Source organism: Bacteroides sp. AM23-12, from assembly GCF_003434395.1.
GTDB lineage: Bacteria > Bacteroidota > Bacteroidia > Bacteroidales > Bacteroidaceae > Bacteroides > Bacteroides thetaiotaomicron.
Genome location: NZ_QTLF01000014.1, coordinates 1 through 57,671, shown reverse-complemented (window position 1 = coordinate 57,671; position 57,671 = coordinate 1). Strand labels below are relative to the sequence as shown.

The following is a 57,671-nucleotide window of genomic DNA, read 5'->3' as shown; positions in this document are numbered from 1 at the left end:
TTACGGGTTCTTCTTCTCGTTTGTCAATGTCATGTTCCGTGCCCTGTACATCGGCATCACACGTACCAAGGTCTTGACCATCAATGCTGTTGTCATGGCATTAACCAACGTCATATTGGACTATGCACTGATTTTCGGTAAATTCGGTCTGCCGGAAATGGGAATCAAGGGAGCTGCTATCGCTTCTGTACTGGCGGAAGCCTCTTCCATTCTCTTCTTCCTGATCTATACATATATCAGTGTTGATTTGAAAAAGTATGGTCTGAATCGTCTGCGCTCGTTCGATCCGGCATTGCTGATGCGTATTCTCAGCATTTCTTGCTTCACGATGCTTCAATATTTCTTATCGATGGCGACCTGGTTCGTGTTCTTTGTTGCCGTAGAATGGTTGGGACAACGGGAACTGGCCATTGCCAATATTGTCCGTAGTATCTACGTCGTACTGCTGATTCCGGTGAATGCACTGGCAACAACGACCAACAGCCTTGTCAGCAATGCCATCGGCGCAGGAGGTATCCAATACGTCATGCCGCTTATCAATAAAATAGCCCGATTCTCGTTCTTCATCATGCTGGGACTGGTGGGATTGTCGGTTTTGTTTCCTCAGTTCCTCCTCTCCGTATATACCAGCGAAGCAGCGTTAATCACCGAGTCCGTGCCTTCGGTATACGTTATCTGCTGCGCCATGCTCATTGCATCAGTAGCCAATGTCGTATTCAACGGCATCTCCGGAACAGGAAATACGCAGGCAGCCCTGTTGCTCGAAACCATCACGATTGCCATTTACGGTTCCTACATCGTTTTCGTCGGAATGTGGCTAAAAGCACCGATTGAAATCTGCTTTACGATTGAGATTCTGTACTATACCTTGCTGTTGATAACAAGCTATATTTACCTCAAAAAAGCAAAATGGCAGAATAAAAAGATATAAATACAAGAGATTTTTGTACATTTGCAGGCTCAAATAATTAATTCGTAATTAAACAACTATGTTCGATAATTTAAGTGAAAGACTAGAACGGTCATTCAAGATTCTGAAAGGTGAAGGCAAAATCACCGAAATTAACGTGGCGGAGACGCTGAAAGATGTACGTAAGGCATTGCTTGATGCCGACGTTAACTACAAGGTTGCAAAAACTTTCACTGACACGGTGAAGGAAAAAGCCATCGGTCAGAATGTACTTACGGCTGTGAAGCCAAGCCAGTTGATGGTGAAGATTGTGCACGACGAACTAACCCAGTTGATGGGTGGCGAGACGGTAGAAATCAACCTCGAATCCCGTCCGGCAGTAATCCTGATGTCAGGTCTGCAAGGTTCGGGTAAGACTACTTTCTCCGGTAAGTTGGCACGCATGCTGAAAACAAAGAAGAATCGCAAACCATTACTGGTAGCTTGTGACGTTTACCGTCCGGCAGCTATCGAACAGTTGCGTGTACTGGCAGAACAAATTGAAGTGCCGATGTACTCAGAACTGGACAGCAAAAATCCGGTAGAGATTGCACAACACGCCATTCAGGAAGCCAAAGCCAAAGGATATGACCTCGTAATCGTCGATACAGCCGGACGTCTGGCCGTAGACGAACAGATGATGAACGAGATCACCGCTATCAAAGAAGCGATCAATCCGGACGAAATTCTGTTCGTGGTAGACTCCATGACAGGACAGGATGCCGTCAATACAGCCAAAGAATTTAACGAACGTCTGGACTTCAACGGTGTGGTACTGACCAAATTGGATGGTGACACCCGTGGTGGTGCGGCTCTTTCTATCCGTTCGGTAGTCAACAAACCGATTAAGTTTGTGGGTACAGGTGAAAAGCTGGATGCTATCGACCAGTTCCACCCGGCACGTATGGCAGACCGTATCCTCGGTATGGGTGACATCGTTTCGCTGGTAGAACGTGCTCAGGAACAGTATGACGAAGAAGAGGCCAAACGTCTGCAAAAGAAGATTGCCAAGAATCAGTTCGACTTCAACGACTTCCTCAGCCAGATTGCCCAGATCAAGAAGATGGGTAATCTGAAAGAACTTGCATCCATGATCCCGGGCGTAGGCAAAGCTATCAAAGATATCGATATCGACGACAATGCTTTCAAAAGTATCGAAGCGATCATCTATTCCATGACTCCGGCAGAACGTTCTAATCCGGAAATATTGAACGGCTCACGCCGTACACGTATCGCTAAAGGTAGCGGAACAACGATTCAGGAAGTAAACCGTTTGCTGAAACAGTTCGACCAGACTCGCAAAATGATGAAGATGGTAACCAGCAGCAAAATGGGAAAGATGATGCCGAAAATGAAAAAATAAAAAGAATTTTATTCTGTTTCAGATAGAAGGAGGAGGCTTAGGCTTCCTCTTTTATTTTTGGTATTACAGATTTCACTTTCCTATACCAATCAGCCTTTTACCTGGCAACTTCAACTTTTCAAGTTTTCACTTTCCACAGACTCTTGTAGTGATTACTCCCGCCATGATAAACCCAATATAAAACACTGCGTTTTACAAGGTATAAAGCTATGCTTTAGGGAGTGAAAAGCGCAGCTTTATACCTTGTAAAGCGCAGCTTTAGCTTCCATATCCCCGCTCCTTTCGCCAACAACTACACTGAAAGATTATCCTAAAACCATATTAATATCACTATTTACTTGTAATGATTACAATTTTACAAAGGTTTTATATGAATATTCATTTTTATTTCTTTACTTTGCAAAAGATAACAAAACAGAAGCACGAATATGTACTATGTATATGTAGCAGGTTACATTTTATTAGCAGCAGCCATGCAGCTGTTCACAGGAAACTTTCCTGTTTCTTTTCTCGCCTTTCCGCTGAATATCATCTTTGCGGCGATCTGGCTTTTCCTGTTATGGATACTATATAAAGAATATAATAATCTAAGAATCACCCGTTTTCTCGGTTCATCCAAAGCCAGCGTTTTATCTATCAGCCTGTTTATCGGTGGTTGCCTGATCATAGGACTTTTCCCCCAACTATCTGAACCGGAAGCAGAAATGCGCAATGGAATATCAGCCTCATTGGGATGTTACAATTTCATGACTTCATGGATATTCATTTCTATACTCTTATTATTATTAAGCAATCTGGCGATGATCACCATCCACGCCTGTCGGCATCGCAAACAAGCACGCTGGCGCTTTATTCTGAACCATACAGGTTTATGGCTGGCTCTGTTTGCTGGATTTCTGGGTAGCAGTGACACGCAGACATTACGCATACCTTTATATAAAGGTGAACCGACACACGAGGCATTCGACATGAATGGCACATCTTACTATTTAGATTATGATATGGAACTCAATTCGTTCGCTGTAGAATATTACCCGAACGGACGTCCTTCCCGCTTTTCCGCCAATGTACGTTTGGGGAATGAGAACGTTCTGCTGGAAGTAAACCATCCCTATTCCTACCGACTGGGGGAAGACGTCTACCTCACCGGATACGACGTAACAAAAGGCAACGAAAGCAATTACTGCATTCTACAGGTCGTAAAACAGCCCTGGAAATATGTGATGGTAGCGGGTATTCTGATGATGCTTGCAGGAGCAGTTCTTTTATTTATAAACGGAGCTAAAGCGTATGATAAACTGGGATAACTTCTATGTATTTGCAGCAGTATCCATCTGCTTATGGTTGGCAGGAGCTGTATTTGCCCTTCGTTCATCATCGAAGAGTAAGGTGGCAATCGTTTTTACTTCCGGCGGCATTATTATATTGGGAATATTTATTGCCGGATTATGGATATTCCTCCAGCGCCCTCCATTACGCACTATGGGAGAAACCCGATTGTGGTATTCATTCTTTATGGGAATAGCAGGATTGCTAACCTATATCAGATGGAAGTATCGCTGGATTCTCTCTTTCTCGACGTTACTTTCTACAGTTTTTGTGATCATTAATTTGATGAAGCCCGAGATACACGATCAGTCATTGATGCCGGCGCTGCAAAGTGTATGGTTCATCCCGCATGTAACCGTATATATGTTCTCTTATTCCGTTCTGGGATGTGCTTTCATCATCGCCCTGACCGGACTGTTCCGTCATAAAGAAGAATACCTGCATACAGCAGACAATCTGGTCTACGCAGGCGTCGCTTTTCTTTCCATCGGTATGCTGCTAGGTTCTCTCTGGGCAAAGGAGGCTTGGGGAAACTACTGGAGCTGGGACCCCAAAGAAACTTGGGCAGCCATCACCTGGATGGGATATTTGCTCTACATCCACCTCCGCCTGTTCAGAAGAACCGGACGGAAAACACTCTATGCCCTGCTCATAGTCTCCTTCCTTGCTTTACAAATGTGCTGGTATGGAGTCAATTACCTGCCGGCGGCCCAACAAAGCGTACATTTATATAATCGTAATAACTAACCTCAAAAAACAAATGTGAAATGAAGAGAAGTACAAAACTAATCGTAGCATTATTGGTAGTCGTGGCGGCATTGGTAGTCATTTACCGACTGATGCATCGGGTGCCTTCTGCCGATTTGGAAGCAAACGTGCAGATGCAACAGATTATTACGGATGCAGGATGCCTGAGATGCCATACCTCGACGCCGGAACTACCGTTCTATGCAAATATGCCTGTAGCCGGAAAAATTGTAATGGAAGACGTGAGCAAAGCCTATCGCGCTTTCGACATGACTCAGATGGAGAAAGACATGAAGGAAGGACGCCCTCTCAATCCGGTTGATCTGGCTAAAGTAGAAAAAGTAATCCTCGACGGAAAGATGCCGCAGGCAAAGTATTACCTTGTACATTGGGGAGCTTCTTTCAATGATGCAAAGAAAGAGGTAGCACTGAGCTGGGTAAAACATCACCGCATGGGACTGTATACCGATGTGGCAGTAGCACCTGATTTCATTAACGAACCGATTCGTCCTATTGCCGACTCGATCTCAGTCGATGTACGCAAAGTGGTCTTAGGAAATCTGTTGTATCACGACACCCGCTTATCGGCAGACAACACCGTTTCATGTGCCAGCTGTCATGGTCTGGATACCGGTGGCGTTGACAACAAGCAGTATTCTGAAGGAGTAGGCGGTCAGTTGGGCGGCGTCAATGCCCCGACCGTATACAATGCTGCCTATAACTTTGTTCAATTCTGGGACGGACGTGCCGGAACTCTGGCAGAACAAGCTGCCGGCCCTCCATTGAATCCGGTAGAAATGGCTTGCGAGTCATTCGATCAGATCATCAGCAAACTGGCAGAAGACAAGAATTTCGTAGTGGCATTCAACGAAGTATATCCCGACGGATTGAACGAAAAGAATATCACAAATGCTATTCAGGAGTTCGAAAAGACATTGCTGACTCCTAATTCACGTTTCGACCGTTATCTGAAAGGACAGAAAGATGCCATCACCGCAGATGAAATCGCCGGATACGACCTTTTCAAGAAATATGACTGTGCGACTTGTCATGTGGGAGAAATCCTCGGAGGACAATCTTATGAACTGATCGGTGTACAGCATGATTATTTCGCAGACCGTCAGGCAGAAATGACTGAAGAAGACAACGGACGATTCAAGCAGACAAAAGCAGAGCGTGACCGTCACCGCTTCAAAGTGCCGGGATTGAGAAATATTGAACTGACCGCTCCTTATTTCCACGACGGCAGCATGGCTACTATGGATGATGCGGTTCGCGCCATGGCCAAATATCAGTTAGGCATCGACCTGCCACAACCGGAAGTAGATAAGATTGTCGCCTTCCTCCGTACATTGACCGGAGAGTATAAAGGCAAATTGCTGACAAATAAGAACATGATCTGACAAGACCAAACAGAGGCTCCATTTCACCCGAACAGAGCCTCTGATTGATGTAAACAGAGCCTCCGTTTCACCCAAACAGAGGCTCTGTTTTTCTTGCCTGAAAATCAGAGCTTTCCCTTGTACTTTTTACCTTCTTTCCTACTCGCATTCCAATATGTTCCGCTGTCCCCTCTCCACAAAAAGTCCATTCCTTTTGGAGAGTTCAGTTATTTATTTTACTTTTGTCCATCACCAATAAATACTCTGAAAATATGACTCTGATAGACGGAAAAGCCATTTCCGAACAAGTGAAACAAGAGATTGCAGCCGAAGTAGCCGAAATTGTTGCTCGTGGCGGCAAACGCCCGCATCTGGCAGCAATCCTTGTAGGACATGATGGTGGCAGCGAAACGTATGTAGCCGCCAAAGTAAAAGCCTGCGAAGTATGTGGATTCAAATCCTCCCTCATCCGTTACGAAAGTGACGTGACCGAAGAAGAACTACTCGCCAAAGTACGCGAACTAAACAATGACGACGACGTAGATGGATTTATCGTACAGCTCCCGTTACCCAAACATATCTCCGAACAGAAAGTTATCGAAACGATCGACTATCGTAAAGATGTAGACGGATTCCACCCTATCAACGTGGGACGCATGTCTATCGGACTTCCCTGCTATGTATCCGCCACCCCGAACGGTATTCTTGAACTGCTGAAACGCTATGAGATAGAGACGTCGGGAAAGAAATGTGTTGTACTCGGCCGCAGCAATATTGTCGGCAAACCGATGGCTTCACTGATGATGCAGAAAGCGTACCCGGGAGATGCAACCGTCACTGTATGCCATAGCCGCAGCAAAGACCTGGTAAAAGAATGTCAGGAAGCAGATATTATTATCGCTGCTTTGGGACAACCCAACTTCGTGAAAGAAGAAATGGTAAAAGAAGGTGCAGTAGTAATCGACGTAGGTACTACCCGTGTTCCGGACGCCAGCAAAAAATCCGGCTTCAAGCTGACAGGCGATGTGAAGTTTGATGAGGTAGCGCCTAAGTGCTCATTCATCACTCCCGTACCGGGCGGCGTGGGTCCGATGACGATTGTATCATTAATGAAAAATACACTTTTAGCCGGTAAAAAAGCTATTTACAAGTAGAATATTGAAGGACAGTGAAATGTGTTTCACTGTCCTTTTCCTTCCCTTAATCTGACAGTTATGAAAACAATTACGACTCTCCCTCTCTTATTATGTCCGTTTCCTGCCTAAGTAACAATCATTCTCGAAAAGACATTATAATCCTCTTGAACGTATGAAAGAACTATTAGTATCCCTTCTTCTGGTTACACAATTCTCTTGTATCAGCAAAGCGCAAGAAAATGATACTACCACACAGATACTGACAACTGACAGCCTGCAAACAGACACCCTTTCGCTTCTTTTTGCAGGGGATCTTATGCAGCATCAAGGACAAATTAACGCTGCACGTACTGCGACAGGAGGCTACGATTATTCCAGCTATTTTGAATATGTCAAAGACGAAATTCAAAGTGCTGACTTTGCCATAGCTAATCTGGAAGTTACTCTCGGAGGAAAACCGTACAAAGGCTATCCCGCTTTCAGCGCTCCCGATGAATATCTGACCGCTATCCATAATGCCGGATTCAATGTACTGATAACCGCCAATAACCATAGTCTCGACCGTGGCAGAAAAGGCTTAGAACGCACTATACAATTAATAGACTCCTTAAAAATTCCACACGCCGGAACGTACCTCAACGCTGAAGAGCGTGAAAATAAATACCCTCTTTTATTAGAAAAAAAAGGCTTCCGCATTGCCATACTCAACTATACATACGGAACAAACGGAATCCCTGTCACTCCGCCCAACATCGTTAATTATACTGATACGACCATTATATCCAAAGATATCGAAGCAAGTAAAACAATGAACCCCGATGCAATTATTGCTTGTATGCATTGGGGAATCGAATACCAGTCACTCCCTGACAAAGAACAGAAGTTTCTGACCGATTGGCTGCTTCGAAAAGGAGTAAATCACATAATCGGTTGTCATCCTCATGTTGTGCAGCCTATCGAAGTTCGCGAAGACAGTCTGACAAACGGGAAGCATCTGGTAGTATATTCACTGGGGAATTATATTTCCAATATGTCCGCCCGTCGCACGGATGGCGGCCTGATGGTAAAAATGGAATTAGTAAAAGATAGTACCACCCGACTCAACCATTGCGAATATAGCCTGGTATGGACAGCCCGTCCCGCTCAATCAGGAAAAAAGAATCATCAATTACTACCAATTAATTTCCCCACTGACTCCATTTCCGTAAATGCACGTAACTCTCTGAGAATCTTTGCAAATGATGCGCGATCCCTCTTCAGCAAGCATAATCGGGGAATAAAAGAATATCTTTTTTATAAAAAAAAGTAGCAGAATCTTTTGGAGATTTAAAGATAATATCTATCTTTGCACCGCGTTAGAGAAACGCAGACATGGTGGATGTAGTTCAGTTGGTTAGAGCGTCAGATTGTGGTTCTGAATGTCGCCGGTTCGAGTCCGGTCTTCCACCCCAAAGAAATTTTAAAAGACAAGTCCTGTAAAGCGAAAGATTTACAGGACTTATTTTTTATTAATACAATCGCTTTATGGAAAACAACAAAAAACTAACTCGTTCCAGAAAGGAACGAATGATAGCCGGAGTATGCGGAGGTTTAGCCGAATACTTCGGATGGGACCCTACTTTAGTAAGAATAGTCTATGCACTAGCCACCATCTTCACTGCTTTTGCAGGAATTATTATTTATCTTATTCTATGGATCATTATGCCGGAAGAAAGGTATAGCGACGGATACGGTGACAGAATGAATCAACGTTTGCATTAGTATTGCTTTCATAGCCATCCGGAGCATTTACTTTAAAGATCCGGATGGAAATCTTATAGAAATCAGTACATTAATATAATTCGAGTCCGAACTCATCTTTCAGTTGCATCAGCGCCTGATTCTTCTGTGCCATCATCTGGAACTTCTCGACACGACCAACCGCCCGAACAGTTTCTGCAGGTTCACTTACCCGCACTGTCATCGCCACTTTGCTGTTCTTCAATCTTCCACGAAGATAAGTCTGTAATTCCGGAATCAAAGCTGTAAAATCTTTAGCAGCAATCTCATTATCGACCACTACTTCAAAAGTAGTCGAATTATTCAACAATACCGGACGTATCACTTGCATACGCTTTGCAATGGCCACCTGTTCTTTGGGTAACTGTCCCGCATATTCCTGCCAGTAATAATTCAAATCTCTGTCATTGAAAATAAAGTCTTCTTCCGGCTGTGTTTGCACCTGAGCAACATTGGTTTTGGCTGTATTCTGAGCAGCCTGATCACGTTGCGGATTTTTGATAGATACTCCCAAACTAGACATCTTCATTACAGGAATCTTCCGTTCCTCTTTGGAAATCGAAGAGATTCCAACACTCTGTGACGGCGCGGAAGCAGTATTTGCCGGAGCAGCAGCCCCCGAAGCAACAGATACCTGCGGTTGACGCACAGCAGTATTAGCGGCAGACGGCGCAATAGCCGGAGACGGAGCAGTATGAACAGTAGTCTGTTGAGCAGACGGTGCAGAAGCGACCTGCGGCTGCTGAGCTGCGGCAGGTTGGGTGAATACGGGTTTTATGGTCTGCTTAGGGCCACGCCCACCACTTACGTCATCCCCCTCGGTGGTAAGCTGGGCAACCTGTATCAAGGTCAGTTCCACCAGTAAGCGCTTGTTCTTGCTGGCACGGTAATTCAAATCACAATCATTGCAAAGCTTCATCGCACGGTAAAGGAACTGCAACGGGCATTTCTGCGCCTGTTCCTGATAACGCTGACGTATGCTCGCCCCTACTTCCAGTAATGGCAAGGTAGCTGCATCCTTACTGACCAGCAAATCCCGGCAATGAGAAGATAATCCGGTGATGAAGTGACTACCGTCAAATCCTTTATTCAGCACATCATTGAAAAGCAACAAGGCATCACTTACCCTGTTTTCTAGAAAACAATCCGTCAGACGGAAATAATATTCGTAATCGAGAACGTTCAAGTTCTCAATAACACTCTTATAAGTAATATTCCCTCCCGTAAAACTCACTACCTGATCGAAGATAGACAATGCGTCACGCATACCTCCATCCGCTTTCATTGCAATGACATTCAGCGCTTCGGGTTCTGCCGTAATATTTTCTTTTGCAGCAACGTACGACAAATGATTCACCGTATCTTCGACACTGATCCGGTTAAAATCATAAATCTGGCAACGGGAAAGGATAGTCGGAAGAATCTTATGCTTCTCCGTCGTAGCCAGAATAAAGATAGCGTGGCGGGGAGGTTCTTCCAATGTTTTCAGGAATGCGTTGAAAGCGGAAGCCGAGAGCATGTGCACCTCATCGATAATATATACCTTATATTTACCGATCTGTGGCGGGATGCGCACCTGTTCCACCAATTGACGGATATCATCCACCGAATTGTTGGAAGCGGCATCAAGTTCATGGATATTATACGACCGCTGTTCGTTGAAAGCCACACACGATTCGCATTCGTTACAGGCTTCACCATCGGCAGTAGGCGTCATACAGTTGATGGTTTTGGCGAAGATACGTGCACAAGTAGTCTTTCCCACCCCGCGCGGTCCGCAAAACAAATAAGCATGAGCCAATTTCTGGGTAGCGATTGCATTCTTTAATGTAGTAGTCAGCGCTCGTTGTCCCACCACCGATTCGAATGTGGACGGACGGTACTTACGAGCTGATACAATATAGTTCTCCATATCCGGGATTCTCTCTGTTTTTTTTGATTTTTCGCTTTCAGTGCAAATGTACACAAAAAAGTGATAAGTAATAAAGGATAGAGAAAGAAGTTTTGAACCTAAAGCGGTAAGTTTTTAAGTTATTAGTTTTATCTTTGCGGATATAAAAAAGAGAAGTTATGGATAAACTGATCACTATCTGGAGTTTCATATGCCGACGTAAGTATCTTATCACCGTCGTTGCATTTGCTGTTATCATTGGTTTTCTGGACGAGAACAGCCTGTTCCGCCGTCTGGGATACGAACGCGAAATCAGCCAGCTGAAAGAAGAGATAGAAAAATACCGAGCGGACTACGAAGAGAACACCAAACGTCTCAACGAGTTGAACAGCAATCCGGATGCTATCGAACAGGTGGCACGTGAAAAGTATCTGATGAAGAAGCCCAACGAAGATATTTACGTTTTTGAAGATAATAAATGAAACAATTAGTACCCGCACTTTTCGCCGTAGGCGCAATCATGGCTCTCACAGGGGCTGCTGTATATATCACCGGATGGAACTATGCTCCTTATATTTATACCATCGGAGCCGGATTCATTGCTCTGGCACAAGTAAACACACCGGTTAAAGGAAAAAGCAAAATATTAAAGCGTCTGCGCATCCAGCAGATATTCGGAGCACTTGCGCTGATACTGACGGGAGCTTTCATGTTTACCACCCATGGAAATGAATGGATTGCCTGTCTGACTATCGCTGCCGTACTTGAACTTTACACCGCTTTCCGCATTCCACAGGAAGAAGCAAAAGAAGAGAAATAAAAAAACCTGTTCAAAGCTTCTCAGTCTTGAACAGGCATCAATTTATTAAAATCATGAATGCCCTTAGGAAACCCAAGGGCCTAAAAAAGACGTTTTTTATTTCTTAGCAGATGAATATCTGGCATTCAATCCATCTACAATTTCTTTTGTGATATTATATGCACTATCAGCATAAAGCAGATTATCGAAACCTGTGTTGCTGAAGATCAGGCTATATCCACGAGTCTTATTATATTCTTTCAGGAAAGCGTTGATAGAATCACGGAAAAGCAAACTGTTAGCATTATTGTCTTCCATCAGACCATTTTGAAGTTTGTTGCTCAATTCCTGCAAATCCTGTTCCATTTTAGCCAAACGATTGTATTCCTGCTGAGCTCTTTCCGGTGACAGGAAAGCATTGCTTTCATATTTCTTTTGGAATTCCTGTTTTTCTTTGTTCAAAGCTGTCATCTTCTGGTTCAGCGTCATGCGAACATTTTCGCTCTTCTTTACCATAGCCTCATTCAAGTCAATACAGAAATTGTATTTAGCCAACAAGGTATCTATTTCAACATAAGCTATTTTCATTCCAGACAATTCTGCATTAGCCGAAGCCGGAGTAGTTGCAACTTGATTATCAGCTTTGCCGGCGCATTGTGAGAATAAAACGATAAACGCAAGTGCAGCTAAACCGTTCATGAGGTAGTTTATTCTATTCATAACTCTAAAATATTGTTTTTAATTAATTAGTTCATACTATCGTTCAAGGCTTTTTCCAACTCATCAATAGAAAAACGTGATTTCTTTTGTGCTTCACGATCCTGCGACTGCGCACAACCGATTCCTTTCTTACGCAACTCTTTATTACCGCTCACATGACCATTCGGGAACTTTCCCCCCTTCGTAAAGAATACTTTCACCCCCAATAATAGCAGGGAAATAGCAACTATTAACAAAGTTATCAGTATAGTCTCAACCATTTCTATTAATTTTGTGAGTGCAAAGATAGGCTTTAATGAGAAATGAGTTCAGATAAGTCAAGCAAATTAACCATATTTAGCAATAAGAGGAACCAAAATGAACCTCCTATTCCTATTATAAAAGAAAAAAGCATGGAAAAAAAAGACCTTAAGCCGGCTGGCGTATTCAAGTATTTTGAGGAAATCTGCCAAGTGCCGCGTCCTTCCAAGAAGGAAGAGAAAATAATTGCCTACCTAAAGGCATTCGGAGTAAAACATAACCTGGAGACCAATGTAGATGAAGCAGGAAACGTACTGATCAAAAAGCCCGCCACTCCGGGCAAAGAAAACCTTCAGACTGTCATATTGCAATCGCACATCGACATGGTGTGCGAAAAGAACAATGATGTACAGCACGACTTCCTTACCGACCCTATCGAAACAGAAATAGACGGAGAATGGCTGAAAGCCAAAGGAACTACCCTCGGAGCTGATAACGGTATCGGTGTAGCTACCGAACTGGCTATCCTGGCGGATGACAACATCGAGCACGGCCCGCTGGAATGCCTGTTTACCGTAGATGAAGAAACCGGTCTGACCGGAGCTTTCGAGCTGAAAGAAGGTTTCATGAGCGGTGATATTCTGCTGAACCTCGACTCCGAAGATGAAGGAGAAATCTTTATCGGATGTGCCGGAGGTATCGACTCCGTTGCAGAGTTTAGTTATAAAGAAGTAGAAGTCCCCGCAGGATACTTTTTCTTTAAAGTAGAAGTAAAAGGACTGAAAGGCGGTCACTCCGGTGGTGATATTCACTTGGGACGGGGCAATGCAAACAAGATACTGAACCGATTCCTGTCCCGAATGGCTAACCGGCAGGACCTGTATCTCTGCGAAATCAACGGAGGTAACCTGCGCAATGCCATCCCCCGCGAAGCATACGCCATCTGTGCAGTTCCCGAAGATGCCAAACATGACGTCCGCACGGAACTGAATATCTTCACCAGTGAAGTAGAAAACGAACTGGCCGTCACCGAACCGGACCTGAAACTGGTTCTTGAATCGGAAACTCCCCGTAAAATGGCTATCGACCAGGATACTACTACCCGCTTGCTGAAAGCATTGTATGCTGCTCCTCACGGTGTATATGCCATGAGTCAGGATATCCCCGGACTGGTAGAGACTTCAACCAACCTTGCTTCTGTCAAAATGAAACCGAATCATATTATCCGCATCGAAACCAGCCAACGCAGCTCTATCTTATCTGCACGCAATGACATGGCGAATACGGTGCGTGCCGTCTTCCAGCTGGCAGGCGCTGATGTGACCTTCGGTGAAGGTTATCCGGGATGGAAGCCGAATCCTCATTCAGCTATCCTCGAAGTGGCAGCAGAATCTTACAAACGACTTTTCGGTGTAGAGGCGAAAGTGAAAGCAATTCACGCAGGACTGGAATGCGGTTTGTTCCTCGACAAGTATCCGACTTTAGATATGATCTCTTTCGGACCTACTCTCACCGGAGTACACTCTCCCGACGAACGGATGCACATCCCTTCCGTTGAGAAGTTCTGGAAGCACCTGTTGGATATTCTGGCACATGTTCCTGCCAAGAAATAACAGTCAGGTAAGATATCATAGAAAAGATGATGGTGATAGCAGAAAAAGATTTGCTATGACCGTCATCTTTATTATAATGCTCTTTTTCGTGCCCTCTTATATCATAGGGCAAACTTCTTTTGCAAAGCAAACTTCCCTTACCGAAAAAGAATCGTTCAGCAATAAACAATCTGTTTCCCAGAAGAAGTCTTCCGCCGAAGAACGAATTCCCTTTCGTGTCATGAGCTGGAATGTAGAAAACCTCTTTGACACTCACCACGATACACTAAAGAACGATAATGAATTTCTCCCTGACGCTATCCGTCACTGGAACTACACCAAGTACAAGAAGAAACTGGCTGATATGGCCCGTGTCATCACTGCCGTCGGTGAATGGAATCCACCCGCCCTTGTAGGTCTTTGTGAAGTAGAAAACGACAGTGTACTACGTGATCTCACACGACGTTCTCCTTTAAAGGAACTGAGTTACCGGTATGTTATGACAAGTTCTCCCGATCTGAGAGGGATTGATGTTGCTTTATTATATCAACGTGACCTATTCAAATTATTATCTTTCCGGTCTATCCCCATCCCCTCATTCAAGCATCATCGCCCCACAAGAGATTTACTGCACGTCAGCGGACTATTATTAACCGGAGATACACTTGATGTAATCGTCTGCCATCTGCCTTCCCGGTCCGGTGGAGCCAAGGAATCCGAACCTTACCGGCTACACGCTGCCCGAATACTACGCACAGAAGCCGACAGTCTGCTAAATATCCGCCTTCATCCACAACTGGTCATCATGGGAGATTTTAATGACTACCCAACCAATAAATCCATCAAAGAGATATTAGAAGCTACTGATCCCCAACAGTCAGTCACCTTCCCCAATCCCCGGAAACTCTACCATCTGCTTGCCCGAAAAGCAACATCCCGCCATTTTGGCTCCTATAAATACCACGGAAAATGGGGATTGCTCGACCATTTGATCGTATCCGGCAATTTACTCGATACTTCCTCTAAATTCTTCACCGGTGAAGACAAAGCAACTGTTGCCCGCCTCCCCTTTCTATTGACAGAAGACAAGAAATACGGTGATGATGAACCTTTCCGTACCTATAAAGGAATGAAATATCAGGGAGGAATCAGTGACCATCTTCCTGTTTACGCAGATTTTGAACTCATTTTATACTAGCCGAAATACAAGGAGGTTATAAATCCACTGTCAACCACTCCGCCGGACATAGCCGGAAAGAAAAAAAAGAGTTTTTTATGTTAATAAACGGGGTTCGATACAAAATTTACTTATTTTTGCAGGGTTTACAGCATTTACAAAAAATACCCCCAATGGAAACCTTTGACGAAAAACAACTTCTGAAGGCTATTAGCGAAGGAGATGAGAAAGCCTTTAAAACTTTCTTCCTATACTACTATCCCCGCATCAAAGGGTTTATCAACGGACTACTGCAATCGCAAGAAGAGGCCGAAGATTTATCGCAGGACATCTTTCTTACGTTATGGAACAACCGCTCATCCCTCCATACCATCAATAACCTTAAACCTTATCTTTTCCGCATTTCCAAAAATGCGGTGTATCGGCACATCGAACGCACACTACTGTTCAGGAACTATCAGCAGAAAGAAACCGAAAAGTATATCCCGCCACTGGAAAGCAACGAAACCGATGACAACATCCACCTCAAAGAACTCGAACTATTGGTGACAATGGTTGTAGAAAAAATGCCTCCGCAACGACAGAAAATATATAAGATGAGCCGGGAATCAGGAATGAACAACGAAGAAATAGCCCGCGAACTAAGCATCAACAAACGAACAGTAGAGAACCACCTTTCACAAGCACTTACCGACATCCGAAAAGCATTATTCATAACCTTTATTCTATTTTTCTAAAAAAAAGTAGAATAGAGGCTGTGCGTTATTAATCTGTTACGTATCTTATATATGTAACCACACCTAAAATGCGCTAATATGTCGAACGCTCATAAAATAATTAAAAACTTTACTTCCGATAAGTTCAGTCCGGAACTTAAAGAGAAGTTATGGAAATGGCTTGTCGACTCCAGTGAACAGGCGGAGAAAGATGAAGCATTGATGGAATTATGGGAAGATCAGAATTTCAAAGCCGATGCAAGTACTGAACGTTCCTATCAGAACTTCCGCAGGAAAATTGCGCCCCAACAGCGGAAGGCAACTGCAAGGTATACCTTGCGCAAATGGCTACAGGTGGCGGCTGTATTACTGGTTCCCCTGCTCTCTATGGTGGCATCCTACCTATATATACAATCGAATGAAGAGCATACAGAACTTGTCGAGTACTATGTGCCCAGAGGCGAACAAAAACAGGTTACCTTGCCCGACGGCACCACAGCATACCTCAACTCAGGAACTTTACTGGTATATCCGCAAAAGTTCACCGGGGATATCCGTTCGGTATATCTGATAGGAGAAGCTAATTTTGACGTAAAGAAAGATAAGCAACATCCATTTATCGTCAAGACCAACCATCTGAAAGTAAAAGTATTGGGAACTAAATTCAACGTACACGCTTATGCAGAAGACGAGAAGACAACCACTACTTTGGAATCGGGTTCCGTAGTCGTTCAGAAAGCAAACAATGAGGATATCATCACCCTCACACCGAACGAGCAACTGGAATATGACAACCCGTCCGGAGAATTTAATAAAAAGATTATCGACGCCTCTGTCTACTCCGGCTGGACCAGAGGCGAGCTGAACTTTGCGGCAATGACTCTCAGCGATATTTTCATTACGATAGAGAGAATATACGACATACACATCATCGTCCCTCCGCATCTGGCTACCACCGATGTATATACCATCAAGTTCAAACAAAAAGCTCCTATCAAGGAGATCATGAATATCGTGACCAAAACCATAGGAAACATAGACTATAAAGTCGAAGACGAGAACATTCTCTTAATTTATTCACCCCTAAATAAGAAAGGAGGCCGATAGACAGAAAAAAGGGAGTCGATATTTCGCGGATACCAACTCCCCCAAATCAAAATTACTTCATTTAAATTAGTTGTGTACACTTAAATTAGTATTAATGATTAACTCACAAAAGTATGAAATTTTATAAATTGTCGGGCATAGGTTATCCCGTAAAAATTCATAAATTTTATATATTGTTATTCGCTTTATGTTTTTATAACATAGCCTATGGGCAAAATCAGCCAATAACGGTATCTATGAAAAACCAACCTCTATTAAAAGTATTCGAAATCATTGAAGATCAGACCGATTTTAGTATCGCTTATAATCAGACGAAACTGGACGTGAAACAAAAGGTCAGCGCCAATTTTGTCAGAGAAGCAGTCTCTTCTGTTCTGAACTCCGTACTCAAAGGAACAGGATTCACTTACAGACAGGAAGGTAAGCATATTATTATCATTCCTGTCCCGGCAAAGGCAGAAGCAGCCCCCAACAACACTACTTCTACCCAGCAGTCCATAAAAATACGGGGAACCGTAACAGATGCGCAGGGCGAACCTCTGATTGGAGCAAATGTTCTGGTTGACGGCAGCAAACAAGCGACCATTACCGACATGAATGGGGAATTCTCACTGGAAGTACCTGCCAACAGTAAGTTACGGGTTACTTATATCGGTTACGTCACACAAGAAGTAACAGTCAAAAACAAGACACTTTTCAACATACAGCTACAGGAAGATACCCAGACTATGGATGAAGTGGTAGTCATCGGATTCGGAACACAAAAAAAAGTGAATATGACCGGCGCTGTAGCCTCTGTAAATATCAAAGAGTCGTTGGGCGACCGCCCGATTACCAACGTTTCGGCTGCCCTGCAAGGAGTCGTGCCGGGACTAAAAATTGAATCGACAACGGGAACTCCGGGAGACGACATGACGTACAATATCCGTGGAACAACCTCCATCAACGGTGGTGAGCCTCTCGTATTGGTAAACAACGTACCGATGGATATCAACATGATTGACCCGCAGGATATTGAATCTGTCTCTATTTTGAAAGATGCCGCTTCCGCAGCTATCTACGGTGCCCGCGCAGCTTTTGGTGTGATTCTGATTACAACGAAGCAAGGTAAAAAGGACATGGCTCCCAGATTCAATTACAACAACAACTTCTCTTTCTCGAAAGCATCAGAGCTTCCGCAGAAAGCAAGTTCGCTGGAATCGGTACTGGCGTACAAGGAAATGGGATGGGCAAACGATACCTATGTAGACGGAAAAAACATCACCCAATGGGAAGGCTACATACGAGACTATCAGGCGAATCCTTCCAACTATCCGAACGGATATATTTTCGACGATCAGGGCAACCTGTTCCTTATGCGGGAGAATGATATGTTTGCCGATATGATGGATAACTTCGGATTCATGCAGAACCACAGTTTCTCCGTATCGGGAGGCAGCCAGCGTACCAGCTACCGACTAAGCCTGGGATATACCGGTGAGGACGGCATTCTGGTAACGGACAAAGACAAATTTGACCGTATCAATATGTCCAGCTTCCTGAGTGTCGACGTAAACAAGTGGCTAACTACCCAACTGGATATCAGATATGCAAACTCTACCCAGAACAAGGTGGAGCAAGGCGGACGAAACGGTGTCTGGGGAAGTGCCATGCACCTGCCGTCCTACCACAACATCCTGCCGTACGAACAAGACGGCATCGAATATCCTGCCGAAACGTCCGCTACTTTCGTACGCTACGGAGAACCGAGGGTGATCAAGAAGACCAACCTGCGTACTTTGGGACGTGTCATCATCTCTCCGCTGAAAGGACTGAAAATAACAGGTGAATATACCTACAACCGGATCACCGAGTACAACCGGATGTACGTCAACAAATACAAGTATATAGGATTCAACTTTACAGGGCTGCTGAACAATGTAGAGAACTCACGTTATGCCCTGACGCAAGGTTTCACCAATTACAACGCTATTAACGCATTCGCCAATTACGACTTTTCAATAGGTAAACATGATATCTCTATTATGGGTGGTTACAATCAGGAAGAGAGTCATAAGGAATCGCAATGGTCGCAGCGCACGGACGTATTACTGGAAAATCTGCCGTCGCTCTCCGGTTCTACCGGAACGGCATCCGTCACCGACAGTTTCGATGAATATGCTATCAGAGGTTTGTTCTACCGTGTCAATTACACTTACGACGGTAAATACATGTTCGAAGCCAACGGACGTTACGACGGTACATCCCGTTTCCCGAAAGACAGCCGTTTCGGTTTCTTCCCTTCTTTCTCCGCCGGATGGCGCATTTCGGAAGAAGCATTCATGAAGAATACCAAAAGCTTCCTGTCAAACTTGAAACTACGTGCCTCATGGGGCTCTATCGGCAACCAGATCATACTGAAGCCGGACAACACTCCGGAAAACTATCCCTACATCCCTTCTATGTCACCTTACCTGACGGAATGGCTGGTGGACGGACAAAAGACGACTACACTGAATGCACCGGCAATGGTCAGCAGCAGTTTCTCGTGGGAAAAGGTATATACACTGGACTTCGGAGTCGATTTCGGATTCTTCGACAACCGCTTTAACGGTACTTTCGACTGGTATCGCCGCGACACCAAAGGGATGCTGGCACCCGGTATGGACCTACCGTGGGTAGTGGGAGCCACCGCCGCCAAACAGAACGCCGCTGACCTGAAGACGTACGGCTGGGAACTGGAACTGAACTGGAGAGACCGCATCAACAAGGACTGGAGCTACCGGATCGGATTCAACCTGTACGACTCACAAAGTGAAATCACGAAATACAATAATGAGACCAACCTGCTAGGCGACAAGATTTACCGCAAAGGCATGAAAATGGGAGAAATCTGGGGATATGTCACCGACCGCTTCTACACGGAAGACGACTTCAACGCAGACGGTACACTAAAACCGGGAATCCCCATTCCGAAAGGAGCAGGAAAAGTTTTTCCGGGAGACGTGCTGTATAAGAACTTCGATGACGATACCGAAACCATCTGGAGCGGCGAAGGAACCGCCGACAATCCCGGCGACCAGCGTATCATCGGTAACTCGACTCCGCGTTTCCACTACGGCATCACCGCAGGAATCAGCTGGAAAGGACTCGACCTCTCTATCTTCCTCCGAGGCGTAGGCAAACGGGATTATTGGCGCACCGACCAGATCGCATGGCCTACCGGAGGCTGGGGAAGCCTGTTCAAAGAAACTCTCGACTTCTGGACTCCGACTAACACCAATGCTTATTATCCGCGCGTGTATTCCAACGACGGGGTAAACACAAGCTACAACCACTGGAAACAGTCGAAGTATCTCGCCAACGCCTCTTACCTGAAACTGCAAAACATCACGCTTTCCTATACCTTGCCCAAAGTATGGTCCCAGCGTCTCTACTTCGACGATGTGAAAGTATTCTTCAGCGGAGAGAACCTCTACACGTGGGATCACCTGCCGGAAGGACTGGAAACCGATATGCTGTCAAAAGGTGCCTGGGAATATCCGTTCATGAGAAAATTCTCTTTCGGTATCAATGTTACATTCTAATAACCAATGTATTATGAGAAAATATTTAATCTTTATATGTACAGTTTTGTTAGCAAGCTGTCTCAATAACGATTTTCTGGAAAGGTATCCTTTGGGAGACCCGACTGCCGAAACGGCTTTTGAAACATACGACAATTTCAAGGCATACGCCTGGGGATTGTATGAAACCCTGCCTTCATTGGGCTATGGCTCGGAAAATTCTACGGACGATATCTCGTACAACCAGACAAGAGGAACCAGCGAAAGCAACTGGATCAGAAAACTGGTGACCATCCCCGACAAGAAAGACAATACTTCCTGGAACTATTACAGCTATATCCGAAGGGTCAACCTGATGCTCGACCGCATTGACGGTTCGAAAATGACGGATGTAGAAAAGGCGAACTGGCGTTCCGTCGGTTACTTTTTCCGTAGTTACCGCTACCTGTCTCTCCTGTCGGCTTACGGTGGCGTACCCTGGATTGATCATGTGCTGAGCGACGACGAAACAGAACTGATCAAAGGCCCTCGTGCCTCCAGAGATGAAATAGCCGGTCACATTCTGGAAGACCTGCAATTTGCCGAAAAGAATATCAACGTGAACGGAGAAGGCAGAAACACCATCAACAAGGCTTGTGTACAGGCTTTACTCTCCCGCTTCTGCCTTTTCGAAGGTACCTGGCGCAAATATCACGGACTCAACAACGCCGAAACTTATCTGCGGGAATGCAAACGGGTATCCGCCGAACTGATGCAGACTTATCCGAACGTGGCGGACTGCTACGACGATCTGTTCTGTTCACTGGAACTGAAAGATGTTACCGGTGTCATTCTGTACAGAGAATATTCGGATGCTGTCGGTGTAGTGCACGCTGTCAGCATCGGGGGAACGACCGCCACCTCCTTTTACAATCCGACCCGCGACTTAGTGGACAGTTACCTGTGCACGGACGGAAAGCCACGCTGGACGAGTGACGCCTATCTGGGTGACAAGGATATATACGACGAGTTCAGCAACCGTGACCATCGTTTGTGGCTGCACGTCACTCCTCCTTACCGGGTAGACCGTTCGGCTTCCAGCACAGCCTGGGACAATAAATGGAAATTTACGGATAACTCCAAAGACCGCAGTTTTATCGACAGCCTCACCGTCCGCATGGGAATCGGGTACGGCACCAGTAAGGAACGACAGAAGTTATTGCCATTCCGTCAAGGATATGACGGTGGTATTCTGGGTGCATCGCCTCACTTTGACTTCTATCTGGAGAACCAGCCGTGGTACAAGTCTGCCTTCGGATATAACAACTGGAAATACTATTGCTGCTACCTGAGCATGGGCAGCCAACGAAATGAAGAGACGGATATGCCTATTTTCCGCATCGAAGAAGTCATGCTGAACTACGCGGAAGCCATGTGCGAACTCGGCGAGTTTGACCAGACAGTTGCCGACGTCACAATCAACAAACTGCGCCCGCGTGCCAATGTAAAACTCATGAAAGTCTCGGAAATAAACTCAGCCTTCGACCCGAAACGTGATCTCGGAAATCCGGATTATCCCAACGACTACGAAGTGAGTCCGCTATTATGGGAAATACGACGGGAACGACGCATCGAACTGTTCGCCGAAGGATTCCGTTTCGACGACCTGAGAAGATGGAAGAAATGCCACTATGCACTGAAGAAGAAACTCGGACAATACGTACGTGCATCCGACTTCACGGCAGGAACCAATGTGACTATCGACGGTGGCGGCTCCGAAGGATATCTCGAATTCCATCCGAAACAGAATCATCTATGGCCGGATTACTATTACCTCAATCCTATTCCACGCAACGAACGGGTACTGAATCCCCAACTCGAACAGAATCCGGGATGGGAGGAAGGAAATTAACCGGTAATCCATCACCAACCGGATAATCCGGAACTAACCGGAAGAGGCTGTGGCAAATATTGGCTCTTCTTGACAGTCATCCCAATGACAGGACAAGCATTTCGTCATTAGCGTGGCTGAAAGACCTTGATATTTGACACTGCCTCTTCCCTTTTTAACTGTATTGATTTCGTAAGTTTACTCAAAAGAATAATTGAGTACTTGAAATTTATTCGTATTTTTGAGACATCAGACTAATACGGGCAATCCTTTTGCCGACTCTTACAAAATCTAAATAAACACACTGTACCCCATGAAGCACCTAATTTTTACAGCTCTCTTTCTTCTATCGTACACAGTCGCCGTCCGCGCCCAAATCGTATTTCCTACCCCCAATCAAGTAGAAATGCAGACAGGCAACCTGATTTTAGGGAAAAAGGTTTCTATGTACGCCGAAGACACTACCGCTTTTTATCTAAACCTTTTTCGAGAAGAAGTACTCTCCCACACTCCCATCAAATGGCAAAAAAAAGAATCCAAAGCCGATATCTGCTGGATAACCGACTCATCCCTGCCCCCCGAAGGTTACCGGATCAGGATTCATCCGCAACAGATGGTAATCAGCGCCTCCGACAAAGGAGGATTCACCTATGCCGTACAAACGCTACGCCAATGGGTAGCCGGTTCAGCAGGATCTATCACCTTTGCCTGCGCAAGCGTGACGGACTATCCCCGCACACAGTGGCGCTGCTTCTTACTGGACTCCGGACGTCAGTTCCAAAAGGCTGCCACCATCAGAAAGTATATCGACATGGCTTCACTGCTCAAAATGAACTACTTCCACTGGCATCTGACAGAAGGACTGGGATGGCGCATCGAAATCAAGCAATATCCGCACCTCACCCGGACTGGCGGTTCGGTAGGCAAAGGAGAAGAACAGCAGGGATTCTATACACAGGAAGAAATACGGGACATCATCGAATATGCCCGTCAACGGAATATCACCATCGTCCCCGAAATAGATATGCCGGGCCATGCCGAAGCTGCTCTCTCTGCCTATCCGGAGCTCGGTTGTTTCGGATTGCCGGTAGAGATACCGCAAAGCGGATTTACCCAGAACATATTTTGTGCAGGAAAAGACGGAACTCTCCGTTTCCTGAAAAACGTACTGGATGAAGTATGCGCCCTCTTTCCTTCTCCCTACATACATCTGGGCGGAGACGAAGCCCCGAAAGGCAACTGGGATCAATGCCCGGATTGCCGGAAAAGGATTACCACAGAAGGACTCAAAGACAGTCACGACCTCCAGCTATGGTTCTCTGCGCAAATGGCAAACTATCTGAAGTCGAAAGGACGGAAAGCCATCTTCTGGGGCGACGTAGTCTATCATGACGGCTACCCGTTGCCGGACAATACCGTTATCCAGTGGTGGAACTATCGGGGACACAAAGACCTCGCGCTCAGAAACGCCGTCAAACACCATTATCCGGTCATTTGCAGTTCCAACTACTATACGTATCTGAACTTCCCCGTCACCCCGTGGAAAGGATATACGGAAGCACGTACGTTCGACTTGAAAGATGTCTATCTGAACAACCCTTCCGACAAAGCCATCAGCGAGAAAAATCCTCTGATACTTGGTATGAGCTGCGCATTATGGACCGACGACGGAGTCACGGAACGAATGATAGACCGACGCCTTTTCCCACGCATCCTCGCTCTGTCCGAACAGATGTGGCACGAGGGGGAAGCGCTTGACTTCGACCGGTTCTACCGGAACATCCTTCACCGCAAAGCATGGTTCGAAGAAGCTGGATTCGAATTCGGACCGGCTCTGAAAGAAGATGTAACGAAAGATTATAAATGGGATTAAAAAAAAGAACATCATGAACAAAAGAAATTTATTGATCGCAATACCCGCCCTGTGCAGCGGTTACCTGCACGGACAAACCCAACCCGCATCTCCCAACGTTATCTATATTTTAATGGACGATCTGGGATATGGAGATATCGGTTGCTTCGGACAAGACAAAATAGAAACACCCCATATCGACCGTTTATGCAGCGAAGGCATCAAACTGACACAACATTATTCCGGTTCCCCCGTATCAGCTCCGGCACGCTGCGTACTGATGACAGGTATGCACTCCGGTCATGCGCAAATCCGCTTCAACAATGAGTTAGCCGAACGCGGAGCAGTAAACAACTACGACTCGGTGTACGTTCATAAAGAGCTGGAAGGGCAATTCCCCCTACAGGCGAACACGATGACTATCGGGCGAATGATGCAACAAGCGGGATATACCACCGGATGTTTCGGCAAGTGGGGACTGGGGTATCCGGGTTCCGAAGGAACTCCCAACAAACAGGGGTTCGACCGATTCTACGGATACAATTGCCAGCGCCAGTCGCACACATACTATCCTCCTTTTCTGTATAATGACGAAGAACGTGTCTACCTGTCCAACAAAGTGACAGACCCTCACCGAAGCCCTCTGGATAAAGGTGCCGATCCGAACGATCCAGCCAGCTACGCTAAATATACGCAAAAGGAATATGCCAACGATCTGATCTTTGATGAACTGATGGGATTTGTCGATGCCAATAAACGCAAACCGTTTTTCCTGATGTGGACCACTCCCCTGCCGCACGTCTCGCTTCAGGCACCCGAACGCTGGGTACAGCATTATGTAAAGAAATTCGGGGACGAAAAGCCTTACACCGGACAAGCGGGATATCTGCCCTGCCGGTATCCGCATGCTACCTATGCGGCTATGATCAGTTATTTCGACGAGCAGATCGGCCAACTGATCGAAAAACTGAAAGCGGAACATCTGTACGAAAATACCTTGATTGTGTTTACTTCAGATAATGGTCCTACGTTCAACGGAGGCAGCGATTCTCCCTGGTTCAACAGCGGGGGACTTTTCAATTCAGCATACGGATGGGGCAAATGTTTCTTGCATGAAGGAGGTATCCGTGTCCCCGCCATTATCACATGGCCCGGCAAAATAAAACCCGGTACGCAAAGTGACCACATCTGCGCTTTTCAGGACGTTATGCCTACGCTGGCAGAACTGGCAGGCATCACTTGTCCGCCAACGGACGGAATCAGCTTTCTGCCCACATTGCTCGGCAAAAAAGGGAAACAAAAAGAACACACTTATTTATATTGGGAATATCCTGACCCAAGGATTGGCAACAAAGCAATCCGCATGGGAAAATGGAAAGGAATCATCACGGACATCCGGAAAGGCAATACGCAAATGCAGCTTTATAATCTGGAAACGGACATCAGAGAAGAACACGATGTGGCTGCGCAACATCCCGATATCGTAAAACGCTTCGAACGACTGATGAAAGAAGCTAGAAACGGTCCGGACTTTTAACGACCTTCCTTGCTAACTAACGGGACATACCGGAGCATCATCCGTAACATCCCTGCGAAAGACTTGTGCCAACGCTTTGGCACAACTATGCCAACAGCTTGGCACGGCCGTGCCACAGGCGTGGCACAGTTGTGCTAAGCCTGTGGCAAAGATGTCCCCTATAGAGTTAGTCAGAATACTGGTATACCTTCAAGTCGAACTTCGGCACCATCGCCAGCAAATGGTCGAAGATATCCGACTGAATCCGCTCGTACTCTTTCCACACCTTATTGCGGGAAAAGAAATAAACCTGAATAGGAACTCCGTACATGGTAGCCTCTTTCTGACTGATAATCAAATCCAAATCCTGATTCACCACCGGCAGACTGCAAAGATACCGCTCGATATACACCCGGTAAACCTGTGAATTGGTGGGCACCACTCCTTCCTCCGGCTGATAATCCGCCATGAGTGGAATCTCTTTCCGATAACGGTCGAGCATCTCCGGCGTACAAAACTGGAGTGTCGTCAGGTCCAGTGTAATATTCTTCATCACCCGCCGCCCACCGGAATCCTTCATGCCACGCCAGTTCTGAAAAGGACTGCTGACCAGCGTATAAGGCGGAACCGTAGAAATCGTATTATCAAAGTTCTGAATCTTGACCGTGTTAAGCGTAATCTCCTGCACCGTACCATTTGCGGCACCGGAAGGAAGCGTGATCCAGTCTCCCGGACGCACCATATCATTGGCAGAAAGCTGAATACCTGCCACAAATCCCAAAATGGAATCCTTGAATACCAGCATCAGGATGGCTGCCGAAGCACCTAGTCCCGCAAACAGACTAGCAGGCGATTTATTTACAAGGATAGAGATAATCACAATCCCCCCGATAAAAAACAAAAGTACCTGAAGTACTTGAATGAATCCTTTCATCGGTCGGTTCTTCATTGTCTCCTTTCCATCGTAAATATCCATGATCATCAGCAGAATCCCATTGATAGCCAGCAGCAAAGAAAAGATGATATAAATGGCACAAGCCTTCTGCGAAATAACCAGCAGTTCCTTGCCACGCATGAAAGCCATCGGCAACAGGGCATAGACAAGGATGGCGGGAATCGTATGAATCAGATTATGAAACACTTTACGTTTCATCAGCAATGTATTCCAAAGATGCGGTTTCCTGCGGGTATACTGCCTCATTCCTCCCACTAGAATTGCCTGACAAAGATAGTCCACCCCTACAGCAATGGCTATCATCAGTATAGCAATAATTGTTTCATCAAAACGATCGGCAACCTTCGCATCTATCCCCCAATCTATCAGGATTTTGTTCATCCATTTTCCTAAATCGACTACTAACATAAGTTCTTTCTTTATATATCATTTATATAGAAAGATAACAGTGAAAACCTACGTTTGGTTTAAAAAAAAGACTGGCGTCCGATTTACTAGAAATCAAGACCGCCAGTCCCACTGCTACTCTCTAAGCATTTCTTTTATAGTGGCAGACCGTAGCGTCCATCTACAATTTTCTCCAACTGTGCTGCCATCTTCTTTACCAGTTCCGGATTCTGACCCGCCACATTATTCTTTTCTTTCGGATCTTTCTTCAGATCGTAAAGCTGCGGTTCCTTACTGTTTCCCAACTCGATATTCACTGCTTTCAGATATGCCGGTCCATTTCCCGGACGGAGATATTTCCATCTTCCGTCTGTCACCGACAGGTTATTCTGTGCATTCTGAAGTACCAGCCATTCGCGTCCCTTCTTTTGCTTGCCTGTCCACGCTTTCAGCATCGGTTCACTATCCGGTGCCGCACCTTCCGGCAAGCGGACATTCAGCATTTCAGCAAAAGTAGCAAACCAGTCTATCTGACAGAGCAATGCATCCGAAACTGTTCCCGGACGGATCACACCCTGCCAGCTCCAGATACAAGGAATACGTGTACCCGCTTCGAACGAACTGTACTTTCCTCCGCGATAAATGCCGCCCGGAGTATGATCGCCTAGCAATTCCACTGCCTGATCCTTATATCCGTCGTCCACTACCGGACCGTTATCACTGGAAAGAATCACCAGTGTATTCTTATCCAATCCCAGTCGTTCGAGTGCATTCAGAATCTCGCCTACCGACCAGTCAAATTCGAGCAGACAATCGCCGCGAGGTCCCATGCCGCTCTTTCCTGCGAACTGTGGAGACGGAACACGGGGAACATGCGCATCCTGCGTGGCAAAATACAGGAAGAAAGGAGCAGACTTGTGTCCTTCAATAAAGGAAACAGCTTTTCCTGTCAGCGTCTCCGCAATCTTCTCATCCTGCCAGAGAGCCGACTTTCCGCCCTTCATATATCCGATACGGGAAATACCGTTCACGATACTCTGGTCGTGTCCGTGAGAAGGATGCATTTTCAGCAACTCCGGATTGTCCTTCCCGGTAGGTTCTCCCGGAAAGTTCGCTTTGTAACTTACCTGAATCGGATCATTCGGATCAAGGTTGATCACCTGATCATTCTCTACAAATACACAAGGAACACGGTCGCCCGTAGCTGCCATGATAAAGGAATATTCGAAGCCGATATCATTCGTTCCCGGCTGCAAAGGCTTGTTCCAGTCTTGTTCTCCGCCCTTGTCGCCCAGTCCCAGATGCCATTTGCCTACGACTCCGGTGTTGTATCCGGCATCCTTGAACAGGTTCGCCATTGTATAGCGTTCCGGACGGATAATAGCCGCAGCGTCTCCGGCAGCAATACCTGTTCCGGCTTTGCGCCATGCATATTCACCGGTCAGCATCGCATAGCGGGAAGGCGTACTGGTAGCAGCTGCACTGTGCGCATTGGTAAAACGTACTCCCATTTTGGCAAGACGTTCCACATTAGGAGTATGAATAGTCTTGGCTCCGTTACAACTCAAATCGCCGTAACCGATATCATCCGCATAGATAAAAACAACATTCGGACGCTGGGTTTGTTTCTCCTGAGCAGTGGTCTGAGAAGCCAGACAGGAAGTTAACGCTAAAGGTAATATACCATAAAATTCTTTTCTCATTTTGTCTTTTGATAATTATTAGGTTAGAATGAATAAGTATCTATTCTCAAAGTGATGTACTTATTAAGTTAAAATTCAAAGCTTCGTCAAGGAGCTACGGTCACTCCGATTTCATTCATTTCTACTTGCGCCGTTGTAGCCGTAGGGGTGGTAGCTTCCAGCTTGATAAAGCGTGCCTTTTCCTTCTGACCGAAAGTGACAGTCTGCGGCAACGGATTATGCATGATATTGCTGAACTCACCGTTGGCAGGCACTTCCTTCCAGTTCTTGCCATCTGCGCTCACGTAGAATTTGTAACGGAAAGCCATCGTCGGTTTCGCTTCCGCTTTCAGAGGTGCATAAGTAAATGCGGAGAGTTCGACTTCTTTGCCCAAATCAATGGTCAACGGAGAAGCAGCCACCTGTTTCCATGAAGCACGAGGCAGATTGTTCCAGTTTTCCGTCCGGTTCTCTTCTTCCAAAGGGTCTGCATAGTAGGCTGCCACCTGACTGATGTGAGCCGTCAGACGACATTCGTTGATCTTCACCCGAAGCTGGGTAGCCTTTACTGCCGGAAAACGAACCATACGCTTATAGCCTACAGTCGTTCCTTTCGCCACTTCCTGCCAGCCTTGTTCCGTCAATGCCTCTACGGTAAAAGACTCCACCCGTTGCCCTTTCGTGATATCTTCCTGCAACATCACAACGTTGATTTCCGACTCCGGTTTCAAGGAATAAACAGTTTCACTGCCGGAAACAGCCTCCCAGTCTTTTCTTCCTTTCTCTACCCGGTTGTTCGTAAATATCTTCTCCCGATAAGCAGCAAATTCGTTCAACCGCTGCACATCCGCTTCATTAATCAATCCTCTGCGGTCGGGAGGAATATTCAGCAAGAGCACCGAGTTATAGCCTACCGACTGGAAATAGATATCAGCCAGATGTTTTAAGGATTTCACTTTGCTGTCTTCTTCCGCATGATAAAACCATCCCGGACGGATAGACACGTCTACTTCCGAAGGATACCAGAATAACTCCGTTGCCTTTTCCAGCATCGCACGGCTTCCTAAATCTTCGGCTTTGCTAAAGACGCCCAGTCGTTTGTTGTTTTCTTCGGAACGAGCATAAATGCCCGGAGTCAGCACCGTTGCACTCCATTCCGTTTCGCGTCCCAATCCTTTTTCATTACCTACCCAACGGACATCATCGCCCATAATTGCCATCACCGCTTTCGGCTGCAACTGTTGGATAGTCTTGTAGAACGCATCCCAGTCATAGATTTGTTTCTTTCCGTTCGGTCCTTCTCCGTTTGCGCCGTCAAACCACACTTCGTGCACTTCGCCGTAATTAGTAAGTAATTCCGTTAATTGCCGAATAAAGAATTCGTTGTATTTAGGAGAATCTCCGTAGCATTCCGCATTCCGGTCCCACGGAGAGAGGTAGACTCCGAATTTCATATCATATTTATCGCAAGCGTTACGCAGTTCTTTCACTACGTCGCCCTGACCGTTTTTCCAAGGGGAAGAGGCTACCGAATGTTTCGTGGTAGCTGTAGGCCACAGACAAAAGCCGTCATGATGCTTTGCCGTGAGAAGTACCATTTTAAATCCGGCGTCTTTCAAGGTGCGCACCCATTGTTCTGCATCCAGCTCTGTAGGGTTAAAGATAGCAGGGTCTTCCTGACCATCGCCCCATTCGCGTCCGGTGAATGTGTTGATACCGAAATGCAGGAAAGCAGTCAGCTCCATTTGTTGCCACGCAGCCTGCTGGGGGGTAGGAACCAGCCTTGCTGCCATATCGATTTTTTGTTCGAGGGTTGCATCCTGTGGAAATTCAACATGCTTCACATAGTAGTTTTCTTTCGTCAGTCCACATCCGCCCAACGTTATCACAGAAGATAAAAAGAGAGAAGTAAGTAGTTTGTTCATCATAATAAATATTGATTTAATGCTAATGAGACAAAGATAAATATAAAGGAGCAAATTTCATGGCTTTCCCGAAGCGCTTTTCATTAAACTTCGCTAAATCCATGCCATTCGCTCCCCTATATTCTATCTCAATGCAATATTTCTATCCAAATGCAATCAGTTTCAGGCTATTTTACCGGATAAAGCGTAAATTCAAAACTCTGCTTTTTCACCGGTACCAGATATTGCGGCAATACACCCGGTCCGCAGGTAGCCGTACCTACTCCTGCCTGTTCGGCATCCAGATGTATGGTTATCATTCCATCACGCTCCAGTTCATTAATGTGGTGCGCCTTCTCTAATAATACATCCGAGAAAGGAATGATACTAAACTGGAAAGGACGATTCGATTCCATAAAGACACCTTCGCCTGCCTGATCCGTCAGTTTCGCCCAGCGTACATCTGTCCGGTTAGCTGTAGATTGTGGGGTAGCGTAATAGTGGAACATCCGTTCTACCGTCGTATCATACAGTCCTATCCTACCGGACTGGTTGCGGTCGATATACGTTTCATGATCGCCACGTCCCAGATAAGATACTTGATTATAAGCATCTGCCATGCGGAAGGTCAGCCCCAGACGAGCCATCGACTTCACAATCGCCGTATCCGGCTGGAAGGTGGTACGAACCTTCAATGCCCCGTTCTTGTCGAGTGCATAAACAAAATCCGCCATTCCTACTTTCTGTCCTTTCCCATTAAGAATCTCAGCACGGACCGTTGCCGATGTCTTTTCTTCTTTCAGTGATACCACTTTCTGTGTCAGGTTATTCAAACCGGCCTTGCGCCACAGACGGGCTCCGTTCCTATCCCGGTTATCATTATCCGTAGCCGGACGGAACAGGCTCAAAGTGATTGGTGCAGCCAGCAATTCCTTTCCATCCAAAGTCAGGGAAGAAAGTGCCCCGGTATTCTTGTCCACAACAAAAGCTGTTTCTCCCGCCTTCTGCGGACGATAAGCCGTCGTATTCTTATTACCGGCAAGTACAAACTGGTCGTATGCCACTTCCCAGTCGGTATCCACTAGCGGAGTGGCCTCTTTACGGCTCCAGCTTAGGTTCAGATAGGCTTCCCGAACGGTATTCGGAAGTTTGACGGCACCCAAAGTGACATCTACCGTAGCGTGCGGCTCGCAGTCTACTTCCTTCGTGCCTTCGGCAAGTACGGTTCCATCCTCCCCTTTCACATTCCAACGCAGGATATATTCATTCAGATTAGAAAAGTCATACCAGTTCTTTATGCAGACTTTCAGATTCTTCCGGTCTGACAAAGTCGCTTTGATGTTCTGATATATTTTCTTCACTTCGAGTAGATGCGGATGCGGTTCACGAACAGCATTCACCAGACCGTTGCCACAGAAATTACCGAAGCTGGGGATTCCTTCCGGTCCGTAATCGCCTCCATAAGTCCAGTACCATTTTCCGTCTTTGTCTATTTCACGGAAGTTCTGATCCACCCAGTCCCAAATGCAGCCACCTTGTGCCATCGGTTCATTTTCAAAGACATCCCAGTATTCTTTCATTCCACCGCAACTATTGCCCATTGCGTGCAGATATTCGCAGAGTATGAAAGGACGGTAAATATCCTTCTTACCCACGTATGCCTTAATTTCGTCCACACTGCGGTACATACGGCAGTAGATGTCCGTGTTGTAATTCAGTTCGGCACGTTCATATTGCACGGGACGGCCTTTCTCTACCGATTTCAGCCAGTCGTAAGTACGTTCGAAGTTGATACCGTTGCCGGCTTCATTGCCCAGTGACCAGATCACGATAGCCGGATGATTCTTGGAACGTTCGTACATACGGTGTGTACGGTCCATGTGAGCGGTCAGCCAAGTACTGTCTTTGGCAAGGGAGGCAGGCCCGTATCCCATGCCATGCGATTCGATATTCGCCTCATCAATCATATACAGCCCGTAGCGGTCGCAAAGCTGATACCAGTACGGATGAGTCGGATAATGTGAGTTACGCACCATGTTGATATTATGCTGTTTCATCAGGCGGATATCCTGTTCCATCAGTTCTTTGCTTACGGTACGTCCCAGTTGCGAATGTTCGTGACGGTTCGTCCCTTTCACCAGCACCGGAACACCGTTAATACAGAAACATCCGTCCTTGATTTCCGAAGTACGGAAACCGACTTCACAACCGGTCAGTTCGGTTACTTTTCCTTGCGCATCTTTTAATTCGAGTACCAAGGTATAAAGGTTAGGATGCTCCGCATTCCATGCTTTTACTTCTGCAATCTTCTTCTCATCGAAAGCGATAAAGTTACTCAGTCCACGGGACTTGATGTTAATGGCATCCTGCAATACTGCCTTTCCGGAAGCATCCTTCAGTGTATAAGCGATGGAGCTGGCAGTAGCAGAAGGGCCTTCCACCGTCACTTCCAGATTGAAGATACCTTCTTTGTATTTCTCTTTATCAAGGGAAGCACTTACTTTATAGTCAGCAATATACTGTTTGGGAGTGCTATACAGATAAACATCCCGTTCGATGCCACTCAGACGCCACATATCCTGACACTCCAGATAAGCACCCGAACTCCAGCGATATACTTCCAGAGCTACCACATTCTCTCCTTCACTCAGTACATCGGTAATGTCCCATTCGGCAGCCGTCTTCGATCCCTGATTATAGCCAAGCAACTTTCCGTTCACCCATACATAATAGAAAGAGATCACTCCTTCGCAGCAAAGCACTACCCGACGTCCTTTCCAGTCGGCAGGCACCTTAAACGTGCGACGATAGGAACCTACTTCATTCTCAGCAGATGGAACCAATGGCGGATTCTTCTTGAAGTTGAACATCTTGTCGTCAAACTCATAAGTTTCGTTGACATAGATAGCTGTTCCGTAGCCTTGCCGTTCCCAGTTGCCGGGAACATTAATATCCGCCCACCCTCCGGTATAATAAGAGGGCTGGTAAAAGTCCTTCGGACGGTTGTCCGGGTTCTTCACCCAGTTAAATTTCCACTTCCCGTTCAGACTCATATAATAAGGAGACTGTTCATATCCTCCCGGCTTTTCAATATCGGAAGCGTCGGCGTAAGGCCATACATAGGTATGAGGAGCGAGTTTATTCAGTCCTACCGCATACTGGCTCTGCCACTCCGGCAAAGGCTGTTTCTGAGCCGAAGCGAAGGTAGCAGTCAGTGCTGCCATCAAGATTAAAAACGTTCGTTTCTTTAATTTCATCATTATTATATTGTTTTTTGGTGACTGGTTATTCAATGATCAGTTCATCGAAACATACTCTTGATTCTTGTCCGGGACGTACATGATTTGTCGGACATTCTCCCGCTCCTTCCGTTGTCACCCGCACATAACGGGCAACGGTTCCTCTCATATCTATCGACAGGTCTTCGATGAAAGTTCCTTCACGGAATATCTCTTCGGGAGTATATTCCAATTCGTTGATATCCCGATAAGTCGCATTATCGTCCGACACGGCTACCCGGATTGATTTCGGTTTGTGCACTCCCATTCCATAGTTAGTGATACAACCGATTGTCAGCGTATTCATTTTCTCCTTTTGCAACAGATCGACGGTGAAGGAAATACGGTCGCTACTTCCCCAACTACACCATTCAAAGTCCGTTTGCTTCAGACTTCCTCTGACTCCGTTGTTCAGGACAGCTTCATTCACTTTATTACCCAGCAACGGTTTTGCCGTAGCCTTGTTCCAGTGTACCGGAAGCGTCAGTCTTTTCCCCATCTGCTGTCCATCGGCAAACGTTGCGGCATTGACTGTTTGAGCTTCTTTTACCAACAATGGTTGTTCATAGAGCGGTGAAGCGGCGGTCGGCTCGCTTCCATCCATTGTATAACGGATTTCCACATCCGGACGGACACATTCCAGTTTTACTTTCAGTGCTCCGTCTTCCGGTCTCACGGTATGCTGTATGTTGTACATCGAACGGGCATACACTATCCCTTTGGCTGCGAGATGTTCATTAAACGAATCCATTCCTTTCAGGAACGAAGTCCAGTCTTTCTTTTCCGGTTGTGTCCATGCCACTTCCGCCAATGCCGCCAGGCGTGGGAATACCAGATAATCCACATCCTCCGGCTTATTACAGAACTCTGTCCACATACAAGCCTGTACGCCCATCAGCAAATCCGCATATTCCGGTTTCCAGTCTTTCTGAACCGGCTCATAGTCATACACATCTTTCAGCGTATTATTGCCGAAATACGTCAGCGGCTCAAACCACTGCGGCCCTTGATAACGAATCAGGTACATGATACGTGCGGGAGTCATAATGAAGCGATGTCCCTTCTCGGCAGCCTTCAGTGCAGCCTGTCCGTATCCCTGCCAACCCAGAATAATGGCATCGTCCGGCAAAAAGCTACTGTTCGTCAGCTCATCCCAGCCTATCACCTCGCGCCCTTTGCTACGTACATATTCGCTCATCCGATTCATGAAATAACCTTGCAAATCTTCTTCATTGGCAAGCTTTTCCTTTTTCATCCGTGCCTGACACAGCGGGCATTTCTCCCAATAAGTCTTACGGGCTTCATCACCGCCGATATGGATATATCGGGAAGGGAACAAATCCAGAATCTCATCCATCACATCCTGAAGGAAAGTGTAAACGCTGTCGTTTCCGGCACAATAGATGATCTCGGAATTTCGTCCTCCCAAACCGGGGAGCACTCCGATATATTCCTTCACCACCGGACAAGCTAAATGAGGATAAGCTGCCAATGCCGAATTGCTGTGTGCTGGCATATCGATTTCCGGTACCACTTCAATCTGACGTTCAGCCGCATAAGCCACCATTTCCTTTATTTCTTCCTGTGTGTAGAAACCTCCTACCGGAGTGGGTTCTCCGGGTTCCGGATTCCGCCGGGCAGGAAAAGGCAGGTCCGTACGATCCACTCTCCATGCACCTACTTCCGTTAAACGGGGATATTTCTTGATTTCCACACGCCAGCCGTTATCATCTGTCAGATGAAAGTGAAGCGTGTTTATTTTGAGCATTGCCATACAATCGATAATGCGCAATACATTCTCTTTGGGAATAAAGAAGCGTGACGCATCCAGCAATAACGCACGGTAACCAAAACGCGGTTCGTCCTGAATACTCACTGCCGGAATACTCCATTTTACTTTTTTATCCGACACTTCCTCTTTTTCGATGGATGCCGGAAGCAACTGGCGAATGGTCTGCAAAGCATAAAAGAATCCTTTTGCATCCGATGCTTCGATAATAATTTCTTTCGGAGACACTTGCAGCGTATATGCCTCACTTTTCAAGGTTGCATCCGTCTGGAAACGAACATTTCCCTTTTCCGCATCGCCTACCGTCAACTTCGGAGTAAAGCCTGCCGCACGGGTAAACAAAGCTATAAAGCTGCGTGCCACTTCCGCCTGCTCCTCATTCTCTACGGCAAATACCGTTTTACCGGAGAAAAGGTAGTTCCCGCTGCCCGGCACTATTTGCGCCGGGCGTGGAACCAAGGGTATGTCATGTGTCAAGTTAGTATCGCTACATCCAGCTACTATCGAAGATAGAAAGCCTATCAGTAATATTAAAATCGTTCTTGTCATTGTATTATTCGGGGGTTATTCCTTGTCCCTTTCCGGAGAAAAGCGGACGGGATCATTATATTGTTCCTGTAGTTTCAGCAATTCGTCTTTCAGTTCCTTTACTACCGGTTCATACTCAGCCTCACCGTAGAGGTTGTGCATTTCCGACGGGTCTGCCTGCATATCATACAGTTCCCACCAGTTGATATCATTATAGAAATGAATCAGTTTATAGCGTTCCGTACGTACGCCATAGTGACGTTTCACCATGTGTTCGGCAGGATATTCATAGAAGTGGTAATACAGAGACTTTCTCCAGTCCTTCGGATGCTCACCTTTCAACAGAGGCAGCAGTGATACTCCGTGGATATCTGCGGGAATTTCCGCTCCTGCCAGTTCAAGGAAAGTAGGTGCATAGTCGATGTTCTGTACCATTTCGGTGATATCTCCCCTGCGGTCGAAACCTTTCGGCAGACGCATGATAAGTGGTGTGCGCATAGATTCTTCATACATGAAACGCTTGTCGAACCAACCGTGTTCGCCCATGTAGAAACCCTGATCGGAAGTATAAACTACCAGTGTATTGTCCAGCAACCCTTTTTCCTTCAGATAGTCGAGCACACGTCCTACGTTATCATCAAGAGACTTCACGGTTTTCATGTAGTCACGCATATAACGCTGGAACTTCCAGTTGGCCAGTTCTTTTCCTGTCAGATTCTGTTTGTAGAAATCATCGATAATCGGAGCATAGAACTTGTCCCATGCGGCACGCTGTCCTTCGTCCATGCGTCCGAGGAATCTTTCATAAAGTGATCTCAGGCGTGATTTCTCATTCGGACGAAGCATCTTCAGGTCGTAAATCATATCCATGTCCTTCACGATACTCATTTCCTGAGCAGCCGCAGCAGGGCGACCTTCATAGTCGTCAAAGAAATTATCCGGCAACGGGAATGTCTTGTCCTCGTAGAGGGCAAGGTTACATGTATCCGCCATCCAGTTACGGTGAATCGCCTTGTGATGAATCAGCAGGCAGAACGGTTTCTCCGGATCTCGCTTGTTTTCCATCCAGTCGATAGCGTCATCGGTAATCAGATTCGTGATATATCCGTGTTTCTGGATGGTATCATTATCTTGTGTAATAAAGGCAGGATTATAGTAATCCCCCTGTCCGGGTACTATCTGCCAGTAATTAAATCCGGATGGCAAACTTTCCAGATGCCATTTGCCGACCAACGCAGTCTGATAACCTACCTTTTGCAGCAGCTTCGGGAATGTCTGTTGAGAACTGTCGAATACGCAAGTCGTATTATCGTAGAATTTATTGGCACAGCTATGCTTACCCGTAATCATACAGGCACGGCTGGGACCGCTTAATGAATTGGCAACGAAGCTTTGAGTAAAACGTACACCATCCGCCGCAATGCGGTCAAGATTCGGAGTTTCCATGTAGCGGGTGTCATAGCAGCTCATCATCTGGGCTGTATGGTCGTCTGTCATAATATAGACGATGTTCAGCGGCTTTTGTTCTGTCGTTTTCTGCTTGTTTGTACAAGATGCAAGGGAGGCAACGGCGGCTACTCCTGCCAAAGAATAGAACAAGTTTGATTGCAGGTTTTCCATAATGATTAATTTATTTAGATTACATGGCAAAGATAGGGAAGATATGTAAAAAGTATGTCTACAAATAGCTAATGTATTTACAATATTCTCTATTTCCACCCGAATTAGCAGTAAATGCCGGAAGTAAATCGCTGTTGCACGATGGCCTTCCGGCATTGAACTTATTTCATACTATTGAAAACGGTTCGTCATATTTTAATAGTAGGTATGCGCATTAGGATTGTGCAGATTAATACCGGCAGGCTTACTATAATTATCGTTTGAGTAAAATCTGATCCAATCGATTTCCATACGAGGTGACTCCTGACTCGTTTTACTAGCCTCATAACTGATAGAAGCAAATCCCGAATCCCAACCGACCGGAGGAATATCGTTATATCCCAATCCCCACGCACTTGGAGCACCTAACGTCAGCAAATAATGGAAGCCTAAAGGATTCTTTTCCAGATTGAACGGCCATTCGCCGGAAGCACTACCCAAATCCGCAGATGTGATTACTTTGGTTGTTTTACCGTTAATACCCATTTTGATTGTATGATCATCAACAATTTCCACCCAATAAATATTCCATTGATCCATTTTGCTGATAGCATTCTGAGTCGTCGGATTTTTATAAGTACCTGTTGCCTGATTACCCATATGCACTGTTTGATGAGCATTATTCTGTCCTGTAATATTTCCCACCGGATTTTCCATCACATCAATCTCACCATATCGCGGCCATGCGCTATATGGATCCGACGCCTGACTTTGTGTATTTCCCTGCAGCCAGATAGCGGCATTAAACCCATTCTTATTACCACGGATACGAGCACGAGTCTCGATTCGGGTTCCCACTCCTATCCAGGTGTGTTGCGGAGCATATCCTTGATTCATATTAAATTTACCGGAGAAACAAGCAGAGAATCCATAATCTTTTTGTCCGGCCCCTCCTCCTGTAGCATTAATTTTCTCTTTCACTGCCCACATTTTCAAGTAACCTTCATCTGTTACATCTGTATACCGATCATTATTAACGGCCATATATTTCTGTACCATCGCTGTATTCTGAGCCCCAAATCCTAGTACAGGACATACTCCGTTAGCATTTTTAGCCGTACGGCATTGACCATTGATTGCATGGAATTCCATTGAATTCACAAACTTCCACCCTTCAGCGGCCAGCGCTTCATTGGGATGAGGGGTTCCTGCCTTCATAGCCAGGGCCTTTTTATCTCCCCACCATGTTTTAAAGGCTTTTGCATTCTTCTCCGAATAGAATGGTTCATCAGGTGATGTATACACGTAACGTTCATCTTCCAGCTCCGAACCAAGAGGAGTATCAATATCCTGTTTCGTAATCTCCATCTTCTCTGCCAACAAAGGATGATGCTCGGAATCGGTTGCAAATGTTAAAGTCAGTTTGGTATCTCCAAAAGGATAACCATCTGTCAGCATTGTTACTGGATCACTATCTACTGAGAGTTCCCCTGCAGAAATAGTCAGAGTAGACGGAAGGTTTTCATAAAGGTCGGCCTCACCTGCTCCCGGAGTAATAGTAACTACTATATCTTCTTTAGCAGGTACATCTACTTTCATTTGCAGAATAAATGTATCCCCCTCTTTCACCACCAAGTCCGAGTTACCTTTGATAGAAACTGCTGTGCGATAATAATCAGAAACCTTAATAGCCTGTTCAGATCCATCCATCTTATACCCACGGGCAAAAGCTGTGAGCTTCATTAAGACAGATTCCGTAATACCTGAAGATTTTACCGGGACAGAAACTTCCAATGTTTTCTCTCCTTCCGGGAAAGTTACCATTTCCGGAAAGTTATTGAATAAAGTTTTTGATACATCCGTGGAACCATCAGTTGCCGTCAGATAAATATCAAATTCTTCATTGGTAGCTATCCCTGCTCCCTGTTCGTCTTTTACACTGAAAGTCATAGTCAGTGTTTCGCCCATTACCAGTGTGTTACTCTCCAATGCCAGCGTCAATGGCACTGGTTTGGGAAGCGGAGCTACCTGATCGTCGTCTTTACACCCGGTCAGAGCTATAGCCCATATTCCCAAGGGTAAACATGCATATAGTATATTTCTTATCTTCATTGTTTTATACTTTAATATGTCCTACTATTATTACTTCGTTTTTGTCCATCCCGGGTTTTGTTTCAACTGCTTATTCAGTTCCAGTTCATCCGGCGGTATAGGCAATAAATAATCACGGTCCGGCTGGAATTGATATCCTTGTGGCAAATAATCTTTCAACGGATCCATCCAACCACTATCATTGGTAGAAACCAGTCCCAACGATTCTTGTGCTTTGGGTGAGAAACTCTTATAAAGAACTCCATCAGTTCCCAGATAAGCTCCCAAGCCTCGTTGCCCTTTTATCAGCTTATGACCGGCCCAACGCATCAGGTCATCCTGACGAAAGCCCTGGAAAGCCAGTTCGGCACGTCTTTCCCGACGGATTTCCTGCATAACAGGAGTCAGAGAGTAACCAAAGGAAGTAAAGTTAGGATCAATCTGAGTAGGACGTATATAAGTAACACCCGCACGTTCACGCAAAGGTTTTAATGTCTTATTCAAGACATCATCGTTACAAAGATTCAATTCTTCCGCAGCTTCCGCATAAGCTAGTAGCGCCTCCGAATAGCGAAATAATATAATTGCCATATGGCTGCCTCCTTCTACAAACGTAGTGTCAATACCCAAGCGAATATGAAATCCGGTAATATTCTTACCGTTACCGTCTCCATTCAGATTAGGAGAAGAAATATCCTTATTCTTCTCTTTTATTTCCTCGTCTGTTCCTGTATTATCATAGGCTCTCACATTCATCGGTTTAGAGCCTTTCGCTGTAGAACGGAACTTCGCTCCTGTATTCATGACCGACTGAATCAAACGAGGATCACGTTTTTCAAAAGTCGCATTAAAGTCCTTATACTTCTCATCATTCGGATTGATAAACGTACCATCCGCATTCAGATAATTATCAACCAGCGATTTTGATACACCTGCCGGGCCATCGTTATCTACAACTCCGCCACCAAGCAATCCACCTAAACCGTGGAACACACCATCGCCGGCATATTTCTTCCAGAATACAGCTTCCGTAATCTTAGAAAGATCATCCTTATTGAACAAATGAGCAAATGCATCACCTGGATTTACAGCTTCATTATCCGTAGCATCCGTATTCAGGCTCAACCCTGCTTTGAAAAGTTCGTCTCCCCATTTCATTACTTCCTTAAAGAAGTAGTCTGAGTTATCAGTTTCAGAAAATTCCGTCCCTTTATGATACTTTTCCCAGGACCCTTCATACAAAGCTACCCGCATTGCCAATATCATGGCTGCTTCTTTGCTGATACGCAAGCCACTGTATTTACTTCGCGACTGAAGCATTCCTTCTGAAGCTGTCTTCAAATCTTCCAATATAAATTTCGCCACATCCGAACGTGATGCAGGAGGAATCTGCAAACCAGCTACTGTTGCATTCTCATCCCACAACCGGTCCATCAAAGGGATATCCCCAAAACGAGTCAACAAGTAAAAATGCCAGTACGCACGCAGGAAATATGCTTCCCCTTTCAAAGAAAGAACATCTTCTGTTTCCTCATTCTCCGGAACACAATAATAATAAAAGAAGTAATTTACATTACGCAAATTCTGATATCCCTTCTGCCATTCAGACGAACCACTGAAAGCATTGTATTCTCCATTCAGACGCAGGTCATACTTTTCGGCAAGAATATTGTCACTGTTCTTTTCTTCACCTCTCACTCCCATACCATATTGAGAAGGAGCAGGAAGCGCCATATACAAGCCGTTAATGTAATTTTCCACCTGAGCACGGCTACATAAGTATTCTTCATTATTAGGTTCCGTCAATGGTTTTCTGTCCAGGAAGTCCGAACAAGCAGACAACATTACCCCAATGAAGGCTGTTAACAATATATATTTCTTTTTCATGTCTTTTCCTCTCTAATTAAAATGTAAAATCAAGTCCAAATACAAAGTTCCGGTTCATCGGATACACTTTACCGTTACCATTTTCTTTAGCCGGAGAAGTCAGTCCCGGTGCAGATTCATTGCTACCGCCTGCCCAGGTATTCACCTGATTCAAGGTTTCAGGATCAAACTGCTTGGGCAACTTTGTTATCGTAAATAAGTTGTCACACGTGAAATATACTTTTAGATTTTCCAGCCCTATGTTACGAAGCATTCTCTTATTAAAAGTATAAGATACCATCAGATTCTTCATACGCATATAAGCCGCATTCACCAAATATCGGGAAGTATTATAAGCAGAGTTGGCCTGAAAATCCGGTTTATTGAACTCAGTAAGTCTAGGCAGATAACCATTCGGTTGATCAGCACTAAAATAATCAAGATGTTCTTTAAAGAAGTTCTTTCCTCCGAAAAGGTAAGTACTTCCAGCCAGCGGGAAATCTCTTTTGGCAACCCCCTGGAACAAGGTGGACACTTCAAATCCTTTATAACCCACATTCAAATTAATACCGAAAGAATATTTAGGAGTTGCATTACCAATAACCCGCAAGTCACCATGATCGCTTAATGTTCCTTTACCCGGATCTACTTTACCATCGCCATCTACATCAAGATATTTCAAATCACCGCGTTGCCACTGGCTATCCGGTTTGAAGAAACTAAGATCCACTGTTCTCAGATAATCATCAATTTCGCGGTTGCTCATAAATAAGTCATCAGCACGATATCCCCAGATTTCACCAATATCCATACCTTCATAATATCCTTTGTTTGATGGCAACCCAGTATGGTTATTAAAGATGAGTCCTTCCGGATTGTTATATTTGGTAACAACAGCTTTGTAATTGAATAGATTAAAACCTACACCATAGCTGAAACCACACTTCAACTGGTCATGCCAATTGACAGAAAGCTCCCAACCACGATTTCGTAAAGTTGCATTGTTTACTTTGGCACGATCAGCATTTGCAATACCCCCGATAGATGGAATAGCCTCTGCCGGTCCGATCATATCACGTGTGGTACGCTGATAGATATCCGCCGTGATAGAAAGACGGTTATCCAGCAACATCAAATCGAAACCTAAGTTGGCATTATCCACCTTTTCCCAAGTAATATAAGGACTGACCATTTTCGGAGTTTTGGCTATCGTACCTTGAGTAGGTGTAGAACTGATACCCGGAAGCAACCAGGCATTAGGGTCAGCCGCCACAAGTGGCATCACTCCGATATAGTCATAATATCCGGCTCCGTTCTGATTGCCCAGACGACCATAAGAGACACGTACTTTCAACTGAGAGAATGGTAATTCCAATTTTTGGAAGTAATCGGTACGTGCAATATCATAACCAGCAGAGAAAGAAGGGAAAAATCCCCAACGATGTCCCGGAGCAAAACGAGAAGAACCGTCATAGCGCCCACTAACCTCAAGGAAATACACATTCTGATAATTCCAATTCATACGGGCATAAGCACCCATTGTAGCCCAATGTGTACGATTATCACCGGCATAAAGAGTTCCATTAGCATTGGCAAATGAAAATATATCATCACTTAACATTCCATCTTTATAGGTATATCCATCAGAATTTTCCTGCACTTCCATCTGGAAACCTGCCATTGCCTTGAAAAAATGTTCTCCCCATTGATGCGTATAAGAAGAAGATACATTCGGAGAAAGATAATAATTGAAGGCATCCCCGCGGGTATATGAACCCCATGTAGAGTTTTTCCAGTGCATTCCCGGATATTGATATCCCTGCGTATTCCCAGTAACGGTGTACAATTGTTTATTGGGGTTTTCATAAATAGGAGTTCCCCGTTCGAAGCTGTTCTTCTCCACATCCAGACGGACTTTCATTTCACCGACAATATCCCATCCCTCCAATGGAGTAATAACAGCAGAAAAAGACATAGCATCCGAAATACGATTCTGATTGTAACGGGATTGCTTCATACGCAAGAATTCATTCCAATCCGGAAGATTATATTCCGAATCAACAGGAAGAACTGTCGGACGATTAGGAAAAGCATTACCTACTGTACCATAAAAAATAGTCTGATTAGCCAACGGACGCTTGATTATGTTCAGAGTCATATTATTATTGAAATTGAATTTCAACCATTCATTCGCTGTTATCTGAAATTTAGTATTTATATTATATTTACTCAAATTATCCTCTACCTGATCCAGCAAACCTTCCTGATAGGTATATCCCATACCAACGTAATAGTTGAATTTATCCGAACCTCCTGTTATATTCAGGTTATGAGAATGGCGGATAGCAGACTTCTTAAAATAATAATCAAACCAATCAGTATTGGCATATACCGCATCCTGAGAACCGGCCCATCCTGTTCCCTGCTGATTAGGTTCTACACCCGGAAATTCTGCTGAATAAGGATTAGCCATAAAACCTTTCATCTTCTCGATCAGCTGATCAGAAAAAAGACGCTTCACCCCCATGTTATCATTACGTTCATTTACATAATGAGCAAACTCCAGGGAGTTCATCATTTCAGGCATATTAATAGGAGAACTGAAGCCGACTGTTCCACGGTAAGTAATACGTGTCTTTTCCTTCTTACCGCTTTTCGTTGTCACCAATACCACACCATAAGCTGCACGAGCACCGTAAACAGCAGACGCAGAAGCATCCTTCAGTACACTGATACTGGCAATATCGGCAGGATTCACATTCTGCATACTCTGTTCTACACCGTCCACCAGTACATAAGGTTCACCACCATTAATAGAACCGATACCACGAATATTAAATTTAATCTCTGCTCCCGTTTCACCACCGACACCACTCGCCGTAGCATCAGAAGCGAAATTCAAACCTGCCACATTACCTTGTAGCGCACTGGTCAAATCGGTTACAGGACGGTTAACAATAGCTTTCTCATTGACAGTAGCTACAGCAGCCGTAATGGTATTACGTTTTTGCTTATCCATACCTACTACAACGACTTCATCAAGTACTTTTGAATCTTCTTTCAGCACAAAACGATTACCTTCCAGTTTTGTCACCTTTACTTCGAGCGGAGAAAAACCGACATAAGAGATAGTCAATGTGTTTCCAACTTTTCCTTTTATAGAGAAATTCCCGTCAATGTCGGTTATAGCACCTTCTTGCGTTCCTTTCAACATGACCGTGGCTCCGATAACTGTGTCGCCTTTATCATCCACCACTTGTCCTTTAATCATTTGTTGCTGCGCAAACGCTCCTGAAGGAAATAAAAGGAGGAGCATCAGAAGAACAACAAAGTAGCTTTGTTTTTTCATAAGCTTCTTTTTTTTCATAATACTACAATTTAATAATTAAAGATACTAATTTATTAGCTAACAAAAATAAATCCCAATACAATTAAGATTCGAAAGTTCTCACCAACTCATTTAAATAGGTAGGACTTTCGGCAACAAAAATAGGCACAAGCCCGAAAAGCGATGTTCTAAATTCACTATTTCGCCTCCAATTTTGTCTAAAATAGTCCATTTCACCGCATTTTTCATGGTGACAGACATTATCAGACAACTTTTGAGACAAAAGAAGAAAGGCGGTAATATTCATTTCCGAATATCTCCGCCTTTCTTCTTTGTAAATTATATACCTAAATATATTGGCTATCGTTTTGAATTAAATTTTCTTTACTTCATCAACTGTCAATCCGGAAGATTTAACGATCACCTCTACAGGGATTCCTGCCTTTTTCAAATTACGGGCAATCTGGATCCGGGCCTCTCTTTCTCCTTCTGCACGACCTTCGGCACGTTCTGTGAAAATGTTATCTCTCAAAATCACAATATTATCCAAATGCCGGTAATACGCATTCAATTCTTCCTTCGTCATCCGGTCAAGTTTCAGCCTTTGGCGGGCTTCATTCAGTCCAGGAGCTGTAGCAGTATCCGGAATATCTCCTGTATTCAAATAATAAATCCATTCTTCAAGAGGACTTTTGGCTACCTGGTTAAAATCATTCACCTTCAATATATAGTACTCCGGATATAACTGGCTTACGCTATCCACTTTGAAGGTCTGTTTTTGAAAAGGAGTCAGTTCCAGAATATCCCCTTGATGGATGCCACGAAACTCCGTTTTACCATGATAAACAAGATCCTTGCCGCAGCCTAAAGAGAAATATACGATATTGACACTGTATACTTTACGGACTTGGTCATACCCTTCTCCACGATTGATATATTCGGTTACTAACTTAGAAGCTCCGAAAAGCATACGTTGAAAATAGGCGTATTCATTATTATTCTGAACTTCAATCAAAATCAGTTCACCTTTAGAATTCTCAGCAAGCATATCCACACGGTTATACTTATCGAACTCATCTTCCTGATTACTTTCACTTTCCAATAACTTCTGAATCAAGATTGTTTCACCCAGAAGAGTAGTCAAAAGGCCTTCGAGTACGGCGAAATTGGCTTTATTACGCAAAAGGCGTTTCATCGCCCAATCGAAACGAATATAATTACTTGGCATAGGTTCGTCTCCTTTCTCTGTTTCTATTTTCATAATAACAAAGGTACACGAAATATGTTAGATTCCAAAGCAATATGTTTATATTCACAAGCGTTTCTTTTCTATCATCCTAATCTTTTCACAAACTCTTCCGCCCGTGCCAACGTCTCCGGCTTGCCGATATCAATCAGTTCCAGCTTTTCCGTAAGATAACCGCAATAATCCGTTTGCCCGCAGGTAGCCAGATAAAAGTCCATAATAGAGAACTTGCCTTCCCAGCACGGCACTTCCATCAACTGGAAGACAGCAGGCGAAAAAACATGGATACCGCTAAAGGCATACTCTCTATACAGCGACTCATCATATAGGAAACCTTCGGGCCTCACCTGTCCCGTATCTTTGTTGATCCATCCGCACAATCTTTGTTCCGCATCAAAAAGCAGATAACGGGAAGTTTTACGCCGGCTGGCGAGCAAGGTGGCTACACTTCCGTTCCGCAAATGAAAGTCATACAGTTCTTTCAGATTCATATCCGAAAGAATATCCACATTATGCACAAGGAAGGGTTCATCGGAATTTTCAAAGAATCGACGGGCTTTTCTGATTCCTCCCCCCGTATCGAGCAGCAGGTCCCGTTCGTCGGAAATATGCAACGTCAGTCCGAAATCATTGTTAGCTTTCAGAAAATCAATAATCTGCTCACCGAAATGATGGATATTAATCACTATTTCGGTAAAACCGGAAGCTTTCAGTTTCAAAATCACATGCTCCAGCATCGGACGTCCGGCCACGGGAACAAGGGCTTTGGGCATCGTATCGGTCAGTGGTTTCAGCCGGCTGCCCAACCCGGCTGCAAATATCATTGCTTTCATTACACAGTTGCCTCAAAAGTACGCTCTATATTCTGTTCGCGGTGCACCAGCTCCACTTTCACGCCAAATTTGCGGTTCAGGTGCTCTGCCAGATGCTGCGCCGAATAAACCGAACGATGTTGCCCTCCGGTACAGCCGAAGCAAACGGACAAATTACTGAAGCCACGTTCCATATATCGCTTCACCGAAGCATCTACCAACGCATAGACAGAGTCGAGGAAACGGAGAATTTCACCATCTTCTTCGAGAAAACTGATCACCGGTTCGTCCAGTCCCGTGAAAGGTTTGTAGCGTTCGTACTTACCGGGATTGTTCACGGCACGGCAGTCAAAGACATAACCGCCGCCATTACCGGTAGGATCATCGGGAATCCCTTTCTTATAAGCAAAACTCATCACTTTGACGGTAAGCTGCCGTTTCTTGAGATCGTCGGTGAATTGCTTGAGTTCGGTAAGTTCGCGTAACACATTGCAAAGATACGGGTATTCAGGGTACGCCTCTTTGAGCAAGTCACGCAGGTTCTGGATAGCAAAAGGAACACTCTGGATAAAATGAGGTTTCTTCTCAAAATACCCCCTGAAACCGTAAGCTCCGAGCACTTGCAACGTGCGGAAAAGAACAAAATGACGAAGCTGACTATAGAAATAGGGCTCGTCGATAGGCTGATATTTGCGCAGGGCATCGATATACTCCTTCAGCAATTCCTGACGGAGACTATCGGGATACTTCGCCTTTGCCTGCCACAGGAAAGAAGCGACATCATAATAGAACGGCCCTTTTCGTCCGCCCTGAAAGTCGATAAACCACGGCTCACCGTCTTTGATCATCACATTGCGGCTCTGAAAATCGCGGTACATAAAAGTAGCGGAAGAACTGCGCAGCAGCACATCACTCATCTTCTGAAAGTCGTCCTCCAGTTTATCTTCCTGAAATTCCATGCCGGTAGCCTTAAGGAAACAATATTTGAAGTAATTCAAATCCCAAAGGATAGAACGCTGATTGAACTCCGGCTGCGGATAGCAACGGGAAAAGTCGAAGCCGTCGGCTCCGGCAAACTGTATGGCAGGAAGCAAACGGACCGTCTTGCGGAGCAACTCTTTTTCCTCTTCGGAAAATACGCTGGTAGCACGTCCTTTCTCGATTGCATGAAACAAAAGGGTATCTCCCAAATCCTCCTGAAGATAGTAACTCTTATTTTCGGAAACGATATGAACTTCGGGTACAGGCAGGCCGGACTTGCGGAAATGGGCTGCCATATAAAGGAAAGCATCATTCTCCTCGACAGACGTGCCACATACGCCGATCAGGGTTTTCGCACCTGTCAGCCGGAAGTAGCGGCGGTTGGAACCGGAAGATGGTAATTCTGTTATATTCTCTGCGGGAACTCCCGTATATTCCTGATATAGTTTCTGTAGTTCTTCGGTAATCATAGTCGTACATTTTCGAGCAAAGATAAAGATTATAGATAAATTAATATCATCTTTGCTCAAAACTCTATATCATTTTATTCAATATTCATCCGAATGTATTATCTTTGCTTCTGTTTACTCGACCTAATTCAATGAAAGCAAGACTCTATATCGTCCTATGCATCGCATTTATCACACAAATGGCCGGTGTCCTTCCTTTACAGGCGGGGCATTACTATTACAAGCAGATTTCTCTGAAAGAAGGACTACCTTCCACCGTCCGGTGTATCCTTACGGATGAACAGGGATTCGTGTGGATAGGCACCCGCTCCGGTCTGGGACGGTTTGACGGCCACGAACTGAAGAAATACATCCATCACGCAGACGATCCGCATTCGCTGCCTCACGACCTCGTCCTTCAGATTGCAGAAGACGAACAATACAATATCTGGATCTTGACTGATAAAGGGGTGGCACGCTACCAACGGCAAAGTGACGACTTCTACCTGCCAACCGACGAAAAAGGAAAGAACATCACCGCATATTCCACCTGCCCTACCCCAGAGGGGTTATTATTCGGAGCCAAAAACAAAATTTACTTTTACAGCTACCGGGACGGTTCTTTCCGCCTGCTGCAGGAATTCGACCAGACACCGGATTTCAGAAACTTCAATATCACGATACTCAGCCTTTGGGATGAAGAAACTGTACTCTGTTGCAGCCGCTGGCAAGGGCTGCTCCTGCTCAACCTAAAAACCGGAGCATACAGCCGCCCGCCTTTCGACTGCGGAAAGGAGATTATGAGCATGATCATCGACTCGAAGAACCGGATATGGATTGCCCCCTACAATAACGGGCTCTACTGTTTCGACCGGAACGGAAAACAACTGGCATCATACACCACCCGCAACTCCTCGCTGAGCAACAATGTCATACTCAGCCTTGCCGAACGGGAGAACAAACTATGGATCGGAACGGACGGAGGCGGTATCAACATCCTCGAACCGGAAACCGGACAGCTTTCCCTGCTGGAACACATCCCCGGCAGAGACAACTATTCGCTCCCCGCCAACTCCATCCTCAGCCTCTACAACGACCGTAACAACAATATATGGGCAGGAAGTATCCGGAACGGACTGATCAGCATCCGCGAAGTGTCAATGGTGACCTACACGGACGTAGTGCCCGGCAACGACCGTGGACTGAGCAACAACACCATCCTCAGCCTCTATCAGCAGTCCGACGATAAAATATGGATCGGAACAGACGGAGGCGGAGTCAACCTTTTCAATCCTCTCACGGAGAAGTTCACCCATTATCTCTCTACGTGGGAAGACAAAGTGGCATCTATCTGTCAGTTCACTCCCGACAAACTACTGATCTCGCTCTTCTCACAGGGAGTGTTCGTCTTCAATCCGTCTACCGGAGAGAAACAACCGTTCACAATCATTGACGACGAAACGACCACCCGCCTCTGCAATCGGGGAAAAGCGGTCAACCTGTATCAAAACAGCCCCGACAACGTGCTGCTGCTCGGCGACCACGTCTATCAATACGACCTGAACAAACGCACTTTCCGGATTGCCACCGAACAGGAGGGACAGGACATCATCGGCGCTCTTCTGCCCATCACCAATCACGAAGACTATACCTATCTCAACGATACGAAACGTATCTACCAACTGGACAAACGGAACAACCGCCTGACGTCTCTGTTCCGTTGCTTCAACGATACGGTCATCAATTCCGTTGCGCGTGACGAATACGGAGACTTCTGGATAGGGAGCAACTACGGACTGATCCACTATAATCCCGCTACCAAAGTACGTACTCCCTTTACCACCACGCTATTCACGGAAGTAACGCTCATCGTGTGCGATCAACAGGGAAAAGTATGGTTCGGAACGAATGACATGCTTTTCGCATGGCTCATCAAAGAAAAGAAATTCGTACTGTTCGGCGAATCGGATGGTGCCATTCAAAACGAATATCTTTCCAAACCCCGTCTGCTGAGCAGCCACGGAGATGTCTACATGGGCGGCGTCAAAGGACTGCTGCATATCAACAGCAATCTGCCGCCGGCTACTTCCGAGCTGCCCAAACTGCAATTATCGGATGTCATCGTCAACGGAGAATCCGTCAACAATGAACTGTGCGGTGACCCGACCGGAATTTCCGTTCCCTGGAACAGTAATATAAGTATCCGTATCATGTCCAAAGAAGAGGATATCTTCCGGCAGAAAGTGTATCGGTATCAGATAGAAGGGCTGAACGACCAGCAGATCGAATCGTACAACCCGGAACTGGTCATCCGCTCGCTTCCGCCCGGTGATTATCAGATTATGGCTTCCTGCACAGCAAAGGACGGCAGCTGGATTCCCAGTCAGCAGATACTGGAACTGACCGTACTCCCTCCCTGGTACCGCACATGGTGGTTCACGCTGGGCTGTGCCTTGTTAGTAACCGGAATGATTGTCGAAACTTTCCGGAGAACACTGAAACGAAAAGAAGATAAGTTGAAATGGGCCATGAAGGAGCACGAGCAACAGGTGTACGAAGAAAAAGTACGTTTCCTGATCAATATCAGCCACGAACTGCGTACTCCACTGACACTGATCCACGCTCCGCTCAGCCGCATATTGAAGTCCTTATCCCCGGCAGATACCCAATACCTGCCGCTGAAAGCGATTTACCGGCAGTCTCAGCGAATGAAGAATCTGATCAACATGGTGCTCGATGTGCGCAAGATGGAAGTGGGAGAAAGCAAACTGCTCATACAGCCTCACCCGCTCAACGAATGGATCGAACATGTATCGCAAGATTTCGTCAGCGAAGGGGAAGCAAAGAATATACAGATTCATTACCGGCTCGATCCACGCATCAAAATAGTGAGTTTCGATAAGGACAAATGTGAAATCATTCTGAGTAATCTGCTGATCAATGCACTGAAACACAGCCCGCAAGACACGGAAATCACCATCACTTCGGAACTGCTTCCCGAAGAAAAAAGAGTACGCATCTCCATTACCGACCAAGGTTGCGGATTGCAGCAGGTAGACACACAGAAGCTCTTCACCCGTTTTTATCAGGGCATGGGCGAACAGAGCGGAACGGGCATCGGCTTGTCTTACTCCAAGATTCTAGTGGAACTGCACGGCGGCTCCATCGGCGCACGAGACAATTCGGAATCGGGAGCTACCTTCTTCTTCGAACTACCGCTGAAACTGGAATCGGAAGAGATCATCTGCCAGCCCAAAGCATATCTGAATGAATTGATGAGCGACGACAGCGGCAAGCAGTCACAAGAGGAAGACAACTTCGCCACCGCTCCCTACAGCATTCTGGTGGTAGACGACAATCCCGACCTGACGGACTTCTTAAAGAAAGCACTGGGAGAATACTTCAAACGTATATTGACTGCCTCTGATGGCGTAGAGGCACTTCAGCTTATCAAAAGCCATACTCCCGACATCATCGTAAGTGACGTCATGATGCCCCGCATGAACGGATACGAGCTTTGCAAAAACATAAAGGAAGACATTGCGATCAGTCACATCCCCGTTATTCTGCTGACGGCAAGAGACGACAAACAAAGTCAGATGAGCGGCTACAAAAACGGTGCGGACGCCTATCTGACCAAACCGTTCGAAGTGGAAATGCTGATGGAACTGATCCGTAACCGACTAAAAAACCGTGAACATACCAAGAAGAGATATCTGAACGCAGGACTGATCCCCGCTCCGGAAGAAAGCACCTTCAGCCAGGCAGATGAAACGTTCCTGCTCAAACTAAACAAGATCATTCAAGAGAATCTGGACAGTAGCCGATTGGATATTCCTTTTATATGCAAAGAAATCGGCATGAGCCGGGCCTCTCTTTACAACAAGCTGAAGGCACTGACGGACATGGGAGCCAATGACTATATCAATAAGTTCCGGATGGAGCAGGCAATTCTACTGATCACCGGCACGGAAATGTCATTTACGGAAATTGCGGAGAAAGTGGGATTCACTACTTCCCGTTATTTCAGCACGACTTTCAAGCAGTACACGGGCGAAACACCGACTCAATATAAAGAGAAACATAAGAGAGAGACATCAAAAACAATTAATCAATAAAACCCCTAATATACAAATTTCTTAACACATTATTTTTATGAACTACAAATTATTTTCTTTAGTAAGCGGTACGCTTATTCTTTCCAGTCTGTCTGCCAGCGGACAGAAAAACAACACAAAGCCGAATATCCTCTTCATCCTCTGCGATGACATGGGATATGGCGATCTGGGATGCTACGGTCAGCCATTCATCCGCACCCCCCATCTGGATGCGATGGCAAGCGAGGGTATGCGCTTCACACAGGCATACGCAGGAAGTCCCGTCAGTGCTCCTTCCCGAGCTTCATTTATGACAGGGCAGCATACAGGACATTGCGAAGTACGGGGCAACAAGGAATATTGGACGAACGCCCCCACAGTAATGTATGGCAACAACAAGGAGTATGCAGTAGTCGGTCAGCATCCTTATGACCCCGATCACGTTATCCTGCCCGAGATAATGAAAGAGAACGGATATACCACCGGTATGTTCGGCAAATGGGCGGGAGGTTATGAAGGTTCCTGCTCCACTCCGGACAAACGCGGGATAGACGAATATTTCGGCTACATCTGTCAGTTCCAGGCCCACCTTTACTATCCTAATTTCCTCAATCGCTACAGCAAGGCATTAGGCGACACAGGCGTAGTACGTGTCATTATGGACGAGAACATCAAGTATCCGATGTACGGTGCCGATTATCAAAAACGCCCGCAATATTCGGCGGATATGATTCACCAGAAAGCAATGGAATGGCTGGATGAGCAGGACGGCAAACAACCGTTCTTCGGAGTGCTGACTTATACCCTGCCCCATGCGGAACTGGTTCAGCCGGAAGACTCTATCTTAAATGAATATAAAGAGAAATTCAATCCTGACAAGAGCTACAAAGGCAGCGAAGGATCGCGATACAACGCGATCACGCATGTACACGCACAATTTGCAGGAATGATTACGCGACTGGACTACTACGTCGGAGAAGTACTGAAAAAGCTGAAAGAGAAAGGACTGGACGAGAATACACTGGTCATTTTCTCCAGCGACAACGGCCCTCACGAAGAAGGCGGAGCTGATCCTACATTCTTCGGCAGAGACGGTAAACTGCGTGGCTTGAAACGCCAATGCTATGAAGGAGGTATCCGTATCCCATTTATCGCCCGCTGGCCGGGACGTGTACCTGCAGGTACAGTGAACGACCACATCTGCGCTTTCTACGACCTGATGCCTACTTTCTGCGAGATCATCGGCGAAAAGAATTACGTAAAGAAATATGCGAACAAAGACAAAGAAGTAGATTACTTCGACGGCATTTCCTTCGCCCCGACATTACTGGGAAAGAAAAAGCAGAAGGAACATGACTTCCTTTACTGGGAATTTAATGAAACAAATCAGATTGGCGTACGCATGGGAGACTGGAAGATGGTAGTAAAGAAAGGGATACCTTTCCTTTATAATCTGGCAACGGACATTCATGAAGACAACAATGTGGCCGACCAGCATCCGGAGATTGTAGAAAAAATGAAGGCAGTTATCTTTGCACAGCACACGCCTAACCCAAACTTCTCCGTTACACTACCGGAGAAGAAATAAGGTAATAAAAGTTTATCATTTAGGCACAGATTTCGCGGATTACACGGTTTTCAGAGTTGAGTAATTAAAAAACGTGTAGTTCCGCGAAATCCGTGCCTGACTGTTATCAATAGCCGAATAATCCGCTATTGATCCGAGAATTTCCGTGCGGATTCTTTTTCTTCCTCCTGTCTCTTCCTATACCGGATATACCGCAGTGACCACTCATGCATTTTCTTCAGAAACTCCTCTTCTGTGAGCGTATCATAGTAATAATTAAATATACGCTCGTAATAGTTCAAACACTTATCATCCCTTTTTTTAGCATTTCGTAAGTTCCCTTACTCATGCCTATAGCTTGACACATGACTGAAATACCCACTTTCTCGCATTTAAGTACCTCTTCGATAAAAAGGCCGAATGCAAAATGATGATACTCTTTTTTCATTTTTTCTTGTTTTAAACGTTAATAATAATTTAGTTGTTATAAAAATATTCACATTAGTTCGGATATGTCCGAACTGCCGTTATATCATTTTGTCCTAATTTTGCGCTGCGTTTCAAAAACAGAACCGCATTATTAAAAGAATTAACGATAAATGTTATGACAAACAATTTCAGAATGTCTTATTTCATGCCCCCGATTGCTCCCATCAGGAACGAACAAGGACAAACCGTTACACCCGCCACACTCACTCCCTTCTGCGAAGTTTCGGTCGAACAGGTATATCAGATGATCACCTGCAACGAAAACCTCAAAGCACTGACCGAACAAGTGCGAAGTGCCGGAGACCTGCGAATGGCAAAAGCCTCTTTACTCCCCTACGTAACCCCATGCGGCATATTCATCCGCCGGAGTAGTAAATTCTTCGCATCGCCTTCCGGGCTCGTAGTGGTAGATATAGATAACCTCGACTCCTATCATAAAGCTATGGAAATGCGTCGTACACTGTTCGACGACCCTTTCCTCTGTCCCATACTTACATTCATCAGTCCCAGCGGCCGGGGCGTGAAAGCATTCGTACCTTATAGCAAACTTTACGCAGACGATCAGACACGGAACGTAAAAGAAAGTATAAACTGGGCAATGCAATACATAGAAATAACCTACGGAGCAGAAATGAACGACTCCACAGAAACTCCGCCAAAAGCCGTAGACACCTCCGGCAAAGACATCGTAAGAGCCTGTTTCCTCAGCCACGACCCACAAGCACTATTCAGAGAGTATTGAACAGTCAATCTTGAATAACCAACAGTGAACTATCTATTATCAATTATCCATTAAGAAAATGACCAATATTGAATCTTTACGCCTCATCACTGAGGCAGTCGAAACGGCAGGTGCCGACATTGCACCCTCTTACACCGAGTACGTACAATTAGCATTCGCCATCGCAACAGACTGTGGCGAAGCAGGACGCGAGTTTTTTCACCGCCTGTGCCGGATATCCGCCAAATATCAGCGTGAGCATGCCGAACGAATGTTCTCCAACGCCCTTATAAAGCAGCATGGAGAAATACATCTGGGAACGGCTTTTCATCTCGCAGAATCGACAGGAGTGAAAATCTGCCGGGAGGAAGTTATGAACAGCCGGAAAAATGCAGAAAATGCACTAAATGCACCCTACAATTTTCCCACACACAGGCGCGCGTATAATAAGGTGGAAGAGGAAGAAAACGACAACGACGAAAACACCAATGCTCCAGAAGAACTCTCGACAGACAGTGATCCTCTACAACCCCTGCCTACTTTCCCCGAAGCAGACTGGCCTAAAATCCTAATGCTCATTATGAGCTATGCCACTTCTCCCACACAACGGGACATACTCTTGCTCGGAGCACTGACCGCACTAGGAGCTACGATGGAACGCTATGTGAGATGTTCCTATTCCGGAAAATACCAGTCTCCTTGTCTGCAAACCTTCTTTGTAGCCCCTCCTGCTTCGGGAAAAAGCGGACTTTCACTTATCCGCTTGCTCGTGGAACCTATTCATGACAAAATTCGCCAACAAGTGGACGAAGAAATGAAAGCCTATCGGAAAGAAAAGAAAAACTATGAGTTGCTGGGCAAAGAGCGTGTCAATACAGAAGCACCTCAGATGCCTCCCAACAAAATGTTTCTTATCTCGGGCAACAACAGCGGCACCGGCATTCTGCAAAATATCATGGACGCCAACGGAACAGGACTCATCTGCGAAACCGAAGCGGACACCATCGCCTCCGCCATCAGTTCCGAATACGGCCATTGGAGCGACACGCTCCGCAAAGCCTTCGACCATGACAGACTGTCCTACAACCGACGTACCGATCAGGAATACCGGGAAGTAAAGAGAATCTTTCTTGCCGTCCTGCTTTCGGGGACACCCGCACAAGTGAGAGCCCTCATCCCGTCGGCGGAGAACGGACTTTTCTCCCGCCAACTGTTCTACTACATGCATGGCATCTATACATGGGCTGACCAATTTGCGTGCGGAGAGATAGATCTGGACGAAATCTTCAGGTCCATAGGCAGGGATTGGCAACTAAAGCTGGATATACTGAAAGAACACGGCATCCATACGCTTCGCCTCACCGACGAGCAGAAAAAGGAATTCAACGCTCTCTTCTCCGATTTGTTTTTCCGTTCGGACATTGCCAACGGCAACGAGATGAGAAGTTTCATAGCCCGTCTGGCTGTCAATATCTGCCGCATCATGTCAACGATAGCCATGTTACGGGTGTTGGAAATCCCCCAACCCTATCAGCTTAAGAGTTCTGACAGATACGCTCCTGTTCCGGACAAGGAAATTCCCGCAGATAACGTCAAGGACGGCATTATTACCCGTTGGGATATAACTATCACTCCTGAAGACTTTAAAGCTGTTCTTGGGCTTGTAAAGCCTCTCTATCGGCATGCCACGCATATATTATCTTTCCTGCCATCTTCGGAAATCCCCCACAGGGCTAACGCCGACCGTGACGCCTTCTTCGATGCGCTGGGTGACGAGTTCACCCGTACACAGTTGACGGAACAGGCTACAGCTATGGGAATCAAACCAAACACCGCACTCTCCTGGCTGAGACGTCTCGTAAAAAAGGGCCTCTTTGTCATGAAAGAAAAAGGGACTTACGTACGCGCACGTGTGTGCGTGTGTTAGGGATGCCCCGTAAAAGTGCATTTTTGCATCGGTTGATAACTTTGCGTCATAGGGAAATAACGTTTTGTAGAAGCTAAAGCACTGCTTTAGATACCGTAAAGCTAAGCTTTAGAAGTCGTAAAGCATAGCTTTAGCTAGGGTTCTCCCAGCGCATCCACGATCGCCCTCACCTCCAACGGAGTGTAAGAACGGTGCTGCGGCTGATAACCTAAATCGGACAGGCGTTCCTGAAGACCGGGACAGCGGACGATCCATTTATTCATTT

At 45.6% G+C, this 57,671-nt stretch carries 39 protein-coding genes and 1 tRNA gene (1 of these 40 running past the window's edge); 23 read left to right on the top strand and 17 right to left on the bottom strand.

The window, feature by feature from the left end:
- From DW640_RS13135 to DW640_RS13095, 9 genes are all read left to right on the top strand, one after another.
- Nucleotides 1-931: the 3' portion of an MATE family efflux transporter gene (locus tag DW640_RS13135; protein ID WP_117578350.1), read on the top strand. The gene continues 392 nt to the left of window position 1, outside the view; the window shows 931 of its 1,323 coding nt (coding positions 393-1,323); its start codon lies off the left edge, out of view; the stop codon is at nucleotides 929-931.
- A 58-nt stretch (nucleotides 932-989) separates the two neighbouring features.
- Complete coding sequence (gene ffh / locus DW640_RS13130) at nucleotides 990-2,312, top strand: signal recognition particle protein (RefSeq protein WP_008767918.1); 1,323 nt, start codon at nucleotides 990-992, stop codon at nucleotides 2,310-2,312.
- A 428-nt stretch (nucleotides 2,313-2,740) separates the two neighbouring features.
- Nucleotides 2,741-3,619, top strand: coding sequence for a cytochrome c biogenesis protein ResB (locus DW640_RS13125; protein WP_061473372.1), 879 nt, complete (start codon nucleotides 2,741-2,743; stop codon nucleotides 3,617-3,619).
- Entirely contained in the window at nucleotides 3,603-4,388 is a 786-nt protein-coding gene (locus DW640_RS13120) for a cytochrome c biogenesis protein (RefSeq protein ID WP_008762125.1), read from the top strand. The genes DW640_RS13125 and DW640_RS13120 overlap by 17 nt, the downstream gene beginning before the upstream one ends.
- Before the next feature lie 20 nt (nucleotides 4,389-4,408).
- The gene (locus DW640_RS13115; RefSeq protein ID WP_061473373.1) at nucleotides 4,409-5,791 is read left to right on the top strand and encodes a cytochrome c peroxidase; all 1,383 of its coding nucleotides are present in this window, start codon (nucleotides 4,409-4,411) and stop codon (nucleotides 5,789-5,791) included.
- A 251-nt stretch (nucleotides 5,792-6,042) separates the two neighbouring features.
- Entirely contained in the window at nucleotides 6,043-6,924 is an 882-nt protein-coding gene (gene folD / locus DW640_RS13110) for a bifunctional methylenetetrahydrofolate dehydrogenase/methenyltetrahydrofolate cyclohydrolase FolD (protein ID WP_008767914.1), read from the top strand.
- A 154-nt stretch (nucleotides 6,925-7,078) separates the two neighbouring features.
- On the top strand, nucleotides 7,079-8,215 hold the full coding sequence (locus DW640_RS13105; RefSeq protein WP_016267053.1) for a CapA family protein: 1,137 nt from the start codon (nucleotides 7,079-7,081) through the stop codon (nucleotides 8,213-8,215).
- 65 nt (nucleotides 8,216-8,280) lie between these two features.
- A tRNA-His gene (locus DW640_RS13100) sits at nucleotides 8,281-8,357 on the top strand.
- A 73-nt stretch (nucleotides 8,358-8,430) separates the two neighbouring features.
- Nucleotides 8,431-8,667: a PspC domain-containing protein gene (locus DW640_RS13095; protein WP_008762121.1), complete on the top strand. Its 237-nt coding sequence runs from the start codon at nucleotides 8,431-8,433 to the stop codon at nucleotides 8,665-8,667.
- A gap of 70 nt (nucleotides 8,668-8,737) precedes the next feature.
- On the opposite strand, the gene DW640_RS13090 is transcribed toward DW640_RS13095, so the two are convergent.
- The gene (locus DW640_RS13090; RefSeq protein ID WP_008762120.1) at nucleotides 8,738-10,597 is read right to left on the bottom strand and encodes a DNA polymerase III subunit gamma/tau; all 1,860 of its coding nucleotides are present in this window, start codon (nucleotides 10,595-10,597) and stop codon (nucleotides 8,738-8,740) included.
- Between the two features lie 158 nt (nucleotides 10,598-10,755).
- Between DW640_RS13090 and DW640_RS13085 the strand changes: the two genes are divergently transcribed.
- Both DW640_RS13085 and DW640_RS13080 read left to right on the top strand, forming a co-directional pair.
- Nucleotides 10,756-11,058: a septum formation initiator family protein gene (locus tag DW640_RS13085; protein ID WP_008762119.1), complete on the top strand. Its 303-nt coding sequence runs from the start codon at nucleotides 10,756-10,758 to the stop codon at nucleotides 11,056-11,058.
- A complete protein-coding gene (locus DW640_RS13080) occupies nucleotides 11,055-11,396 on the top strand; it encodes a hypothetical protein (protein WP_008762118.1) in 342 nt (113 codons plus the stop codon). Before DW640_RS13085 ends, DW640_RS13080 begins: the two co-directional genes overlap by 4 nt.
- Before the next feature lie 96 nt (nucleotides 11,397-11,492).
- Here DW640_RS13080 and DW640_RS13075 read toward each other — a convergent pair whose 3' ends face one another.
- Both DW640_RS13075 and DW640_RS13070 read right to left on the bottom strand, forming a co-directional pair.
- On the bottom strand, nucleotides 11,493-12,095 hold the full coding sequence (locus tag DW640_RS13075; RefSeq protein ID WP_008762117.1) for an OmpH family outer membrane protein: 603 nt from the start codon (nucleotides 12,093-12,095) through the stop codon (nucleotides 11,493-11,495).
- Nucleotides 12,096-12,121: 26 nt separating this feature from the next.
- Entirely contained in the window at nucleotides 12,122-12,355 is a 234-nt protein-coding gene (locus DW640_RS13070; protein WP_008762116.1) for a hypothetical protein, read from the bottom strand.
- 132 nt (nucleotides 12,356-12,487) lie between these two features.
- Between DW640_RS13070 and DW640_RS13065 the strand changes: the two genes are divergently transcribed.
- From DW640_RS13065 to DW640_RS13030, 8 genes are all read left to right on the top strand, one after another.
- Complete coding sequence (locus tag DW640_RS13065; RefSeq protein WP_061473374.1) at nucleotides 12,488-13,948, top strand: aminoacyl-histidine dipeptidase; 1,461 nt, start codon at nucleotides 12,488-12,490, stop codon at nucleotides 13,946-13,948.
- Entirely contained in the window at nucleotides 13,929-15,125 is a 1,197-nt protein-coding gene (locus DW640_RS13060; RefSeq protein ID WP_072066661.1) for an endonuclease/exonuclease/phosphatase family protein, read from the top strand. The genes DW640_RS13065 and DW640_RS13060 overlap by 20 nt, the downstream gene beginning before the upstream one ends.
- A gap of 152 nt (nucleotides 15,126-15,277) precedes the next feature.
- Nucleotides 15,278-15,841 (top strand): RNA polymerase sigma-70 factor, encoded by a 564-nt coding sequence (locus DW640_RS13055; RefSeq protein ID WP_016267049.1) that lies wholly within the window; start codon nucleotides 15,278-15,280, stop codon nucleotides 15,839-15,841.
- Nucleotides 15,842-15,919: 78 nt separating this feature from the next.
- Nucleotides 15,920-16,927, top strand: coding sequence for a FecR family protein (locus DW640_RS13050; RefSeq protein WP_061473376.1), 1,008 nt, complete (start codon nucleotides 15,920-15,922; stop codon nucleotides 16,925-16,927).
- A 113-nt stretch (nucleotides 16,928-17,040) separates the two neighbouring features.
- On the top strand, nucleotides 17,041-20,493 hold the full coding sequence (locus DW640_RS13045) for a TonB-dependent receptor (protein ID WP_117578348.1): 3,453 nt from the start codon (nucleotides 17,041-17,043) through the stop codon (nucleotides 20,491-20,493).
- A gap of 13 nt (nucleotides 20,494-20,506) precedes the next feature.
- On the top strand, nucleotides 20,507-22,363 hold the full coding sequence (locus DW640_RS13040) for a RagB/SusD family nutrient uptake outer membrane protein (protein ID WP_117578461.1): 1,857 nt from the start codon (nucleotides 20,507-20,509) through the stop codon (nucleotides 22,361-22,363).
- Nucleotides 22,364-22,655: 292 nt separating this feature from the next.
- On the top strand, nucleotides 22,656-24,215 hold the full coding sequence (locus tag DW640_RS13035; RefSeq protein ID WP_016267046.1) for a beta-N-acetylhexosaminidase: 1,560 nt from the start codon (nucleotides 22,656-22,658) through the stop codon (nucleotides 24,213-24,215).
- 13 nt (nucleotides 24,216-24,228) lie between these two features.
- Entirely contained in the window at nucleotides 24,229-25,731 is a 1,503-nt protein-coding gene (locus tag DW640_RS13030; RefSeq protein ID WP_011107896.1) for an arylsulfatase, read from the top strand.
- A 166-nt stretch (nucleotides 25,732-25,897) separates the two neighbouring features.
- Here DW640_RS13030 and DW640_RS13025 read toward each other — a convergent pair whose 3' ends face one another.
- From DW640_RS13025 to DW640_RS12970, 12 genes are all read right to left on the bottom strand, one after another.
- Nucleotides 25,898-27,073, bottom strand: a complete 1,176-nt coding sequence (locus tag DW640_RS13025) for a mechanosensitive ion channel family protein (RefSeq protein ID WP_008762107.1) — start codon at nucleotides 27,071-27,073, stop codon at nucleotides 25,898-25,900.
- A gap of 134 nt (nucleotides 27,074-27,207) precedes the next feature.
- Entirely contained in the window at nucleotides 27,208-28,755 is a 1,548-nt protein-coding gene (locus DW640_RS13020) for a sulfatase-like hydrolase/transferase (RefSeq protein ID WP_011107897.1), read from the bottom strand.
- An 86-nt stretch (nucleotides 28,756-28,841) separates the two neighbouring features.
- Nucleotides 28,842-30,659 carry an alpha-L-fucosidase gene (locus DW640_RS13015; RefSeq protein ID WP_011107898.1) on the bottom strand — a complete coding sequence of 606 codons (1,818 nt, stop codon included), beginning with the start codon at nucleotides 30,657-30,659 and terminating at the stop codon, nucleotides 28,842-28,844.
- A gap of 167 nt (nucleotides 30,660-30,826) precedes the next feature.
- Nucleotides 30,827-33,898, bottom strand: a complete 3,072-nt coding sequence (locus DW640_RS13010) for a glycoside hydrolase family 2 TIM barrel-domain containing protein (protein WP_172556806.1) — start codon at nucleotides 33,896-33,898, stop codon at nucleotides 30,827-30,829.
- 25 nt (nucleotides 33,899-33,923) lie between these two features.
- The gene (locus DW640_RS13005; protein WP_117578346.1) at nucleotides 33,924-36,254 is read right to left on the bottom strand and encodes a glycoside hydrolase family 20 protein; all 2,331 of its coding nucleotides are present in this window, start codon (nucleotides 36,252-36,254) and stop codon (nucleotides 33,924-33,926) included.
- A gap of 15 nt (nucleotides 36,255-36,269) precedes the next feature.
- Complete coding sequence (locus tag DW640_RS13000) at nucleotides 36,270-37,853, bottom strand: sulfatase (protein ID WP_008762102.1); 1,584 nt, start codon at nucleotides 37,851-37,853, stop codon at nucleotides 36,270-36,272.
- A 195-nt stretch (nucleotides 37,854-38,048) separates the two neighbouring features.
- Complete coding sequence (locus tag DW640_RS12995; RefSeq protein ID WP_008762101.1) at nucleotides 38,049-39,944, bottom strand: DUF5006 domain-containing protein; 1,896 nt, start codon at nucleotides 39,942-39,944, stop codon at nucleotides 38,049-38,051.
- Nucleotides 39,945-39,974: 30 nt separating this feature from the next.
- Complete coding sequence (locus DW640_RS12990; RefSeq protein WP_117578344.1) at nucleotides 39,975-41,810, bottom strand: RagB/SusD family nutrient uptake outer membrane protein; 1,836 nt, start codon at nucleotides 41,808-41,810, stop codon at nucleotides 39,975-39,977.
- A gap of 16 nt (nucleotides 41,811-41,826) precedes the next feature.
- Complete coding sequence (locus DW640_RS12985) at nucleotides 41,827-45,156, bottom strand: TonB-dependent receptor (protein ID WP_008762099.1); 3,330 nt, start codon at nucleotides 45,154-45,156, stop codon at nucleotides 41,827-41,829.
- 334 nt (nucleotides 45,157-45,490) lie between these two features.
- The gene (locus tag DW640_RS12980; RefSeq protein WP_117578342.1) at nucleotides 45,491-46,378 is read right to left on the bottom strand and encodes a PD-(D/E)XK nuclease family transposase; all 888 of its coding nucleotides are present in this window, start codon (nucleotides 46,376-46,378) and stop codon (nucleotides 45,491-45,493) included.
- A gap of 71 nt (nucleotides 46,379-46,449) precedes the next feature.
- On the bottom strand, nucleotides 46,450-47,196 hold the full coding sequence (locus tag DW640_RS12975) for a nucleotidyltransferase family protein (RefSeq protein ID WP_172556807.1): 747 nt from the start codon (nucleotides 47,194-47,196) through the stop codon (nucleotides 46,450-46,452).
- Complete coding sequence (locus tag DW640_RS12970) at nucleotides 47,196-48,626, bottom strand: RNase adapter RapZ (protein ID WP_008762096.1); 1,431 nt, start codon at nucleotides 48,624-48,626, stop codon at nucleotides 47,196-47,198. Before DW640_RS12970 ends, DW640_RS12975 begins: the two co-directional genes overlap by 1 nt.
- A gap of 131 nt (nucleotides 48,627-48,757) precedes the next feature.
- Here DW640_RS12970 and DW640_RS12965 point away from each other — a divergent pair, with 131 nt between their 5' ends.
- Together DW640_RS12965 and DW640_RS12960 are read left to right on the top strand one after the other, a co-directional pair.
- Nucleotides 48,758-52,723, top strand: coding sequence for a two-component regulator propeller domain-containing protein (locus DW640_RS12965; RefSeq protein ID WP_117578340.1), 3,966 nt, complete (start codon nucleotides 48,758-48,760; stop codon nucleotides 52,721-52,723).
- Nucleotides 52,724-52,760: 37 nt separating this feature from the next.
- Nucleotides 52,761-54,290 carry an arylsulfatase gene (locus DW640_RS12960; RefSeq protein WP_008762095.1) on the top strand — a complete coding sequence of 510 codons (1,530 nt, stop codon included), beginning with the start codon at nucleotides 52,761-52,763 and terminating at the stop codon, nucleotides 54,288-54,290.
- 277 nt (nucleotides 54,291-54,567) lie between these two features.
- Here the strand turns inward: DW640_RS12960 and DW640_RS23755 are convergent, their stop codons facing one another.
- Complete coding sequence (locus DW640_RS23755; protein ID WP_199610367.1) at nucleotides 54,568-54,717, bottom strand: hypothetical protein; 150 nt, start codon at nucleotides 54,715-54,717, stop codon at nucleotides 54,568-54,570.
- A gap of 156 nt (nucleotides 54,718-54,873) precedes the next feature.
- On the opposite strand from DW640_RS23755, the gene DW640_RS12955 reads away from it, so the two are divergent.
- Nucleotides 54,874-55,500 (top strand): BT4734/BF3469 family protein, encoded by a 627-nt coding sequence (locus DW640_RS12955; protein WP_103878170.1) that lies wholly within the window; start codon nucleotides 54,874-54,876, stop codon nucleotides 55,498-55,500.
- A gap of 58 nt (nucleotides 55,501-55,558) precedes the next feature.
- The gene (locus DW640_RS12950) at nucleotides 55,559-57,406 is read left to right on the top strand and encodes a DUF3987 domain-containing protein (RefSeq protein WP_117578338.1); all 1,848 of its coding nucleotides are present in this window, start codon (nucleotides 55,559-55,561) and stop codon (nucleotides 57,404-57,406) included.
- A gap of 134 nt (nucleotides 57,407-57,540) precedes the next feature.
- Here DW640_RS12950 and DW640_RS12945 read toward each other — a convergent pair.
- The coding region (locus DW640_RS12945; RefSeq protein WP_117578336.1) for a DUF4248 domain-containing protein at nucleotides 57,541-57,671 on the bottom strand (131 nt) is incomplete at its 5' end.

What these genes read in the sequence shown, in the direction of transcription:
- DW640_RS12970 (WP_008762096.1), bottom strand. Translation starts at nt 48,626, where the DNA reads ATGATTACCGAAGAACTACAGAAACTATATCAGGAATATACGGGAGTT.
- DW640_RS13080 (WP_008762118.1), top strand. Translation starts at nt 11,055, where the DNA reads ATGAAACAATTAGTACCCGCACTTTTCGCCGTAGGCGCAATCATGGCT.
- DW640_RS12965 (WP_117578340.1), top strand. Translation starts at nt 48,758, where the DNA reads ATGAAAGCAAGACTCTATATCGTCCTATGCATCGCATTTATCACACAA.
- DW640_RS13115 (WP_061473373.1), top strand. Translation starts at nt 4,409, where the DNA reads ATGAAGAGAAGTACAAAACTAATCGTAGCATTATTGGTAGTCGTGGCG.
- DW640_RS13045 (WP_117578348.1), top strand. Translation starts at nt 17,041, where the DNA reads ATGAAATTTTATAAATTGTCGGGCATAGGTTATCCCGTAAAAATTCAT.
- DW640_RS13030 (WP_011107896.1), top strand. Translation starts at nt 24,229, where the DNA reads ATGAACAAAAGAAATTTATTGATCGCAATACCCGCCCTGTGCAGCGGT.
- DW640_RS13065 (WP_061473374.1), top strand. Translation starts at nt 12,488, where the DNA reads ATGGAAAAAAAAGACCTTAAGCCGGCTGGCGTATTCAAGTATTTTGAG.
- DW640_RS13060 (WP_072066661.1), top strand. Translation starts at nt 13,929, where the DNA reads ATGTTCCTGCCAAGAAATAACAGTCAGGTAAGATATCATAGAAAAGAT.
- folD (WP_008767914.1), top strand. Translation starts at nt 6,043, where the DNA reads ATGACTCTGATAGACGGAAAAGCCATTTCCGAACAAGTGAAACAAGAG.
- DW640_RS13070 (WP_008762116.1), bottom strand. Translation starts at nt 12,355, where the DNA reads ATGGTTGAGACTATACTGATAACTTTGTTAATAGTTGCTATTTCCCTG.
- DW640_RS13095 (WP_008762121.1), top strand. Translation starts at nt 8,431, where the DNA reads ATGGAAAACAACAAAAAACTAACTCGTTCCAGAAAGGAACGAATGATA.
- DW640_RS13050 (WP_061473376.1), top strand. Translation starts at nt 15,920, where the DNA reads ATGTCGAACGCTCATAAAATAATTAAAAACTTTACTTCCGATAAGTTC.
- DW640_RS23755 (WP_199610367.1), bottom strand. Translation starts at nt 54,717, where the DNA reads ATGAAAAAAGAGTATCATCATTTTGCATTCGGCCTTTTTATCGAAGAG.
- DW640_RS13010 (WP_172556806.1), bottom strand. Translation starts at nt 33,898, where the DNA reads ATGATGAAATTAAAGAAACGAACGTTTTTAATCTTGATGGCAGCACTG.
- DW640_RS12980 (WP_117578342.1), bottom strand. Translation starts at nt 46,378, where the DNA reads ATGAAAATAGAAACAGAGAAAGGAGACGAACCTATGCCAAGTAATTAT.
- DW640_RS13090 (WP_008762120.1), bottom strand. Translation starts at nt 10,597, where the DNA reads ATGGAGAACTATATTGTATCAGCTCGTAAGTACCGTCCGTCCACATTC.
- DW640_RS13125 (WP_061473372.1), top strand. Translation starts at nt 2,741, where the DNA reads ATGTACTATGTATATGTAGCAGGTTACATTTTATTAGCAGCAGCCATG.
- DW640_RS13055 (WP_016267049.1), top strand. Translation starts at nt 15,278, where the DNA reads ATGGAAACCTTTGACGAAAAACAACTTCTGAAGGCTATTAGCGAAGGA.
- DW640_RS13025 (WP_008762107.1), bottom strand. Translation starts at nt 27,073, where the DNA reads ATGTTAGTAGTCGATTTAGGAAAATGGATGAACAAAATCCTGATAGAT.
- ffh (WP_008767918.1), top strand. Translation starts at nt 990, where the DNA reads ATGTTCGATAATTTAAGTGAAAGACTAGAACGGTCATTCAAGATTCTG.
- DW640_RS13015 (WP_011107898.1), bottom strand. Translation starts at nt 30,659, where the DNA reads ATGAACAAACTACTTACTTCTCTCTTTTTATCTTCTGTGATAACGTTG.
- DW640_RS12975 (WP_172556807.1), bottom strand. Translation starts at nt 47,196, where the DNA reads ATGAAAGCAATGATATTTGCAGCCGGGTTGGGCAGCCGGCTGAAACCA.
- DW640_RS12995 (WP_008762101.1), bottom strand. Translation starts at nt 39,944, where the DNA reads ATGAAGATAAGAAATATACTATATGCATGTTTACCCTTGGGAATATGG.
- DW640_RS12960 (WP_008762095.1), top strand. Translation starts at nt 52,761, where the DNA reads ATGAACTACAAATTATTTTCTTTAGTAAGCGGTACGCTTATTCTTTCC.
- DW640_RS12950 (WP_117578338.1), top strand. Translation starts at nt 55,559, where the DNA reads ATGACCAATATTGAATCTTTACGCCTCATCACTGAGGCAGTCGAAACG.
- DW640_RS12990 (WP_117578344.1), bottom strand. Translation starts at nt 41,810, where the DNA reads ATGAAAAAGAAATATATATTGTTAACAGCCTTCATTGGGGTAATGTTG.
- DW640_RS13000 (WP_008762102.1), bottom strand. Translation starts at nt 37,853, where the DNA reads ATGGAAAACCTGCAATCAAACTTGTTCTATTCTTTGGCAGGAGTAGCC.
- DW640_RS13005 (WP_117578346.1), bottom strand. Translation starts at nt 36,254, where the DNA reads ATGACAAGAACGATTTTAATATTACTGATAGGCTTTCTATCTTCGATA.
- DW640_RS13035 (WP_016267046.1), top strand. Translation starts at nt 22,656, where the DNA reads ATGAAGCACCTAATTTTTACAGCTCTCTTTCTTCTATCGTACACAGTC.
- DW640_RS12985 (WP_008762099.1), bottom strand. Translation starts at nt 45,156, where the DNA reads ATGAAAAAAAAGAAGCTTATGAAAAAACAAAGCTACTTTGTTGTTCTT.
- DW640_RS13120 (WP_008762125.1), top strand. Translation starts at nt 3,603, where the DNA reads ATGATAAACTGGGATAACTTCTATGTATTTGCAGCAGTATCCATCTGC.
- DW640_RS13075 (WP_008762117.1), bottom strand. Translation starts at nt 12,095, where the DNA reads ATGAATAGAATAAACTACCTCATGAACGGTTTAGCTGCACTTGCGTTT.
- DW640_RS13105 (WP_016267053.1), top strand. Translation starts at nt 7,079, where the DNA reads ATGAAAGAACTATTAGTATCCCTTCTTCTGGTTACACAATTCTCTTGT.
- DW640_RS13040 (WP_117578461.1), top strand. Translation starts at nt 20,507, where the DNA reads ATGAGAAAATATTTAATCTTTATATGTACAGTTTTGTTAGCAAGCTGT.
- DW640_RS13085 (WP_008762119.1), top strand. Translation starts at nt 10,756, where the DNA reads ATGGATAAACTGATCACTATCTGGAGTTTCATATGCCGACGTAAGTAT.
- DW640_RS13020 (WP_011107897.1), bottom strand. Translation starts at nt 28,755, where the DNA reads ATGAGAAAAGAATTTTATGGTATATTACCTTTAGCGTTAACTTCCTGT.
- DW640_RS12955 (WP_103878170.1), top strand. Translation starts at nt 54,874, where the DNA reads ATGACAAACAATTTCAGAATGTCTTATTTCATGCCCCCGATTGCTCCC.